Consider the following 56,900-nt stretch of genomic DNA (forward strand, 5'->3'; position numbering starts at 1 on the left):
CAGGCGGCCGAACTGGCGCTGATGGGCCGGACCTCGTCGGCAGCGGCAGGCGAGCGGGCGTTGCTGCAAAGCGCGATTGGTTCGGCCGACGCGCTGGGACCGGCGGTGCTGGAAACGCTGAACGATCCGGGTGCATGTTCGCGGATGATGCGGACCTTCGTCGAGAACAGCGCCAGCTTCGTCTATGCAGGGTTCACGCCGCTTAACGGGATGGTGGACTGCACGTCGCGCGACGACGGCATCGTCCACGACGTGCGGGACTCGCCGCACTACCGCGCGTTCCTCGACAATCCCGGCATCACGATCACCGCGACGGACTCGGGCGCGATCTCTGGCGTCCCGGTGGTGGTCGTGTCGCAGCCGCTGGTGAGCAACAACGAACTGATCGGCTATGTCGCGACCTCGGTGTCGCAAGCGCTGATGCGGTCCACCCACGATCCGGCGACCAGCTCATCGGCGATGATCGTGACGTTCACGAACCGCGGGCAGGTGATCTCGACCGATCTGCCGGGCGGCGCGGTGGACGACATGCTGCCGGTGACCGCCTCGCTCGACGCGCTGATGAAGCGGACCGACACGACCTTTCGCGAGGTGTCGAAATCCGGCGAGCGGCGGCTGTTCACGGTCGTTCCTGTTGTGCCCGACCTCGTCTATGCGCTGGGAAGCTGGAACCCGCGATACGCCGGGGTGGGCAACATCGCGCTGTCGCGGTTCACCGGCGTCCTGTTCCCGCTGGCGCTGTGGGCCGTGTCGCTGGCGGTCGCCTATTTCGCCGTGTTCCGGCTGGTGCTGCGCCACATCCGAGAGCTTCGCGGCCAGATGCGCCGCTTCGCCATAGGCGACCGCCGCGCGCCGCCCCCGGTGCTGGACGAGGCGCCGGCCGAGATCGCGGATGTGAGCCGCACCTTCCACGACATGGCGCGCATCCTGATCCGCGACGAGGCGGCGATGGAAGCGTCGGTCAACGAAAAGACGGTGCTGCTGAAAGAGGTTCATCACCGGGTCAAGAACAACCTGCAGCTGATCGCGTCGATCATCAACATGCAGAGCCGGGTGGTCAGCGACAGCGACGCGCAAAAGGTCCTGCGGTCGGTGCAGGACCGGGTCGCGTCGCTCGCCACGATTTACCGCAACCTTTATCAGGCCGAGCATCTGGATTCGGTCGAGGCGGACCGGCTGATCTCGGACATCATCAACCAGATGGTGCTGGCGTCGATCGGGCCGCGTTCGCGCCTGAAGGTCGAGACGCATCTGGACCGCGTGACGCTGCTGCCCGACCAGGCGGTGCCGCTGACGCTGCTGACGACCGAGGCGTTCACCAACGCGCTGAAATACGCCGAGCCGGCGGCGGACGGGCGTTACGGCGTCTGCGTCGCGCTGTCGCGTCATCGGTCGGGCACGGCCGAACTGGTGGTCGAGAACACGCTGGGCCCGCAGACCCGGACGCCCGCTGCGGGGTCGGGGTCGGGCCTTGGCGGGCAGCTGATCGAGGCATTCGCGCTGCAGCTTTACGGCGACGTCTCGACCGAGGTCGTGGACGGCCGCTACCGGATGCGGCTGGTGTTCCAGATGCAGGAAAACGTGGCCGCCCCGGCCGACGAAGGGACGCGGCAGGTCGTTCTGACATCCGCCGCACGGCGCGGCGCCCGTCACTGACGCCTTTCGCCTCAGCCCTGCGTGGGGCTGGGCTTGTTGACCAGCGCGCGCGCCCGGCGCGCGGCGACCACCCGGCGGCGGCGCGCCAGTTCGACGTTGATGAGCGCGCCCAGCATGATGGAAAACCCCGCCAGATAGAACCACATGAGCAGCGCCACGACCGCGCCGATCGACCCATAGATGCGGTTGTAGCTGTTGAAGCTTCCCAGATAGGCCGAGAACGCATAGGACGCCGCCGCCCAGGCGAAGGCCGCGAACAGCGCGCCCCAGGTGAAGATCGGCGTGCGTGGCGTCTGCACATTCGGGCCGTAGCGATAGATGATGCCGATCCCGATCACGACGATCAGGAACATCGCCCCCCAGGGCGCCGCACCGATGAGCCAGCTTCGCATGTAGCTGACGTCGAGGAAGTTCAGCGCCAGCGGCACGATCACGATGGTCGCAAGCCCCATCAGCACCACGCCGACGATGGCGAGCGTGAGTATATAGGCGAGGATGAAGCCGAAGATGGTCGGGTGCGACCGCACCCCGTAGGCCGCATTGAGCCCGCGGACGAGCGCGTCCACCCCCGCCCGCGCCGCGATGGTGGCGATCAGGAACGAGATCGCGGACGCCCAGCCAAGCTGCGTGCGCCCGCCAGATGTCAGCGCATCGACCTGCGCGTGCAGGATCTGCGCGGCGCCGGGCGGCAGGAACTCATCCAGCACCTTGTAGTATTGGGTGATGATGGTGGGGTCGAACCACAGTCCCCATAGCGCGATGATCGCGGCAATGCCTGGAAACACCGCGAACATCGCATAGAAGGCGACGCCGGCGGCGATCAGGCTCATGTGGATCTTGTCCATGCGCTCGAACAGGGCGCTGACGAAGAGCCATATTTCCTTGATCCGCTCGATCATGACGGCTCACATCCGTTCTTGCGGCAGCATCGCCTGTCCGGGGGCCTTACGCAACCGATGCTCAGCCGGACGCTGCGGTATAGCGCAGCCACAGGGCCTTGTCGCCCATTCGCGCGACGAACGCGGCGTGGGCCGCCACCTCGGCCGTGGTCAGGCGCGGCGGCAGGGGCACGGGTCGGGCGCGGCGGGGGGCCATGACCAGCACGACGCCGTCTTGGGCCTGCACCGCGGGTGCATCCAGCACCAGGTCGGGCTGCCGGCCGCCGATCAGTTCCAGATAGACCGCTGCCAGCAGCTCGCTGTCCAGAAGCGCACCGTGCAGGTCGCGGCCCGAGTTGTCCACCCCGAAGCGGCGGCACAGCGCGTCGAGCGAGGCGGGCGCGCCCGGAAACTTCTGCCGGGCCATCGCGGCGGTGTCGAGCGCGCGACCCGGTCGCAGCTCGGGTCGTTTCGCCAGGCGCAGCTCGGCATTCAGGAAGCGGATGTCGAAGTCGGCATTATGCGCGATCAACCGCGCGTCGGGGCCGATGAAGTCGAGGAAACGGTCGGCGACCTCGGCGAACCGGGGCTTGTCGCGCAGGAAATCGTCGCCGAGGCCATGGACCGCCAGCGCCTCGGCCGGCATCGCGCGGTCGGGGTTCAGGTAGACGTGGAAATGGTTCTTCGTCGGCAGGTGGTTGATAAGCTCGATCGCGCCGATTTCCACCACGCGGTCGCCGGTCGCGGGGTCGAAGCCCGTCGTTTCGGTGTCGAAGACGATTTCGCGGATCATGCGTGCGGCCGCTGGCTGAGGATTTCCGAGCAGATGGCATCTACCGCCGCAGCCGCCGCGTCAAGGCTGTGGGACGGGATGATCCAGTCGGCGCGGGCGCGACGCTGGTCGTCGGGTAGCTGGCGCGACAGGACCAGGTCGAGCGTCTGTTCCGTCATGCCGGGCCGGGCGAGGACGCGGGCGCGTCGGATATGTTCGTCGGTGCTGACGACCGCGACGCCGTCCATCTGCGCCTCAGCCCCGGTTTCGAAGAGCAGCGGGATGTCGAGAACGACGATGGGCGCGGCGGCGTGGCCCCGCACGAAGGCCATGCGGTCGGCGGCGACCAGCGGATGGACGATCGCTTCGAGCGTGGCGAGGCGCGCGGGGTCGGCCGTCAGCGCGGCCTTGAGGATGGTGCGGTCAACCGCCCCACGGACGACTGCTTCGGGGAAAACCTGGCCCACTGGCGCGACCGCAGCGCCGCCCGGCGCGTAGAGACGGTGGACGGCGGCGTCCGCATCCCACACGGGGTGCCCGCGCTCGGCGAACATCGCGGCGGCCGTCGACTTGCCCATGCCGATCCCGCCGGTGAGGCCCAGCGAAAAGGTCATGCAAGCGCGGCCCGGCGCAGGTCGTCGTCAACCTCGGGGCGGTGCCCGAACCAGCGCTCGAACCCCGGCGCGGCCTGGTGCAGCAGCATGCCGAGCCCGTCCACGGTCCGGCAGCCCCGCGCCCGCGCTTCGGCCAGGAACGTCGTTTCGAGCGGGTTGTAGACCAGATCGGTGACAAGCGCGTCCGTCCCCAGCGCGTCGAGCGGGATCCGCAGCGGCGGCCGACCGGTCATCCCCATCGAGGTCGCGTTCACGACCGTCGCCGCGCCGTCGAGCATGTTGCCCGCCTGCGCCCATTCGTAAACGACGATCCGCGCGCCGAACTCGGCCCGCAGCTGGTCGGCGCGCAGCCGGGTGCGGTTGGCGATGCGGATTTCGGGCACATGCGCCTCGAGCAGGGCGGCGACCACGGCCCGCGCCGCGCCGCCCGCGCCGATCACCGCCGACGGGCACTGTTCGGGCACCCAGTCGGGGGCGTGCTGGCGCAGGTTCGCCATGAAGCCGTAGCCGTCGGTGTTGTCGGCGTGGAGCCGCCCGTCGGGGCGGAAGATCAGCGTGTTCGCGGCCCCGATCAGCGCCGCGCGGTCGGTGACGATGTCGGCAAGTGCAAGCACGGCTTCCTTGTGCGGAATGGTGACGTTCACGCCCACGAACCCCGCCTTGGGCAGCGTGTGCAGCACCTGGCCCAGATGTTCGGGCAGGACGGCGAGCGGGACATAGGCGCCCGCGATGCCGTAGCGGCGCAGCCAATGGCTGTGCAGCGCAGGTGAGCGCGAATGCGCGACCGGCCAGCCGATCACCCCGGCCAGGGGGATCGCATCGGGGGGTTGGAACGTGTCTGGATCGTGCATGGGCAGGCGGGAGGGTTCTTTCGCCGATCATGACCCCGGGCTTCAGGACGGGGCAAGCGCGACCTGTCGACAGGTTTGTGGAAAACGCGGAGTGCGGCTTCGGGACAACGGGTCGTGGCTGGGCGATCGCGATTTTTCGCCGGGGATCGGGGCAGTGACGGGGACGGTTCTGCACAGGGGGATAAGTTCTGAGAACTGGGAAGAATAGGTGGGAAGGTTTGAGTTCTGCACAGGCAGCCTCTAAGTCTATCTCATTGAAGAGAGAAATTTTTCACGTGAAGCATCTCGCTTTACTCTCAATTTTTCACATCGTGACAATATTGTGGAAAAACCCCAAGACCGCGTCTGATTCAGTCGTCCACAGCCCTAACAACATCATCTTCCCTTTTCCTTGAATCTTTCTTTTAAGATGACTCGAGAAGGAGAGTTGCGTGTCCGATATCCTGAGTGCGGCCTACCCGTGGATCAAAGCCGTCCACGTGATGGCGGTCGTGTCCTGGCTTGCCGGGCTGTTCTACCTGCCGCGGCTGCTCGTCTATCACGCCGAGCGCGCGCAGGTTGGAGAGGAACCGGTCGCCTCGTTCAGGATCATGGAAGCCAAGCTTCTGCGGCTCATCATGAACCCCGCGATGATCGCGACGTGGGTTGCAGGGCTCGCGCTTGTCTTTACGCCGGGCGTCATCGACTGGTCGATGGTCTGGCCCTGGACCAAGGCCGCGTCCGTGCTGGCGATGACGTGGTTCCATCACTGGCTTGCCGCGCAGCGCAAAATCATGGCGACGCAGCCCGCCCCCCTCAGCGGACGGACATACCGGCTAATGAACGAGCTGCCGACGCTGCTGATGGTCGTGATCGTCCTGTCGGTGATCGTGAAGTTCTAGGCGCGTTTGACTTTCTATCCTTAGGAAGCTATGTGCGCTTGACCCGCCGTCCGGCGGTGTATCTTCATGAACAATTCTGTGGTCCGACCTTGCACCCGTTTCGCGGGTCGTCTGGCCCCTATCGGTGACCTTGATGAGCGACGAGCGGCTGAACCTGTCCGACCTGAAGGCGAAGACCCCCGCGGACCTGCTGGCCATGGCCGAGGAATGGGAAATCGAGAACGCCTCGACGATGCGGAAGGGCGAGATGATGTTCTCGCTGCTGAAAGAGCATGCCGAGGAAGGGATCGAGATCGGCGGCGACGGCGTGCTGGAGGTCGTGCAGGACGGGTTCGGGTTCCTGCGCTCGACCGAGGCGAACTATCTGCCCGGCCCCGATGACATCTATGTCAGCCCCGACATGATCCGCCAGCACAGCCTGCGGACGGGCGACACGGTCGAGGGCGTGATCCGGGGACCGGGCGAGAACGAGCGTTACTTTGCGCTGACGCGGGTCGAAAAGATCAACTTTGAAAGCCCGGAAAAGGCGCGCCACAAGGTTGCGTTCGATAACCTGACGCCGCTTTATCCCGACGAGCGGCTGAAGATGGAGTTCGAGGATCCGACCGCCAAGGACCGCTCGGCCCGGATCATCGACCTGGTCTCGCCGATCGGCAAGGGCCAGCGCAGCCTGATCGTGGCGCCGCCGCGGACCGGGAAAACCGTCTTGCTTCAGAACATTGCGCATTCAATCGCCCGCAATCACCCGGAATGCTATCTGATCGTCCTGCTGATCGACGAGCGGCCCGAGGAAGTCACCGACATGCAGCGTTCGGTCAAGGGTGAGGTCGTGTCGTCCACCTTTGACGAACCGGCGACGCGCCACGTGGCCGTGTCCGAGATGGTAATCGAAAAGGCCAAGCGCCTGGTCGAGCACAAGCGCGACGTGGTCATCCTGCTCGATTCGATCACCCGCCTTGGCCGGGCGTTCAACACCGTCGTTCCGTCGTCGGGCAAGGTCCTGACCGGCGGCGTCGATGCGAACGCGCTGCAACGCCCCAAGCGGTTCTTCGGCGCCGCGCGCAACATTGAGGAAGGCGGATCGCTGACCATCATCGCCACCGCGCTGATCGACACCGGATCGCGCATGGACGAGGTGATCTTCGAGGAATTCAAGGGCACCGGCAACAGCGAGATCATCCTGGACCGCAAGGTGGCCGACAAGCGCGTGTTCCCGGCGATCGACATCCTCAAGTCGGGCACCCGCAAGGAAGAGCTGCTGGTGGATCAGAAGGACATGCAAAAGACGTATCTGCTGCGCCGCATCCTGAACCCGATGGGCACGACCGACGCGATCGAGTTCCTGATCTCCAAGCTCAAGCAGACGAAGAACAACGCCGAGTTCTTCGATTCCATGAACGCCTGAGCCGTCGTCGCGCGAGGATGATGTGGACACGATCCACGCCGAATCGACTCCGCCCGGACGAGGCGGCATCACGGTCGTTCGCGTAAGCGGGGACCGGGCGAGGGTTGTTGCCGAGGATCTGGCGGGGGCCCTGCCCGCGGCGCGGTTCAGCTATCTTCGGGCGCTGCGTGACGGCGACCGACTGATCGACCGCGCGCTCGTCGTCCGGTTCAACGCCGGGGCGAGCTTCACCGGCGAGGACGTGGTTGAGTTTCACCTGCACGGCGCGCCGATCGTGTCGCGGTTGCTGCAAGCGGCGCTGCTTGCCCGCGGGTCGCGCCTCGCGCTGCCGGGTGAGTTCACGCAGCGCGGTTTTCTGAACGGCAAGCTCGACCTGTCCGAGGCGGAGGCGCTGTCGGATCTGCTGGCGGCCGAGACCGAGTCACAGCATCGACTCGCGATGCAGGTGGCGGACGGGGCGCTGCACGACTGGGCCGCAAGCCTGCGCGCGCTGCTGGTGCGGGCGGGCGCGCTTGTGGCGGCGTCGATCGACTTTGCCGACGAGGATGTGCCGGACGCGGTGCCGGCCGAGGTGTTCGAGAGCCTGCGGACGGTGCGGGCCCGGATCGACGAGCAGCTCGACGGATTTCCGGCGGCCGAGCGCATGCGGGTGGGGTTCGAGGTGGCGTTGATCGGGCCGCCGAATGCTGGAAAATCGTCTCTTTTGAATGCCATAGCGCGGCGGGACGTGGCGCTTGTGACCGAGATCGCGGGCACGACGCGCGACGTGATCGAACTGCGCGCGGACCTGCGCGGCCTGTCGGTGACGTTCCTGGACACGGCCGGCCTGCGGGAAACCGAAGATGTCGTCGAGCGGATGGGCGTCGCACGGGCGAGCGAACGGGCCGCCGCCGCCGACCTGCGCATCCACCTGTCCGACGAAGGAAGCGCCGTCGATGCGCTGCTGCGCGATGGTGATCTGGTCGTCAGGTCCAAGGCCGATTTGAGGACGGGCGATGTGTCCGCGCGGTCTGGTGAGGGCGTGGCCGCCCTGCTCGACCGGGTGTACGACACCTTGCGCGATCGTGCCGCGCCTGCCGGGATCGTATCGCGGCAACGCCAGGCAGACGCGCTTCGACAGGCGCGCGCGGTGCTCGAGTTGACGCTTGCGACGCCACCCGAGATCATCGCCGACGCCATCGCCATGACCACGCGCGCGCTGCGCGAGGTGGTTGGCGAAGTGGGCGTCGAGGACTATCTAGACGAAGTGTTTTCGTCGTTCTGCATCGGGAAGTAGTTTCACGTGAAGCAAAGCTATGACGTCATCGTCGTCGGTGGCGGTCACGCCGGGGTGGAAGCCGCCGCGGCTGCCGCGCGGATGGGTCGTGCCACCGCGCTGGTGACGATGCGGGCGGATGACATCGGCACGATGTCGTGCAATCCGGCGATCGGCGGCCTTGGCAAGGGGCATCTGGTGCGAGAGATCGACGCGCTCGGCGGCCTGATGGGACTGGCCGTCGACGCGGCGGGGATACAGTTTCGCCTGCTGAACCGGCGAAAGGGCCCGGCCGTTCAGGGCCCAAGGGCGCAGGCGGACCGCACGCTCTACCGTGCAGCGGCGCAGCGCCTTGTGGAGGCCCAGCCGGGCTTGGACGTCGTGCTGGGTGAGGTCTCGGCGCTGCTGCGCGACGGCGCTGCGGTCACCGGGGTCGCGCTGGCGGACGGCACGGTGCTGGCGGCGCGCGCTGTCGTCATCACTTCGGGCACCTTTCTGAACGGCGTGATCCACCTGGGCGATGTGAGCCGCCCGGCCGGTCGCTGGAGTGGGCCGGCGTCGCAGGGACTCGCGGCGGACCTGATGAGCCTTGGGCTGCTGATGGGGCGACTCAAGACGGGCACCCCGCCCCGGCTGTCGCGGGCCAGCATCGACTGGGACGCGCTCGACCATCAGCCTGGCGACGACGATCCGGTGCTGTTTTCCTATCTGAACAGCCGCGTGGAAGCGCCGCAGATCAGTTGCGCGATCACCCACACCAACGACCGGACGCACCGCATCATCCGGGACAATCTGTCCCGCTCGGCGATGTATGGCGGCCACATCGACGGCGTCGGCCCCCGCTACTGCCCGTCGATCGAGGACAAGGTCGTCCGCTTCGCGGATAAGGACGGGCACCAGGTGTTTCTTGAGCCAGAGGGCTGGGACAGCGACGTGGTCTATCCCAACGGGATCTCGACCTCGCTGCCCGAGGATGTGCAATTGGCCTATGTCCGCACGATGAAGGGGCTTGAGAACGCCGTCATCCTGCAGCCGGGCTATGCCGTCGAATACGACTTTGTCGATCCCCGCGCGCTGACTTCTGCTTTGCAGGTCAAGTCCGCGCCCGGTCTGTTCCTCGCCGGCCAGATCAACGGGACGACCGGTTACGAAGAGGCGGGCGCGCAGGGTCTTGTTGCCGGCGTCAACGCCGCGCGTCTGGCTGCGGGCGAGGCGCCGGTCGTGTTTTCACGCACAACCAGCTACATCGGAGTCATGATCGACGACCTGACGACGCGCGGCGTGACCGAGCCGTATCGGATGTTCACCTCCCGGGCCGAATTCCGGCTGTCGATGCGCGCCGACAATGCCGATCAGCGTCTGACACCGCTCGGCCGCGATCTCGGCCTGGTGGATGATGCGCGATGGCAGGTCTATCGGGACAAGATGGCGCGTTACGACGCCGCACGAAAGGTGGCAGAGGGGCGCACCCTGTCGCCGAACGAGCTTGCCGCGGTCGCGATCCCGGTGCGGCAGGACGGTCAGCGCCGCAGCCTCTTCAGCCTGCTGGCGCTGACCGATCTCGACCCGATGACCGTCGTCTCGCTGGACTCTAACCTAGCGGCAGTAGACGCGCAAACCTTGCAGCAACTCCGCAATGACGCGCTGTACGCCCAGTACACCGACCGCCAGCAGCGCGAGGCTGACGCCCTACGCCGCGAAGAGTCCGCGACGATCCCGGCCGACTTCGACTATGGTTCCGTGTCGGGCCTTTCCAACGAACTGCGGCAGAAGCTGGATCGCCATCGTCCGGTGTCGATCGCGCAGGCAAGCCGGATCGAGGGGATGACTCCGGCCGCACTCGCATTGCTGCTCGCCCTGACCCGCCGGGGCAAGCGAGCCACCGCATGATTGCTTCATGTGAAGCAAAGTTGCACGGTTTTGCCGATCTGCTGCGCCGTTGGAACCCGTCGATCAACCTCGTCGCGCCGTCCACCCTGGGCGACCTTTGGTCCCGCCATATCGACGACAGCATTCAGCTTGCTGACCTTGCGCCGTCAACAGGAACCTGGCTCGACATCGGCTCCGGCGGCGGGCTGCCGGGCATCGTCGTCGCGATCTGCCGGCCGGACCTGCAGGTCACGCTGCTCGATTCCGACGCGCGCAAGGCCACCTTCCTTCGCACCTGCATCCGCGAGCTCGACCTTGCAAACGCAACCGCCGTCACCGATCGGATCGAACGGCATCCACCCGCCGGTGCATCCCACGTCAGCGCGCGCGCCCTTGCTCCGATGCCGAAGCTGATGCCATATGTCGTGCGGCATCTGGCGCCCGGCGGAACGGCCTGGCTGATGAAGGGCGAACGCTGGAAGGATGAGGTCGACGCGGTGAAGACAGCCTGGCACTTCGACCTGACCGATCACGCAAGCCGCACCCAACCCGGCGCCGCCATCCTTGAACTGACGGCGATCCGCCATGCCTGACCCGCATATCGTCGCAATCGCGAACCAGAAGGGCGGGGTCGGCAAGACGACCACGGCGATCAACCTTGGCGCGGCGCTGGCCGATCTCGGCAAGACGGTCCTGCTCATCGACCTTGATCCGCAAGGCAACGCTTCGACCGGCCTTGGTATAGACCCCGCGCACCGCACCCCCAGCAGCTATGACCTGCTCAGCGGCGAGACGACGATTGCCGATGCGATCCGGCCCACCCAGATCGACCGCCTGACCATCGTTCCGGCCAACGCGGATCTCGCCTCGGCCGATATCGACCTGTCCGCGCGCAGCAGCCGCACGCAGCTTCTCAAGCAGGCGGTTCAGCAGGCGAAAGCCGACGTGGTGCTGATCGACTGCCCCCCCGCGCTCGGCTTGCTGACCCTGAACGCGATGGTGGCGGCCGAAAGCGTCCTCGTCCCGCTGCAGGCAGAGTTCTACGCGCTCGAGGGCTTGTCGCAGCTTCTCCTCACCGTCCGGCAGGTCCGCCAAGCCGCGAACCCCGGCCTGCGGATCGAGGGCGTTTTGCTCACTATGTCCGACAGCCGCAACAACCTTGCCGTTCAGGTCGAGGCGGATGCCCGCCAGACGCTCGGCGATCTGGTGTTCAAGACCGTTATTCCGCGCAATGTGCGCGTGTCCGAATCGCCTTCGTTCGGCCGGCCGGTCATCCACTACGACCCGTCGTCCAAGGGCAGCACCGCCTACCGCGACATGGCGAAAGAGTTCATCGCTCGCCACAAGTCATTGAAGAAAAAGGCACAAAATGGTTGATCGCAAGTCGGACAAGCGGGGCCTGGGTCGCGGATTGTCCGCCCTTATGGCCGGCGTGGCGCTGGCACCCGACAGCCCTGCGCCGCAAACCCAGCACATCGCGATCGAGCAGTTGATTCCCAACCCCGACCAGCCGCGCCGCGACTTCAAGCCCGAGCTTCTGCAGCAACTCGCGGACTCCATCCGCTCACGCGGCGTCCTGCAGCCGCTGATCGTGCGCCCTCATCCCGATGGCGGCGGGCTTTACCAGATCGTCGCCGGCGAACGCCGCTGGCGCGCGGCCCAGATCGCGCAGCTGCACGACCTTCCCGTAATCGTCAGCGACCTTACCGATCCCGAGGTGCTCGAGGTCGCGATCATCGAGAATATCCAGCGCGCCGACCTGAACGCCGTCGAAGAGGCCGCTTCGTACCGACAGCTGATGGACCGCTTCGGTCACACGCAGGAAAAACTGGCCGAGGCCCTGAACAAGAGCCGCAGCCACATCTCGAACGTCCTGCGCCTTCTGAACCTGCCCGAGCCGGTGCAGGCGATGCTGCGCGACAACACGCTGAGCGCCGGCCACGCCCGCGCGCTGATTACCGCCAACGATCCCGTCGGCCTCGCCCGCAAGGTCATCGAACGCGGCCTGTCGGTGCGCGAGACCGAGCAGCTTGTCCGCGATCAGTCGGCCGCCAGACCCGAGCGGTTGCCCGCCCGCGAAAGCACCAAGGACGCCGACACCCGCGCGATCGAAAGCGATCTCACGGCGCAGCTGAAGATGCGGGTGCGGATCGACCACGCGGGGCACGACGGCGGGCGGGTGACGATAACCTACCGCGACCTCGACCAGCTCGACCGCCTGTGCCAGATGCTTGGCGGCAGCGCCTGACCTGGGCTGCCCTAAGGCGCCAGTTCCCGCAGGATCGCGTTCAACACAGGCCGACCCTCGCGCGTGGCCCTGATCCGCTGCCCGTCCTCTTCGACCAGCCCCAGGTCCACCAGCGACCGCACCGCCGTATGATCGACCGGGGCACCGTTCAGGGCGGCGAAGCGCCCCCGGTCCATCCCCTCGACCAGGCGCATCGACATCAGCAGATATTCCACCGCCTGATCGTGCCGGGGCAGAACCTCGCGCGGCAGCTCGCCCGATCCACGCCGCTCGACCGCATCCAGCCACGCCCCCGGTGCCCGCAGCGCCTCGGTGCCGACACGGGAATCGGGCAACGTCAGGCGCCCATGCGCCCCGGGTCCCACCGCCGCCCAGTCCCCTTGCCGCCAACATGTCAGGTTGTGCCGGCTTTCCGCGCCGGGCCGCGCATGATTCGACACCTCGTACGCGGGGTACCCGAACTTCTCGCAAATATCCTGCGTCTCCAGATACATATCACCTGCCATGTCATCGTCAGGTATATCGCGCAGCCCGCCCGCAGCATGCCGCGCACCGAACGCCGTGCCCGGTTCGATGGTCAGTTGATAAAGCGACAGGTGGTCCACGGCCATCGCGAGCGCCTCGGTCAGCTCGCGCCGCCACGACGCCGCATCCTGCTGCTGCCGCGCATAGATCAGGTCGAAGCTCACCCGCCCGAACGCGTTCCGGGCGATGTCGAACGCCGCTCGCGCCTCGGCCGCGCTGTGCATCCGCCCCAGCCGCTTCAGGTCCGCGTCGTTGAGCGCCTGCACTCCCATCGACAGCCGGTTCACACCCGCGTCGGCATAACCGCGAAAGCGCCCCGCCTCGACGCTGGTGGGGTTCGCCTCCAGCGTGATCTCCACGTCGTTCGCCAGCGGCCAAGCCGCGCGCGCCGCCTCGATCACCCCCGCCACCGTGTCCGGCGCCATCAGCGAAGGCGTGCCGCCGCCAAAGAAGATGCTGCCCAGCACGCGTCCGGGTACCTCGGCCGACAGCCGCGCGATCTCGGCGCGAAAGGCGGACAACCAGCGCGGCTGGTCGATCACCGCCGCAACATGGCTGTTGAAATCGCAATAGGGGCACTTCGCCGCGCAGAACGGCCAGTGGACGTACAGCGCAAAGCCGCCCGCGCGCCAGTCCTCGGCAGGCATGGGCGCGGTGGGGTCAGCCAAGGACCGCCCGCAGCTTCGTGAACGCGTCCGCGCGGTGGCTGATGAGGTTCTTCTCGTCCGCCGTCATCTCGGCAAAGGTCCGGTCGAACCCGTCCGGCACGAACATCGGGTCATAGCCGTGCCCGAGCGCGCCCCGTACCGGCCAGGTCAGGCGACCCGGCGCGATCCCCTCGAACACCTCCTCGTGCCCGTCGGGCCACATCAGCAGGAACGTCGCGCGGAACTGCGCGGTGCGCGGCTCGGGCGCGCCCTTCGCCTCCAGCTCGGTCCACGCCCGCGTCATCGCCTGCATGAAGTCACGCCCCGACCCTGTTTCGGCCCAGTCGGCCGTATAGACCCCCGGCGCGCCGTCCAGCCCGTCGATGCAGATGCCGCTGTCATCGGCGAGCGCGGGGAGGCCGGTCGCCTTGACCGCCGCCGCGGCCTTGATCCGGGCGTTGCCGACAAAGGTCGCCTCAGTCTCCTCGGGCTCGGCCAGCCCCATCTCGGCCGCGCCCACGACCTCGATCCCGTAGGGGGCGAACAGCGCCCGCATCTCGTCCAGCTTGCCCGCGTTGTGGGTGGCGACCAGCAGCCGCCGCTCGTCCAGCTTTCTCATGCCAGCTTCCTCATGACGCCCTTCTCATGACAACGTCCTCACGCCAGCGCCGCCTTCTGCGCCTCGACCAGCCGGCCTGCGCCCAGCTGGGCAAGGTCCAGCAGCTTGTCCATCTCGGCCCGGCTGAACGCCGACCCCTCCGCCGACATCTGCACCTCGATCAGCCGGCCTGCGCCGGTCATGACGAAGTTGCCGTCGGTGCCCGCCTCGCTGTCCTCGGGATAGTCGAGGTCCAGCACCGGCTGGCCGGCATAGATCCCGCAGCTGACCGCCGCGACGTGGTCCACCAGCGGATCGGTCGTCACCATCTTGGCCGCGATCAGCTTGTTCACGGCCAGCCGCAGCGCGACCCAGCCGCCGGTAATCGACGCGCAGCGGGTGCCGCCGTCTGCCTGCAGCACGTCGCAGTCGATCACGATCTGCCGCTCGCCCAGGGCGCGCCGGTCCACGCCCGCGCGCAGCGCCCGCCCGATCAGGCGCTGGATCTCGACCGTGCGGCCACCCTGCTTGCCCGCCGCCGCCTCGCGCCGGTTGCGGCTGGTGGTCGCGCGCGGCAGCATTCCGTATTCCGCCGTGACCCAGCCCTGGCCCGACCCCTTCAGGAACGGCGGCGCCTTGTCCTCGATGGTGGCCGAACACAGCACGTGGGTGTCGCCGCAGCGGATCAGGCAAGAGCCCTCGGCGTGCCGCATGACGCCGGTTTCGATTGAAATCGGGCGCAGTTCGTCTAGATTCCGGCCAGAGGGGCGCATGGGATGTCCTTTCAGGGTGTTGCCCGTCAGATACAGGTGCGCCGACCCCATCCGCAACCCTTCCGGCCCCCCGCGCGCGCCAAGGCCCCCGATGATCCAGCCCGGCCTGTTGTCAGACCTGAACGACCGCTCGCGCGAGGTTTTTCGCCGCGTCGTAGAGGGCTATCTGGAAACCGGCGAGCCGATCGGGTCGCGGACGCTGACCCGGTCGATGGCGGTGTCGGCGGCGACTATCCGCAACGTCATGCAGGATCTGGAATATCTGGGCCTTCTCGACAGCCCGCACGTCTCGGCCGGGCGCCAGCCCACGCAGCTTGGCCTGCGCCTGTTCGTGGACGGGCTGATGGAAATCGACCCCGTCGCCCCGGCAGACCGCGCCCGCATCCAGGAAACGCTGGGCGACGACGATCCCGACACCCCGGTTCTTCTGGACCGCGTCAGCACCGCCCTGTCGCACCTGACGCATGGCGCGTCGCTGGTGCTGATGCCCAAGCAGGAAGCCCCCGTTCGCCATATCGAGTTCGTGAGCCTCGCCCCCGACCGGGCGCTGGTGATCCTCGTCTTCGCCGACGGGCGGGTGGAAAACCGCGTCTTCACCCCGCCCGCCGGACAGACGCCCAGCTCGATGCGCGAAGCCGCCAATTTCCTCAACGCCCAGGCCGAGGGGCGGACGCTCGCCGAACTGCGGGCGACGCTTGGCGATGCCGTGGATTCCAACCGTCAGCAGATCGACGCGCTGGCGGGGGAACTGGTGGCCGCCGGCCTCGCGCTGTGGGAATCGGACGACCGCGACCCGCGCCTGATCGTGAAGGGCCGGGCGAACCTGCTGCCCAACGAGGCGGCGGACCTGGAACGGATGCGGGTCCTGTTCGACGAGCTGGAACGCAAGCGCGACATCGCCCGGTTCCTGGAACTCGCCGAAGGCGGCGACGGCGTCCGCATCTTCATCGGGTCCGAAAACAAGCTTTTTTCACTTTCGGGTTCCTCTCTCGTCGTTTCACCCTATATGAACGCGGATCGAAGAATTGTGGGTGCGGTGGGCGTGATCGGTCCGACGCGGCTGAACTATGGCCGCATCGTGCCGATCGTGGATTACACCGCTCAGCTGATCGGCCGGATATTGTCGGGCCGAAAGGGGTAGACGATGAACGACAAGCCGAACGGCCATATTGACTTGGACGCGATCGAGGAAGGGTTCGCCGCCGATGCGGGCCCCGACCCGCTGGCGACGCATCCGGCCGACGACGATCGCATCCTCGCGATCGAGGCCGAGCGCGACGACTATCGCGACCGCTTCATGCGCGCGCTGGCCGACGCCGAAAACGCCCGCAAGCGGGCCGACAAGGACCGCCGCGAGGCCGAGAACTATGGCGGATCGCGCCTCGCCCGCGACCTGCTGCCGGTCCACGACGCGCTCAGCCGGGCGCTGGCGGCCGCGACCGACCGCACGGACGCGAACGCCGCCCTGATCGAGGGGGTGGAGCTGACGCTGCGCGAGCTGACCAACGTCTTCACCAAGCACGGCATCAAGGTCATCGACCCCGCCATCGGCGAACGGTTCGACCCGCAATCGCACGAGGCGATGTTCGAGGCGCCGGTGCCGGGCACCCGCGCGGGCGACATCATCCAGGTGATGGCGAACGGCTTCATGCTGCACGACCGCCTGCTGCGCGCCGCGCAGGTCGGCGTGTCGTCCACCCCGGCTTCGGCCACCGCGGCCCCCGTCCAGAACTGAACCCCGGTTGAACCCGCCGCGCGGCTGCGCCAGTCTGGCGCGGCCACCCGCGAAAGGATCCGCTCGATGAGAACGCGCGCCGCAGTCGCACTTCAGGCGGGCCAACCCCTTGAGGTCATGGACGTCGAGCTTGCCGGCCCCAGGGCTGGCGAGGTCATGGTCGAGATCAAGGCCACCGGCATCTGCCACACCGACGAGTTCACCCGCTCGGGCGACGACCCCGAAGGGCTGTTCCCCGCCATCCTCGGCCACGAGGGCGCGGGCGTCGTCGTCGAGGTGGGGCCGGGCGTCACCTCCGTCCGCCCCGGCGACCACGTCATCCCGCTTTACACCCCGGAATGCCGGCAATGCGCGTCCTGCCTGTCGGGCAAGACCAACCTTTGCACCGCGATCCGCGCGACGCAGGGGCAGGGGCTGATGCCGGACGGGACCTCGCGCTTTTCCATGCTCGATGGCACCCCCCTCCATCACTACATGGGCTGCTCGACCTTCTCGAACTTCACCGTCCTGCCGGAGATCGCGGTCGCGAAGGTCCGCGAGGACGCGCCCTTCGACAAGATCTGCTACATCGGCTGCGGCGTCACCACCGGCATCGGCGCGGTCATCAACACGGCCAAGGTCGAGATCGGGGCCAAGGCCGTGGTGTTCGGCCTGGGCGGGATCGGCCTCAACGTGATCCAGGGCCTGCGGCTCGCGGGCGCGGACATGATCATCGGCGTGGACCTGAACGACGACAAGCGCGCGATGGCCGAACGCTTCGGCATGACCCACTTCATCAACCCGCGGAACGTGGAAAACGTCGTGCAGGAGATCGTTGAGCTGACCCGCACCCCGTTCGACCGGATCGGCGGCGCTGATTACAGCTTCGACGCGACCGGCAACGTCAAGGTGATGCGCGACGCGCTGGAATGCACCCATCGCGGCTGGGGTCAGTCGATCATCATCGGCGTGGCGCCGGCAGGCGCGGAAATCAGCACCCGCCCGTTCCAGCTGGTCACCGGCCGGATCTGGAAGGGGTCGGCCTTCGGCGGCGCGCGCGGCCGCACCGACGTGCCCCGGATCGTGGACTGGTACATGGACGGCAAGATCGAGATCGACCCGATGATCACCCACACCCTGCCGCTGTCCGACATCAACCGCGGCTTCGACCTGATGCACGCGGGCGAGTCGATCCGGTCGGTGGTCATTTACTGATCCTAAAGGGATGCTTAGGTAACGATGCGACGGGGTCCGGCTTCGCGCCGCGCCCCCCGCTGCGCCAATGAAAGGATGCCCCGATGCTGCACCCGTTTCCGCCCCACCGGCTTGATGACGACGACCCCGACGAGGAAGAGGACGAGCCGCGGAAGGACGACGAGAAAGGCGAGGATCTGGGGCTTCCGCAAAGCCCCGCGATCGACAAGCTGTATTTCCGCTCGCGCACCGTCATCGTCGCGGGCACGATCAACGACAAGCTGGCGCAGCGCACCGTCTCGCACCTGCTCGCGCTGGCCGAGGATAGTGACAAGCCGATCAACGTCCTGATCTCGTCGCCCGGCGGCCACGTCGAATCCGGCGACATGATCCACGACGTGATCCGCTTCATCCGCCCGACCGTGCGGACCATCGGCTCGGGCTGGGTGGCGAGCGCGGGGGCGCTGATCTTCGTCGGCGCCAAGCAGGAAAACCGGTTCTGCCTGCCCAACACCCGCTTCCTGATCCACCAGCCCTCGGGCGGGATCGGCGGCACCAGCTCGGACATGATGATCCAGGCGGAACAGCTGCGCCTGATGCGCGACCGCCTGAACCAGATCTTCGCCGATGCGACCGGCCAGCCGGTCGAGCGGATCGCCGCGGATACCGAGCGCGACTTCTGGCTGAACACGCAGGAGGCGCTGGATTACGGGCTTCTCAGCCGCGTGATCCGCACGGTAGACGACCTCGCGTGACCCGGCCGGGGCGGGCTGTCGCGCCCGCCCCGGTCCTGCCGCTCCGCTTGGCGGCGTCGGGCCGCAACCGCAGGGCGAACTCGGCGATTGCCGTTGCGTCACGCTTTCCGCTAGACCGTCGCGCAGACGGCCGACGGGCCAACCGGCAGAGGCGCAGATGACCATGACCGACCAACCCGACACGCGGCACCCGGCCGGCGACGCGGAAACGCGCCGCGATTGCTTCCATGTCGTGGTCCTCGGCGGCGGTGCGACCGGGGCGCTGATGGCGGCGCATCTGCTGCGGCAGTCGGACAGGGTCGCCGTGACGCTGGTCGAGGGGACGTATCGCCCCGGCCGCGGCATCGCCTATTCGACCACCGATCCCGACCATCTGCTGAACACCCGCGCCGACATGATGACGGCGTACCCCGACGATCCGCTGCATTTCTTCCGCTGGCTCAAGGCGCGCCCCGAAGGGTCGGGGATGACCGAGCAGAGCTTCGTCAGCCGCTGCACCTATGGCGACTACCTGACCGACCAGTTGCGCGACAGCGCCGGCGCTTGCGGCGACCGGCTGCGCCACGTGCAGGGCATCTGCGAGCGGCTGGACGATAGCGGTCGCGGCGTCGTGGCGCGGATGGCGGACGGCGCGACGATCGCGGCCGATCTTGCGATCCTCGCCACCGGCCACGCCGTTCCGCGACCCGACCCGCGCGGCTTGACGACCGGCGCGTGGGAAGGCGTCGACGGGATCGACCCTGACGGCACGGTGGTGATCGTGGGCACGGGCCTGTCGATGGTGGACCAGGTCCTGTCGCTGTCCCGCGCCGGCCATCGCGGCCAGATCGTCACCGTCTCGCGCCGCGGCCTCTTGCCGCGCCCGCACGTGCCGGGCCGCAACCCGTTCCCGGTGGACGCCGCCGACGTGCCGTTCGGCGCGCCGATGAGCGTCGTCACCCGCTGGGCCCGCGACCTCGCCCGCCGCGCCCGGGCCGAGGGCAAGAACTGGCGCGATGCCATCGACAACATCCGCCCGCATGCGATCGCGCTGTGGAAGGCCGCGCCGCTGGCCGAACGCGCCCGCTTCCTGCGCCACGCGGTCGCGTGGTGGGACGTTCACCGCCACCGCATCCCGCCGCGCTCGGCCGCCCTGATCGACCGCGCGGTCGCCAGCGGCCAGCTGATCCACCGCCGGGGCGCGTTCCTGCGCGCCGAGGCGGGCGAGGCGGGGTCGGACCGTGCGATCATCCGCCCGCACGGGCAGGACGCAACCACCGCCATCGACGCCGCCCGCATCATCGACTGCCGTGGCATCCGTAACGACCCCGAACGCCACGCGACGCCCCTTGTCGCGGGGCTGCTGGCCGACGGAAAGGCGCGCGTGGACGTGCTGCGCGTGGGCCTGGAGGTGACCGGGGACTGCCACCTGATCGACCGCGACGGGCACCCGTCCGACCGCATCCTCGCCATCGGGCCGGTGTCCCGGGCGGCGTTCTGGGAAATCACCGCGATCCCCGACATCCGCGTTCAGGTCGCGGCCGTGGCGGCGCGGATCGCCGCGCGGGCGGACGCTCAGGCCGCGCCCAATCCCGAAACCGCGTCAAAGGTCAGCGCCAGCCAAGCCCCGGCGCGACAAGCGTGACGATCGATTCCAGCAGGTGCGCGTTGTAGTCGACGCCCAGCTGGTTCGGGATCGTCAGCAGCAGCGTGTCCGCCTCGCGGATCGCCTCGTCCTGGGCGAGCAGGTCGATCAGCACGTCCGGCTCGGCCACGTAGCTGCGCCCGAAGATCGAGCGGGTGTCGTCGATGATGCCGATCTGGTCGCGGTCGCTTTGCTCGCGTCCCAGGATCTGCCGGTCCATGTCGTTCACCAGCGCGAAGATGCTGCGGCTGACCGACGCGCGCGGCTCGCCCTTGTGGCCGGCGGCGTACCACGCCTCGCGGAACAGCCGGATCTGGCGCGCCTGCTGGATGTGCAGCGGCTCGCCGGATTCGTCGGTCTTCAGCGTCGAGCTTTGCAGGTGCATCCCCAGCTGCCCGGCCCAGATCGCCGTCGCGTCCGACGCGGCCCCCCACCAGATGCGATCCCGCAGCCCATCGGAAAACGGCTCGAGCCGCAGCAGCGCGTCGGGCGGGTTCGGGAACATCGGTTGCGGCGCGGGTTCCGCGAACCCCTCGCCTTCCAGCAGCGCAAGGAAGATCTCGGTCCGCCGCCGGGCCATGTCGGCGTCGGTTTCACCCGGTGCGGGGACATGGCCGAAATGGCGCCACCCCTCGACCACCTGCCCGGGCGATCCCCGGCTCAGCCCCAGTTGCAGCCGCCCCCGAGAGATCAGGTCGGCCGCGCCCGCATCCTCGGCCATGTAGAACGGGTTTTCGTAGCGCATGTCGATCACGCCGGTCCCGATCTCGATCCGGCTGGTGCGGGTGCCCACCGCCGCGAGCAGCGGAAACGGCGAGGCGTGCTGGCGGGCGAAGTGGTGGACCCGAAAATAGGCGCCGTCGAGCCCGAGTTCCTCGGCCGCGATCGACAGGTCGATGGACTGCAGCAGGTTGTCGGATGCCGACCGCGTCTTCGACATCGCCGACGACGACCAGTGACCGAAGGACAGAAAGCCGATCTTCTTCATGGTTGGTTCCTCGTGGGCCCCTCGGCCGGAAATGCCTTACTCGCAAAAGAACGCTGGAACCGCGGGCCGGCGCAACCGCGGGGCCTCTGCGACTTCATGGGAACTGCGAAAATGGCAAAGCAGTTTCTTTCGCAAGCCGGTGATGCGAAGCTTGGTTAACGCGCGAGGTCGCCCGCGGGTTTGCAGGAAAGTCGACGTGATGCCACAGATTGCCTTTCGTCTGGTCACCTTGTTCGTGCTGGGGGCGCTGCCGGCCGCCGCGCAGGATGCGCCGTTGGCGCCGCAGCCGGCGGCGCCCGGCGTCGTCGCCCCGCCCGCCGCATCGCAACCCGCCGCCGCGCGGGAGCCGGTGCAGACCCCCACCCCCGCCACCACGCAGGACGCGCTGGCGACCCCGACGCCTACCGATCCGAACGCCGCCGGTCCGGCGGCCGTGGCGGGCCAGCCGGCAGGCCAGGCACCGGCCGCGCAGCCCGATCCGCAGGTCCTTGCCGCGCAGCAGGCGCAGGCGGCCGCGGCATTCGCGGCCACCGTTCAAGGCAAGTCGCAAGCCGGCGAAACCTTGTCCCCGGCAGAGGTCGCCGCGATCGCCGATCAGCCTGCCCTGAAACCGGCCTACGTCCAGCGTCAGGAAGCCGCGGGCGATCCTGCCTCGGCCCAGTCGGTGGACGACACGGCGGCGGGCGGGACAGGCGGCAGCTCTGCGGATGCGACCGCCACGCCCGCGACGCAGCCCCAGCGCGCGACGGCAGACGGCACCGCGCCCGGCAATTCCGGCTCGACCGGCTGGACGGGCGGCACGGGCGGGTCGATGATCGGCACGAACCCCGCAGGCGCCGCGCCCACGTCCAAGACGTGGCAGCCGCCGACCGCGCGGGGCCTCAGCCTGAACGGCTGAACGGGGCCCCGCTGGCGGAGGAGAATGGGAGTCGAACCCACCCGGGACAGGCTCGCTGCCCCAACCGGATTTGAAGTCCGGCCGCCCCACCGGGGACGATTCTCCTCCAAGACCGGCGCGCACCGCGCATCCGCGAAGGTCAGTCCGCGAAGATGTCAGCGCGGTGGGGGTTCAGGCGCCGCAGGTCGCCCCGCCGCATTGTTACGCCCTGACGGTCGAAGAAGTCGAGGATCTCGATCGCGACCTTGCGCCCGTTCTGGACCCGGTCCCGGAACGCCGCCGCCGTGACCCAGCGGTCGGGTGCCGCCGCCTCGACCTCGGCGATGATGCCGACCATCTCGGCGGTGGTGGCGCGCAGGAAGAAGTGGTCGGGCCGGATCTGGTCCACCCGTCCCTGCCGCGCGGCCATCCTGAGCACACGGCGCACGTCGCCCTCGGGCACGGCGAGCGAGGCTGCGAAGTCGCGGACGCGGGGTGGGCGGAAGCGGTCGTCGCCGCCGAGTTGCGGCAGGATGCGGTCGAGCAGCGCAAGTTCTTCGGCGGTCATGCGGACGACGTGGCCGGGCAGGCGCACGAACCCGCCCTCGGCCGTCACTGCGCCCGCCTGCACCCGGCCCGCGAGCCATGCCGCAAAGCCTGCCTTGGGCAGGCGCGGCGTCAAAGCCAGCCGCAGCCGCTCGCGCACCATCCCCTGCATCTCGGGGTGGTCGGCGTGGAACGTGGCGAGCGTGTCCAGCGCGCCCGCATCCAGCGTCCGCATCGTGGCGTGGGACAGAGCCAACCGGGCTTCACCGGCGTCCAGCGTCGCCACGGCGGCGGCAAGGCCGTCGGAATCGGCCAGCGCGCGGTCGCGGGCAAAGCCGGTCAGGTCCACGAAATGCGGGGCGATGTCCAGCATCGCGGCCAGCGCCTGCGCGTCGTCGGCGATGCCCTGCGCCTCGATCAGCTGCAGGCGCGCGGGCGTGCGACGGTGCCGGGCGGGGGCGCGCAGGTCGCGGAAGCTGCCGCCGCCGATGGTGCGGCGGGCCGACACGTCGCGCAGGATGAAGCGGTCGCCCACGGCCGCCGCGATGGGACGGTCCAGCACCAGCTGCACCGGCCCCGACCCGCCCGGCTGCAAGGCGGCGGCCAGCGGCACGATCCGCACCCCCACCTCGGCCGCGCCGGCGTGCAGCCGCGCCGGAAACCAGGTCGAGATCGCCTTGGGCTCGCCCGCGAGCACCCGCAGGTCCGCGTCGATCCGGTCCGTGGGGGCGTGCAGCGCGGGCGCGCCCACGACCTGTCCCCGCTCGATCTGCTCGGGCGCGATGCCGTCGCCCGCAAGGTTGAGCGCGCAGCGTTGCCCGGCCACCCCTTCGCCCGCCGGTCGGTTCTGCGCGTGGATGCCCCGCACCCGCGCCGCAAGGCCCGAGGGCGACAGGACGACCACGTCGCCCACGCCGACGCGGCCCGACTGCACGGTGCCGGTCACGATCGTGCCGGTGCCCTTCAGCGAAAAGCTGCGGTCGACCGCCATCCGGAACCGCCGGTCGGTGCCGCGCGCGGCTGTCGCGGCCTCGGCGGCGGCCAGCGCGGCGCGCAAATTGTCCAGTCCCTCGCCGGTGACGGTCGAAACGGCGATGATGTCGGACCTGTTCAGCGCGGTCGGGGCGATCAGGTCGCGGATCTGCCTTTCGACCTCGGCCCGCCGCATGTCGTCGGCGAGGTCGGCCTTGGTCATCGCGACGATTCCGCGCGTGACGCCCAGCAGATCGAGGATGGCCAGATGCTCGCGCGTCTGCGGCATGACGCCGTCGTTCGCGGCGACCACCAGCAGCGCAAGGTCGATCCCGCCCGCGCCCGCCAGCATCGTGTGGACGAACCGTTCATGCCCCGGCACGTCCACGAAGCCGGTGATCGCGCCCCCATCGGCGCCGACCCCCAGATCGGCATAGGCGAAGCCCAGTTCGATGGTGATCCCGCGCGCCTTTTCGGCGGCAAGGCGGTCGGTGTCCACGCCCGTCAGCGCGCCGACGAGCGCGGTCTTGCCGTGGTCGATATGGCCCGCCGTGCCGACGATCATAGATGCGACAGGCTGGCCAGAAGCGCGCCGTCGTCCGGCAGGCAGCGGAGATCGAGGATCAGCGCGCCGTCGCGGATGCGGCCGATCACCGGCATCGGCAACGCACGCAGCCGCGCGGCAAGATCATCCGGCACCGACCCCCGGTCGCCCGACAGCGCCAGCCCGGCCGAGGGCAGCGCCTCGACCGGCATCGCGCCCGATCCGATCTGGCTGGCGCAGTCCACCACCTCGACCCGGATGCCGGGCAGCATCGCGGCCACCGGCGCCAGCAGCCGCGCGGCCTGCGCGGCGATGTCGTCGCGGGTGCGCGTCAGCAGGCGCAGGGTCGGCAGGCGTTCGGCCAGCCGGTCCGGGTCGCGGTACAGCCGCAGCGTCGCCGCGACCGCCGCAAGACGGATCTTGTCGAGCCGCAGCGCGCGTTTCAGCGGGTTGCGGTTGATCCGCGCGATCAGGTCGGCGCGCCCGACGATGAACCCCGCCTGCGGCCCGCCCAGAAGCTTGTCGCCCGAGAAGGTCACCAGATCGGCCCCCTCGGCCACCGCCTGCCGCACCGTGGGTTCCGGCGGCAGGCCCCAGCGGGTCAGGTCCACCAGCGTCCCGGACCCCAGGTCGTTGACCAGCGGCACCTCCGCCGCGCCCGCGATCCCGGCCAGTTCGGCGGGGGCGACGGCGGCGGTGAACCCCTCGATCCGGTAGTTCGAGGGATGCACCTTCATCATCAGCGCGGTGTCGTCCGTCACCGCGTCCCGGTAGTCGCGCGGGTGGGTGCGGTTGGTCGTCCCGACCTCGACCAGCCGGACGCCCGCGCGGGCCATGATGTCGGGGATGCGGAAGGCGCCGCCGATTTCCACCAGCTCGCCCCGCGACACGATCGCCTCGCGCCCCTCGGCCAGCGCGTTCAGGACCAGCAGCACGGCGGCGGCGTTGTTGTTGACGACGGTCGCGGCTTCGGCCCCGGTCAGGTCGCATAGAAGGTCGCGGACGTGGTCGTCGCGCTCGCCCCGGTTGCCGGTGGCAAGGTCGTATTCCAGCGCGGCGGGGTGGCGCATGGCGTCGGTCGCGGCCTCGATCGCGGCCTCGGCCAGCAGCGCGCGGCCAAGGTTGGTGTGCAGGACGGTGCCGGTCAGGTTCAGGACCGGGCGCAGCGCCCCGGCCCCGGCATCAAGCCGCAGGGCGGCGTCCGCGACCAGCGCGTCGGCGTCGGGCACCGCCGCCCCGGCCAGCGCCGCATCCCGCGCGCCCCCCAGCGCGGCGCGCAGGGCCGCGGTCGCCGCCGTGCGGCCGTGCAGATCTACCAGCCCGCGCGCCGCCCCGGCAAGCAGCCGGTCCACGGACGGCAGGTCGCGAAGGGACGCCATCAGTAGCCGATCAGGAACGGGTTCACGCCGCCGCGCCGCCACGCCCCCCCGCGCATCAGCGCGTCGAGGCCAAGCGTGCCCACGTCGTCCGCCACCGGATCGAGCGCCGGGTTCCGGGTCTGCAGCATCTGCTTAACCCAGGATCCGCACGCGTCACAGGTCTCGGCCCGCACGGTCGCCTCGCCGGTCCCGTCATCCACGGACTGCAGGCCGATCCCCTTGGTAGACCCGCAGCACAGGCACTTGACCCGCACCTCGTTCCACAGCGTCTGGCAGCAGGAGCAGGCGGGGTAGCGCGTGCCCTCGGCACCCTGCACGCCGGTCACGACGGACGATGCCGGGCGGCCGCCGCAGGCCGGGCAGACGCCGGTGCGGATCGGGACCAGCTGGCCGGCGTCAAGGGCGGCGGCGATCCGGGCCAGGTGGACCTGCACGGCGGCGGCGGCGAACAGATGCGGGGCCGGGCTGTCTGCTGGGATCGCGTCGTCCAGCACGTTGCCAAGAAGCCAGCGGCGGTCCTCGGCCGATGCCGCGGCAACCGCGTCCAGCGCCAGCCGGGCGGCGGCCGGCATCTCGATCGCGGTCGCCTCGCGGCAGAGCGCGGTCAGGGTGGCGTCGAGCGCGGGGTCCGCGATCGCGTCGTGCCGGTCGATCGGCGGCATCCGCGACGCGCGGGCCAGCGCCACGCGGTCGGCGGGCACCGGCACCGGCGCGGGCAGGTCGGCCGCCAGCCGCGCCTGCACCCGCGCAAGACCCGCCAGAAACCGCAGGTAGGGGCCGAGGTTCGACCCCTCTGCCAGCACGTCGAGCCGCGCCGCGCGGGCGTCGAACAGCCGGGCGGGCCGGGGCAATATGGCAAGCGGCGGCGTGGGAACGCCGCCGATCATGCCGGGATCGGGTTCTACGACCTCTGTCATCTCGCCCCTTGCGCCCCGGGCTGGTCGAGGCCGCAGGCGGTCACTCTGCCGGATCGGTCCGCTGGCGTCCAGCAAGCTCTCGCAGCCACTTGCGGTGGTGGCGGAACGCCCACCCGCCCGAGACCGTGCCGGTCGTCATCGCCGACAGCGTGCCCCGGGTCCAGATCGCGGCAAAGACATGCAGGATCAGGGTCAGGATCGTCAGGACGGCGGCGATGGAATGGACCATCAGCGCGATCCGCCGGGTGTCCACGGACACGATTTCAGGGAAGAACTGGTACCAGATCATGAAGCCGGTCGCGATCAGCACCACGATCAGCCAGAACATGGCCCAGAACACGAACTTCTGGCCAAGGTTGTACTTGCCCAGCTCGGGCAGCCTGTCCTCGTCGCCCTTGACCACGGCGCCGATATTGCGGGCCCAGACCGCGTCCTCGCGCCGGAACAGGTTGTGGCGCACCAGCTGCACGAACAGGATCATGAAGCTGACGAACAGCGCGATGCCGATGAACGGATGGACCCAGCGCGTCGCCTGGCCGCCGCCGAACAGCGACGACAGCCAGTAGAGCGAGGGGTCGAACAGCGCGAATCCCGACAGCGCCAGCAGGATCAGCGTGGTGGCGGTGAACCAGTGGTTCAGCCGGGTGAACCCGGCATAGCGCCGCACCGACACCGGGTCGCGGCTGAGGATGCGGTCGCCCGGTTCCGAATAGCGTCGTCCGGTCATCAGGCGTCCTTTCCTTCACCGCTGCCCTCGCCGCCGGGGATCGCGGCGGCGCGGTCCACCAGGTCCTCGGCGTGGCGTTCATCCTCGGGCTCGACCGCGACGCGGCTGAACAGCCCCATCGCCACGCTGCCGAGCGCCGCGAGCCCGATCGCGGCAAGGCCCACGGTCTTGGTCGGGCCCTTCCAGTTCTCGACCACGCCCGCGATCTGTGGGTCCTCGGGCAGGTCGTTGTAGATGCCCGGCTTGTCGGCGTGATGAAGGACATACATCACGTGCGTCCCGCCGACGCCCTGCGGGTCGTAAAGGCCCGCGTTGTCGTACCCGCGCGACTTCAGGTCCTCGACCCGCTCGGCGGCCAGCGCCGTCATGTCGTCCTTGGTCCCGAAGGTGATCGCGTGGGTCGGGCAGGCCTTGGCGCAGGCCGGTCCCTGGCCCACGGCCACGCGGTCCGAACACAGCGTGCACTTGTAGGACCGGTGATCGACCTGGCTGATGCGGGGGATGTCGAACGGACAGCCGCTGACGCAGTAGCCGCAGCCGATGCAGTTCTCGTGGATAAAGTCCACGATGCCATTGGAATACTGCACGATCGCGCCGGGCGCCGGGCAGGCGGTCAGGCAGCCCGGATCGGCGCAGTGCATGCAGCCGTCCTTGCGGATCAGCCATTCGAAGTCGCCCGTTTCCGGGTTGTCGTATTCGGCGAACCGCATCAGCGTGAACATGTCGGGCGTCAGGTCGTGGGGGTTTTCATAGACGCCCACGTTTTCCTCGACACCCGGATGGGTGTCGTTCCATTCGACGCAGGCCGATTGGCAGGCCTTGCAGCCGATGCACTTGCTCACGTCGATGAGTTTGGCCACCGGCGTCAGCGCGGTCGGGTTTTCCGCCACCGGCCCGCCGGCCGAGGACCGGACCACCGCCGCCTGGCCCAGGTTTCCCTGGGCCGGCTGCACGGGCGGGTTCGCGGTGGCGGTGCGGGGGCTGTCCACGTTGGGTGCGATGGTCACGACACGGCCTCCCCTGCGGCGGGCTCGATATTGACGAGGAACGCCTTGAACTCCGGCGTTTCCACGTTGGCGTCACCGATGAAGGGGGTCAGGCTGTTCGGCCCCCACCCCTTCCGCGCCGCGCCGACAAAGCCCCAGTGAAGCGGGATGCCGACGACGTGGACGGGCTTTCCGTCGCAGATCAGCGGCTTGATCCGTTTGGTCACCAGCGCCTTGGCCCAGACCTCGCCGCGCTTGGACCAGACCCGCACCCGGCCGCCCTTGGCGATGCCCTTTTCGGCCGCAAGCTGCTCGCTGATCTCCACGAAGAACTCGGGCTGCAGCGCGGCGTTCACCGCGTTGTGCTTGGTCCAGTAGTGGAAATGCTCGGTCAGGCGGTAGCTGGTGGCGACGAACGGGAACTCGGCGCTGTCGCCCAGCCGCGCCACGTCGGATTCGAAGACGCGCGCCACCGGGTTCCCCCGCATGGCCGGGTTGAACACGTTGGCCATCGGGCTTTCGAACGGCTCCATGTGGGTCGGGAACGGCCCGTCCCGCATCAGCCCGCGCGAGAACAGGCGCGACACGCCTTCCTGGTTCATGATGAACGGCCCGACCTCGCCCGGCTTCGCGGTGGGCGCGATGTCGGGCACGTCGTAGCCCGTCCATTTCGCGCCGTCCCACCAGACCAGGCGGCGGCTGTCGTCCCAGGGATTGCCGTCCAGGTCCGACGATGCGCGGTTGTAGAGGATGCGCCGGTTCAACGGCCAGCTCCACGTCCAGTTGGCGAAGGCGCCGGTGCTGTCGGGGTCCGAGTTGTCCCGCCGCGCCATGTTGTTGCCGTTCTCGTTCCACGAGCCGGAATAGATCCAGCAGCCGCAGGCGGTCGATCCGTCGTCGCGCAGCTGGCTGAAGTTCAGCACCTGCTGCCCCGCCTTCACCAGCGTCTTCGACGGATCAGCAGGGTCCGAAAGGTCGCTCAGCGCGCGGCCGTTCATTTCCTTCGCCAGTTCCTCGGGCGTGGGCTCGTTGGCGTCGGCATAGTCCCAGGTCAGGTTCACGATCGGGTCGGGGAACACGCCCCCTTCCTTCAGGTAAAGGTCGCGCACCCGCAAGAAGACCTGCGCCATGATCCAGGTATCCAGCTTCGCCTCGCCCGGCGGCTCGGCCCCCGGCCAGTGCCATTGCAGCCACCGGCCCGAGTTCACCAGCGCGCCTTCGTCCTCGGCAAAGCAGGACGAGGGCAGCTGCAGCACCTCGGTCTGGATCGCGGCGGGGTCCACGTCGTTGTGCTCGCCGTGGTTTTCCCAGAACCGCGACGTCTCGGTCTCGAGCGGGTCGATCGTGACGAGCAGCTTCAGCTTGGACAGCGCGCGCGTGACCTTGCCCCGATCGGGGAAGGCCAGCAGCCCGTTGAAGCCCTGGCAGAAGTAGATGTTGCACCGCCCCTGGTCCATCATCTCGAAGATGCGCAGCACGTCATAGGCGGGCACGTCGAGCTTGGGCAGGTAATGATAGGCCCAGTCGTTCTCGACCGTCGCGGCGTCGCCCCACATCGACTTCATGAAGCTGACCATGAACTTGGGATAGTTCTGCCAATAGCTGGTCTGCCCGGGCCGCAGCGGCTTGAACGCCCGGCTTTTCATGTAGGTGGCCCAGTCGGGTTCCTGTTCGGTCGGGATGTTCAGATAGCCCGGGATCAGGTTCGACATCAGCCCGATGTCGGTCAGCCCCTGGATGTTGGAATGCCCGCGCAGCGCATTCATCCCGCCGCCCCGGACGCCGATGTTGCCCAGGATCAGCTGCAGCATCGCCATGCCGCGGATGTTCTGGGCGCCCTTGGAATGCTGCGTCCAGCCAAGCGCGTACATCGAGGTCATGGTCTTGGTCGGCGACGAACATTCCCCGATCATCTCGGCGACCTTGAGGAAGCGGTCGGCGGGGGTGCCGCAGACGCGTTCCACCAGTTCGGGGGTGTAGGCATCGACATGCGCGCGCAGCAGCTGCCAGACGCAGCGCGGGTTTTCCAGCGTGGGGTCCGTCACCGCGAAGCCGTCGTCGCCGATCACGTAGTCCCAGCTTTTCTTGTCGTAGTCGCGCTTTTCCTCGTCGTAGCCGCTGAAGAGCCCGTCACTCCAGCCGAAGTCGTCGCGCACGATATAGGCCGCGTTGGTGTAGTTGCGGACATAGTCCCACTGCACCTTGTCGTTTTCGATCATGTGCCGGATCAGCGCCATCAGGAACACGATGTCGGTGCCCGGCCGGATCGGCGCGTAATAGTCGGACACGCTGGCCGTGCGCGTGAACCGGGGGTCCACGACGATCAGCTTGGCGCCGCGATGGTGCTTGGCCTCGGTCACCCACTTGAAGCCGCAGGGATGCGCTTCGGCGGCGTTGCCGCCCATGACGACCACGAGGTCGGTGTTCTTGATGTCGGTCCAGGAGTTGGTCATCGCTCCACGGCCAAATGTCGGGCCCAAACTGGACACCGTGGGGCCGTGTCAGACGCGCGCCTGGTTGTCGAACGCGACTACTCCCATCGACCGGACGACCTTGTAGGTCAGCCAGGCCGTTTCGTTGGTGGTGGCCGACGCGGCCAGAAAGCCCGTCGTCGTCCAGCGGTTCACGGGCACGCCCGCCTCGTTCAGCGACATGAAGTTCGCGTCGCGGTCGTCCTTGAGCGCGCGGGCGATCTTGTCCAGCGCCTCGTTCCAGCCGATCGGCTCGAACGCGTCGGCGCCGGGCTTGCGGATGCGCGGCTGGGTCAGGCGGGTGGGGGCGTTGACGAAATCCTTCAGCGCCGCGCCCTTGGGGCACAGCGTGCCGCGGTTGGTCGGATGGTCGGCGTCGCCCTCGATATGGACGATGCGCTTCTTGCCGGTTTCGTCGTCGATGCGGGAATACATGATGATCCCGCAGGCGACCGAGCAGTAGGGACAGGTGTTGCGCGCTTCCGTGGTGGCCGTCAGCTTGAAGCCGCGCACATGCGCGAGCTCCGCCGCCTCTGCCTCGCCGAAGCCAAGGGCCCCCAGCGACGTCGCCGCGACACCCGCACCCGCCAGCTTCAGGAAGCCGCGCCGTGAGAGGTCGATGTTCATCCGATCCTCCGTCCTTTGCCTGTCGAATAGATAGGTGCGCCGATGATGGACCCGACCCCCCGCCTGGTCAACAGATGTGGCGCGGTCGCGGCTACAGATCGGCGCGCAGGTCCCAGAGGTCCGGGAACAGCACCGTGTCGAGCATCGCCCGCAGGTACGACACCCCCGCCGTGCCCCCGGTCCCGCGCTTGAAGCGGATGATCCGTTCCACCGTCGTGACGTGGTTGAAACGCCAGCGGCGGAAGTAATCCTCGAAATCGACCAGCTTCTCGCCCAGTTCGTAAAGCGCCCACCAGCGTTCCGGGTCGGCATAGATCGCGGCCCACGCCGCCCGTGCGCGCGGGTCGGGCGCGGTCGCGGCGCGGGGATCGGCGGGCGGCGCCACGTCGAACCCCGCCGCCGCCAGCCGCGCCAGCACGACGGCGTATATCGAGGGCCGGTCCAGTTCCGCCCGCAGCGACTGCGCGAGGTCCGGGCGATGTTCGTGCGGGCGGATCAGCGCGGGATTGCGGTTGCCGGCCACGAACTCGATCATCCGGTACTGGTGGCTCTGGAACCCCGAGCTTTCGCCCAGGAACGGGCGGAACTGCCGGTATTCGCTGGGCGTCATCGTCCGCAAGACGTCCCACGAGTTGTTCAGCTGTTCCATGATCCGCGCCACGCGGGTCAGCATCTTGAAGGCCGGGCGCAGGCGGTCGGCGGCGATCGCTTCGCGCGCGGCGGACAGCTCGTGCAGCGCGAGCTTCATCCACAGCTCGCTGGTCTGGTGCTGGATGATGAACAGCATCTCGTCATGCGCGGACGACCGCGGGTGCTGCGCCGACAGGACGGGATCGAGCGACAGGTAGTCGCCGTAGCTCATCCGCCCCTGGAACGACATCTGCGCGTCGTGGTGGCCGGGCGGGGTGGAACCGGCGGGGTCGGACGTGACGGGATCGGACGCGGCGGGGTCGGACATGGCGGGGCTCCGCTTCGCTTGCGGTTCTGCCGCAACCATACAGCGCGGACGGCCCCGGCTGGCAAGGCCGCCGCCGCATGCTAGACCCGGGGCGACGCGATGCAGGATGACCGCCATGACCGCCCCCACCGCCCCCGCCACCGATCCCACGATCCGCCTGTCCCAGCTTGCCCACGGCGGCGGCTGCGGCTGCAAGCTTGCCCCCGCCGTGCTGCGCGACCTGCTTGCGGGCCAGCCGGTGGGGCAGATGTTCCCGCAGCTGCTGGTCGGGAACGAGACCGCCGACGACGCCGCCGTCTGGCAGATCGACGATCGCACGGCGGTGATCGCCACGACCGACTTCTTCATGCCGATGGTGGACGACCCCCACGCCTTCGGGCGCATCGCCGGGGCGAACGCGATTTCCGACATCTACGCGATGGGCGGGCGGCCGATCATGGCGCTGGCGATCCTTGGCATGCCGGTGGACCGGCTGCCGGCCGAAACGATCCGCCTGATCCTGCAGGGTGGGCAGTCGATCTGCGCCGAGGCGGGGATCCCGGTCGCCGGCGGCCATTCGATCGATTCGGTCGAACCGATCTACGGCCTGGCCGTGATCGGGCTGGTCGATCCGGCGAAGCTGCGCCGCAATGCGGACGCGCGGGTGGGCGACGCGCTGATCCTGACCAAGGGGCTGGGGGTCGGGCATTACTCGTCGGCGATCAAGAAGGACGCGCTGGACCAGGCCGGGATCGACGAGATGATCGCGTCCACGACGCTTCTGAACCGGATCGGGGCCGACCTGGCCGAGGACCCGGCCGTCCACGCGATCACCGACGTGACGGGTTTCGGCATTCTCGGGCACGGGCTGGAGGTCGCGCGCGGATCGGGCGCGCGGCTGGTGTTAGAGGCGGCGGCGCTGCCGCGCCTGTCGCGCGCCGACGAACTGGCGCAGGCGGGTTTCGTCACCGGCGCCTCGCACCGCAACTGGGCCGCCTACGGGCACGAGGTGACGCTGCCCGAAGGCTGCCCGGACTGGCTGCGGGCGCTGCTGTGCGATCCGCAGACCTCGGGCGGGCTCTTGGTGGCGGTCGCGCCGGAGGCGGCGGCCGCATGGGTGAGCCGCATCCGCGACGCGGGCTATCCGCTGGCGGCGGTGATCGGCCGGGTCGAGGAAGGCAGCGGCGTCACGGTGGTTTGACCCTACGGTCCTTCGATGCACCCCCGGTCCGCCCAGAGCGGACCGGGACGCGCCCGCCCGCCCTCAGGCGGGTGCGTTCGCACCCACCCGGGCGGACGCGTCCCTCCGGCGTGCTGGCTTCAAGGGCCGCTCGGAAACAGGCTCGTGGCCCGTTTCCTTCAGCAGGACCGCCCCTTCCGATCACTCGCAAGTCGCTGAGCCTGACTAAGCTCCGGTCCTTCGATGCACCCCCGGTCCGCCCAGAGCGGACCGGGACGCGCCTGCCCGCCCCTTGGCGGGCGCGTTCGCGCCCACCCGGGCAGTCCCGTCCCTCCGGCGTGCTGACGCCACCGGACCGCTCGGAAACGGGTTCGTGACCCGGTTCCTCAAGCACCGACCGCCGATGCGAAAGGATCAGTCCTTCGCGCGCTCGACGTAGCTGTTGTCCTCGGTGTTGATGACGATCCGCGTGCCCACGCCGATATGCGGCGGCACCATCACCCGCAGGCCGTTGTCCACCGTCGCCGGCTTGTAAGACGACGACGCGGTCTGGCCCTTCACTACCGGCTCGGTCTCGGTGATCTCGACCGTGATCCGCTGCGGCAGGGTCATCGCGATCGGCACGCCGTTGTAGACCTGCAGGAACAGGCGCATGCCTTCTTGCAGGTACGCCTTCTGGTCGCCCACCATGTCGGCCGGGGCCACCAGCTGCTCGTAGCTTTCCGGCTCCATGAAGTGGAACCCCTCGCCGTCCTCGTAAAGGAAGTCGTAGGCGCGTTCGTCCACATGCGCGCGTTCCACCTGCTCGGTCGTGCGCCAGCGTTCCGACACCTTCACGCCGTCCGCGATCCGGCGCATGTCCACCTGCGTGACGGGCGTGCCCTTGCCGGGATGGAAGTTCTGGGCGATCAGGACGACATACAGCTTGCCGTCCAGCTCCACGACGTTGCCTTTGCGAAGGCTGGAAGCGATGACTTTCACGGGCGTCTTTCTTGCGATCTGGGGATGTGTGGAATATCGCGCGGTCATTAGCGCAACCCATCGGATTTCGCCAGCCATGACCGGAACGCCGTCCCAGACCGCGTGGTGGAACCCCCGCCGTCACGCCGACCGCCGCCCGCTTCTGCTGGCGCGGAACCGCGCGCAGGCCGCGATCCGTTCCTGGCTGGACGCCCACGGCTTTACCGAGGTGGACCCCGCCGCGCTGGCCATCAGCCCGGGAAACGAGGCGCATCTGCACGCCTTTGCTACCGACGCGATCGGGAACGACGGCGTGGCGCGGCGGATGTATCTGCACACCTCGCCCGAGTTCGCGATGAAGAAGCTGCTGGCGGCCGGTGAAACGCGGATCGCCGCGTTCTCGCACGTCTGGCGCAACCGCGAGCGGGGGGCGCGCCACAGCCCCGAGTTCACGATGCTGGAATGGTACCGGACGGGCGAGCCCTACGACGTCCTGATCGACGACTGCGCCGCCTTCCTGCGCGTGGCGGCGGAAGCGGCCGGGGCGACCCTGCTGCGGCACGGCGACGCCACCTGCGATCCCTTCGCCGCGCCCGAGCGTCTGTCGGTCGCCGACGCATTCGCCCGCCACGCCGGGTTCGACCTGCTGGCGACCGTGGCCGCGGACGGATCGACCGACCGCGACGGGCTCGCCGCGCGGCTTGCCGCCTCCGGCATCCGCCACGCCCATGACGACACTTGGTCCGACCTTCTCAGCCGCGTGCTGGTCGAACGGGTGGAGCCGCATCTCGGTCACGGCCGCCCGACCGTGCTGGACCGTTATCCCGCGCCCGAGGCGGCGCTGGCCCGCCGCGCCCCCGACGATCCCCGCGTGGCCGAGCGGTTCGAGTTTTACGCCTGCGGCGTCGAGCTGGCGAACGGCTTCGGCGAGCTGACGAACCCGGACGAACAGCGCACCCGCTTCATTGTCGAGATGGAAGAAAAGCACCGCGTCCACGGCGAACGCTACCCGCTGGACGAGGACTTCCTTGCCGCCCTCGCCCACATGCCGCCCGCATCGGGCATCGCGCTGGGGTTCGACCGGCTGGTGATGCTGGCGACCGGCGCGCCGCGGATCGACGACGTGATGTGGACGCCGGTCCCGTGAAACAGGAGCCTGCCATGATCGACTACCCCGCCCTCGCCGCCAGCATCGTCTCGCTTACCCACGGGGAAACCGATAAGGTGGCTCTGATGGCGACGCTGGCGTGCGAGATCCACCACGCCGACGACCGCTTCGACTGGACCGGCTTCTACCGCGTGACCGGACCCGAACTGCTGAAGATCGGCCCGTACCAGGGCGGGCACGGCTGCCTCGTGATCCCGTTCGCGCGCGGGGTCTGCGGGGCGGCGGCGCGCACGGGGCAGACGCAGCTGGTGCCCGATGTGGACGCCTTTCCCGGCCACATCGCCTGCGCCAGCTCCACCCGGTCGGAACTGGTGATCCCGGTGTTCGGCGCGAACCGGCGGCTGATCGGGGTGCTGGACATCGACAGCGACCTGCCCGACGCTTTCACGGCCGCCGACTCGACGGCGCTGGAAGGAATCCTGCACGATGTCTTCGGAACGCTCTGACCTGACCGGCGGCTGCCTGTGCGGCGCGGTACGCTACACCGCCGGGGCCGAGGCGCTGGGCAACGCCGCCTGCCATTGCGGCATGTGCCGCAGCTGGTCGGGGCATGTCTGGGCGTCGGGCATGGTGCCGAAAGATGCCCTGAAGGTGACCGGCGCGCCGAAGTGGTTCCGCTCGTCCGGGGACGCCGAGCGCGGGTTCTGCGCCACATGCGGAACCTCGCTCTTCTGGCGCGCGGACGGGGCGGATCACGTCTCGGTCGGCATGGGCACGCTGGACGAGCCCATTGGTCAGCAGCTGGAACGCCATATCTACACCGACTTCAAGGGCGACTACTACGACATCGCCGACGGCCTTCCGCAGGAGAAAAGCGCATGAGGGATCTTTCCGGCGCCTGCCTGTGCGGCGCGATCGCGCTGCAGGTGCGGACCGACGCCGTCGAGGCGCGCGAATGTCACTGCACCCAGTGCCGCCGCCAGTCGGGCCACGTCTGGGCGTTCCTGACCGTGCCCTGGGACGCCGTGGAATGGAGCGTCGCGCCCGCGATCTACCAGCACAGCGACAAGGCGGACCGGGGCTTCTGCGCCGAATGCGGGTCGTATGTCTACTGGCGCGAACGCGACGCGGGCACGGTGGACCTGTCGGCGGGGCTGTTCGACCAGCCGACCGGGCTGCACCTGGGGCCGCCATCCTTCACCGGCAACAAGGGCGACTATTACCAGGTCAGCCCGTGGACACCGTCTGAATGACGGCCGCGCTGAAAGGCGGCTGCCTGTGCGGCGCGGTGCGCTTCACCGCCGAACCCGACGACGGCGGCATCGTCGCCTGTCACTGCGGCATGTGCCGGCGCTGGTCGGGGCACGTCTGGGCCGAGACGGGTGTCACCGCGCTTGAGATCGAGGACAGCCGCGCGCTGCGCTGGTACCGATCGTCCGCCATCGGCGAGCGGGGGTTCTGCGCCGAATGCGGGTCGTCCCTGTTCTGGCGCGGCGTCAAGGATGGACAGGCGGTCGAGGATGACATCGAGGTGTCGGCCGGCGCGCTCGACGCGCCCACCGGGATGCGGCTGTCGCACCACGTGCGGGTGGACCACAAGGGCGACTATTACGAGATCGCGGACGGCGTGCCGCAGCGGGGGAACTGACAGGTGATCTGGGACACGCTCGGCAACATCCCGGCGGCGCAGCTGCTGGCCTTCGTCACGGGCGGGCTGGTCCTGAACTTCGCGCCGGGGCAGGACGTGTTCTTCGCCAGCGCCTGCGGGGTGCAGGGCGGGCCGCGCGCGGGCGCGCTGGCGGGTTTCGGCGTGGGGCTGGGGGTGGTCTGCCACGTCTTTCTGGCGACCGTCGGCCTTGGCGCGGTGATCGCCGCGCACCCGCAGGCGCTGATGGGGATCAAGTGGATCGGGGCCGCATATCTTCTGTTCCTCGCGTGGAAAAGCTGGACCGCGCCGCCGCCCGAGCCCGCCGCCCGCGCGTCCGTGCGAACATGGAACATCGTCCGGCGCGGGATGCTGTCGAACCTTCTCAACCCCAAGCCGGTGCTGTTCCTGCTGGCGTTCCTGCCGCAGTTCACCAGCCCCGCCTATGGGCCGATCTGGCAGCAGTTCCTGGGCCTGGGCCTGATCTTCGCCTTTACCGGGACGCTGGTCACGATCGGCTACGGGGTGGTCGCGGGCAGCCTTGGCCACATGCTGGGCCGGCATCTCGGCATCCTCAACAAGGTCGCGGGGGTCATGTTCGCGGGCCTTGCGGTGCGGCTGGTCGCGAAGTGACCGATGCCTGAAGCCGCGCCTGCGCCCTTCGTCTATGTCCCGACCGACGAACAGCCCCGCCTGATCCACGCCGACGACCAGATCCTGATCGTGGACAAGCCTGCGGGCCTTTTGTCGGTGCCGGGGCGGGGGGACGACCGTGCCGACTGCCTGATCGCGCGGCTGGCAGTGGCGTTCCCAACCGTGCTGCTGGTCCACCGGCTGGACCTAGACACGTCGGGGGTGATGGTGTTCGCGCTGACGCCGCACGCGCAGCGCCATCTTGGCCAGCAGTTCGAGCGGCGGCAGACGAAAAAGGCGTATGTCGCACGGCTGTCGGGGCGGCTGAAGCCGAAGTCGGGCACCGTGGACCTGCCGCTGATCGTGGACTGGCCGAACCGCCCGCGCCAGAAGGTGGACCACAAGGATGGCCGCCCCGCCCGGACCGAATGGCGCGTGATCCGCGCGGACGACGCCGAAACCCGTGTCCGCCTGACGCCGGTGACGGGCCGCAGCCACCAGCTGCGGGTGCACATGGCCTCGCTCGGCCACCCGATCCTTGGCGACAGCCTGTATGCCGAAGGCGCGGCGGCCGACCATCCCCGGCTGATGCTGCACGCCGAAACGCTGCGCCTGCGCCATCCCGACAGCAATGTCACAATGACGTTTTCGGCCCCGGTTCCGTTCTGACCGCCGTTGCCCCGATGCCGGGCGGGGTGCTGTAGTCTCCCCCTGCACAAAGGGGACCAGCCGATGACGCACCATCTCACCCGCCGTCGGATGATCCTGGCCTCCGCCGCCGCGCTGGCGCCGCTTGGCGCGCGGGCACAGGCGCAACCGGCATGGGCCGGGACGGCCGCGCGGCTGGACCAGCTGCACGCGCTGGTGGTGACCCGGGGCGGCGCGCAGGCGTTCGGCCGCGCGTTCCGGGGACCGGCGCTGGACCGGCCGGTGAACGTGAAATCGGTAAGCAAGACCATCGTCGCGCTGCTGACCGGCATCGCCATCGACCGCGGCGTGCTGGACGGGCCGGACCAGCCGGTGCTGCCGATCCTGGGTCGCGCGGCCTTCGGGGACGCGCGCGACACGCTGACCATCGGGAACCTGCTGACGATGCAAAGCGGACTCGCCAGCACGTCGGGGGCGAATTACGGCGCGTGGGTGAACAGCCGCGACTGGGTGGACTACGTGCTGGCGAACCCCTCGGGGCGGCCGGGCGGCAACTTTATCTATTCCACCGGCGGCTGGCACGTCCTTGGCGCGGCGCTGGCGCGGGCCAGCGGCGAAAGCCTGCTGACGCTGGCGCGCGACTGGCTGGCCGGTCCGCTCGACATCGCGATGCCGCCGTGGGTGCGCGATCCGCAGGGGCGCTATCTTGGCGGCAACGACATGGCGCTGAGCCCGCTGGCGCTGGCGCGGATCGGCGACATGGCGCTGGGCGGCGGCCAGATCGGCGGCGAGCGGGTGGTGAGCAAGGCGTGGCTCGACACCTCGTGGCAGCCGCGCGCGCGATCGCCCTTCTCGGGCGACCAGTATGGCTACGGCTGGTTCCTGACGCGGTTCGGCGGCCACGACGCGGCCTATGCGCGCGGCTATGGCGGGCAGATGCTCGCGGTCGTCCCGGCCCTGCGGATGAGCGTCGCCATCACCTCGGACCCGACCCGGCCGGCGCGGGGCGAGGGGCATTTCGGCGACCTGCGGCGGCTGGTGGACGAGATCGCGCGCAACCCGGCCTGACTGGCGCGCGGCCGGTAACGGTCACAGGTCGTCGTCGCGCTGCGGGCGCCGCTGCGACCAGCGCCCCGCCACCGGGGCCAGCGCGATCACCAGCACCATCCGCACCAGGTGATGGGCCACGACATAGGCGAGGTCGGCGCCCGCGATGATCGCCATCACCACCATCTCGGACTGCCCGCCGGGCAGGAACGCCAGGAACGCATCCAGCCCGGGCGCAAGGTCGAGGGCGCGGATCACCTCGATGAACAGGATCGAGATGCCCGACAGGATCAGCGCATATGCGACGCCCGCGCCCACGTCCACGCGCAGCTCGCGCAGCGTGATGCCGCTGTAGCGCGCGCCGACCGCCATCCCGATGAAGAACTGCGCCGCCCAGATGATCTCGGCCGGGGGGCGGGTGGTGATGATGCCTGACAGCGACAGGATCGCGGTCAGGATCATCGGCCCCAGGATCGTCGCCCCGAACAGCCGCAGCCGCGCGGCGATCCGCCAGCCCGCGATGCAGGCCCCGACCATCAGGGCGATCTGCAGCGGATCGGTGTCCCCGGCCCGTGCGCCGGGCGGGACCGACAGGTCGATCCCCCAGACCGCCGACATGACCAGGGGCGCGACCGTCACGATGACGAGGACGCGCGAGGCGTGGATCAGCGATAGCGCCCGCACGTCGCCCCCCGCTTCTTCGCCGAACACCAGCATGTCCTGCAGCCCGCCCGGCATCGCCCCGAACCACGCGGTGGCGTGGTCGAAGCCGAACACGCGACGGAACAGCGGGTATCCCGCCGCCCCGATCAGCAGCACGAACAGTGGCACGAAGGCTAGCGACAGCGCGAAATCCGGCAGGTGCCCGACCATGTCCGGCGTGATCGCGGATCCCGCCGCGACGCCCAGGAACGTCCGCATGAACGTGCCCAGCAGTCCCAGGTCACGCATCCGCGCGCCGGCGAAGGCGCCCGCGAGGCAGGCGGCCATCGGCCCCAGCAGGAACGGCAGCGGCAGCCCGGCCAGATGAAAGACCAGCGTGCCGGCGGCGGCGAGCGCGAGGGTGGTGAAGGGGCGGGGGTCGAGGCGTCTCACCCGTGCAGACATCCGCCGCGCTGCCCGCCGCGTCAACTGCGCCGCGTCAACCGGGCTGCGCGAGACGCGCGGCGCTCAGGCGATCCCCGACCGGCGCTGGCCGCGCATCCGGGCGATCGCGGGAACCAGCGCCGCCACCAGCATCAGCGTCACGAAAGCGGCCGTCATGTGCGCCTCGGGCCAGCCCAGGCGCGCGTGGACGGCGAAACCCAGCCGCTCGGACAGGATCTGCGACGCGGCCCCCATCCCGGCCAGCGCCAGCGCCACCCCCAGCGCGGCGCCGCCGAGGATCAGGATCGCGGCGAAGCCCCATGACACCGCCAGCGTGAACCGCAGCGGCGCCCCCATCGCCGCCAGCAGCGCGAACTGGTCGGCGAAAAGCGCCATCACCAGCGCCAGTCCCGCCAGCACCGCGACCGTGACCAGCGCCTGCGACGCAAGCGCCATCACCGACAGCGCCGCCCGCGCGTCGCCCAGGACCGCGTGCAGCTGCGCCAGCACCGCGCCCGGAAAGAACGCCATGATGTCGGGCCGCGACAGCGCCGCGCGCACGCCATAGGCGGCGGCGAGCTGGTCGGTGTCGACCGCGACCGCGGGCACGCCGGGGAACGAGGCGGTGTCCCACGGCGGGCCGATCGGCCGGTTCCCGTCCGCGTCGCCCTGCGGGTGGCCGTCGGGCAGGCCGTGCATGTCCCACAACGTCTCGACCGGCACGATCACGGCGTGGTCCCACGGCCCGCCGGTCGGCGCGAGGCGGCCGACGACGGTCAGGTTATGGCCTTCGTGGGCGTGGTCCTCGGCCGCCTCGCCCACGCCATGCGCGGGTTCGATCTCGTCCCCCGGCGCGAAAGGGGCAAGGGCGCCGACAACCGCCTCGGCCCGCGCGGCGAAGGGCCGGCCCTCGGCCGGGGGTCCGGCGAGGTGGGAGACGAACGCGGCCGTGGTGCCGACGACCGGGGCGCCGTCGGCGCTGTCGCCGAAGCCCAGCGGGGCGGCCAGCGTCACGCCGGGGGTGGCGGCGACTTCGGCGAACTGCGCGCCGGTCAGCAGCGGCAGGTCCGCCGGTTGCAGGAACACCGACGCGAGCATCGCCGTCGTCTCGCTGCCCGGCGCGGCCACGATGACGTCGAACGGATCGGCCGCGCGGGCCGATGCCTGCCGCAGGCCGCGTTCCTGCGCGGTCAGGATCAGGCCAAGCGCCAGCGCCACGGCGATCAGCGCGGCGAACAGGACGGCCGTTCCGGCCGCGCGGCGCAGCATGGCGGCGATGACCGGCCACGGGCGGTAGCCGCGCATGACCAGCGCGCCGCAGACGAGCCCCGGCAGGATCAGCGCCAGCGCGACAAGCGCGTCCTGCGTCGCGGTGGAAAGCTCAGGCATCGCTGTCGTCGACGATGCGGCCGTCGGCCAGCGTCAGCAGGCGGGTCGCCCGCGCCTGCATCGCGGGATCGTGGCTAACCACCACCAGCGTATGCGCGCCCGCAAGCAGGGCCAGATCATCCGCCAGCCGGTCGGCGTTCTCGCGGTCCAGGCTGGCGGTCGGCTCGTCGGCAAGGATCACGGCCGGTCCGGTGGACAACGCGCGGGCCATCGCGACCCGCTGCCGCTCGCCCCCCGACATGACCGCGACGGGGCGGCGGGCGGCGTCGGCCAGACCCAGACGGTCCAGCGACGCGCGGGCGGTGGCGCGCAGCCCCGCGCGGCGCGGCGCGGGCGCCCAGGCGGCGGGCAGGGCGGCGTTGTCGAGCGCGCCCAGTTCGGCGAACAGCCGGTAGTCCTGAAACAGCAGCCCCAGCCGTTCGCGCCGGAACCGCCTGCGCCCCGAGGGCGGCAGCGCCGCGATGTCGGTCGCGCCCCAGCGCACCCGGCCCGCCTGCGCGGCCATGTTGCCCGACAGGACGTTCAGCGCCGTGGACTTGCCCGCCCCCGACGCGCCGCGCAGGACGACCAGCGCCCCCGCCGCGACCTCGAGCGACGGGACGTCGAGGATCGTGCGTCCGCCCGCCACGACCCGCAGGCCCGACACGGACAGCGGCAGCGCGCCCCTGTCCGGCAGCGTCCGGGCGGCAAGCACCCCGTCCGCCAGCGCCGTGTCAGGCACGGGCATAGGTCGCGTCCACCAGCCGCACCTTGGACGCGAAGCCCAGGTCGGGATCGACGTGGTCGCCAAGCTCCAGCGTGCCTTCGGTGACGATCGGGATGTTGAAGCCGATGACCTTGACCACGCGGCGCGCATAGATGGCGAGGATATCGTCGGGCCAGGGCATCCCCGGCTCGCAGAACGGGCAGACCGCCATCGGCTTCTTGGTCAGCACGAAGAACACCGATTCCGCCTTGAGCGGCGGGGCCATGAAGCCCGAGACGGCGACGCGCTTGCCCTCGTTCGACAGCGCGAGGTCGGAAAACGACAGGTCCTTGTTGTAAAGGTCGCGCATCTTGATCGGCGCGCCCTCGGCAAAGGCGGGAAGCCGGGTCAGCGGCGCGGTGGCGGCGGCGAGGGTGAACGCCCGGATCAGCGTGCGGCGGTTCATGGCAAGACCTCTCCTTTCGTCGTGGGGGCAGTCCCCCAACGGGACAGGGCGGACCGGGGTGGTCCGCCCTGCCTTTCACATAATGTGGGGCGCGATTACTCGGCCGTCACGGCCTTGTTCATCACGTGGAAGATCACGTTCTGCTCGATCACGCCGTCGAAGAGGTGCGACCAGGGGCCGCGCGCGAACACCGCGACATCCTCGCCCGAGTGGGTTTCCGACGACATCGGCAGCAGCGCCTGCTGGACGAAGTCGATGTCGGTCGCTTCTTCCTGTGTCAGCGTGGCGCGGCCTTCGGGCGCGGCATAAACCGCCTGCGCTTCCTCGGCGTCGGACGCCGGAGCAGCAGCCGGGGCGGCGGCGGCAGCCGTCGCGGTCGCCGCGGCACCCTGCGCCGCCGCGTCCATCGCCGGCGCGGCTTCGGGCGCCGTCACGTCGGTCGAGGCCGAGGTCGCGGCCGAGTCGGTCGCCGCCGCTTCCGGCGTCGCCTGCTCGACCAGGACCGAACCCACGCCGTTCAGGAAGCCCACGACGCTGTAGGGCTTGCCGTCGGCGGCCGATTCCAGCTCGTCCAGGTGCTTCTGGCCCGCCTCGTCGACCTTGTAGCACAGGCCCTCGATCGGGGTGCCGCGGCCGCAATAGCCGTTGAACGCGATCGCGTGCTCGTGGTCGGCGGTCACGATGATCAGCGTGTCCTCGGGGTTGGTCAGCTCGGCCGCCTTGGCGATGGCGTCCTGAAACGCCTTGCCGTCCACCAGCGCGCGCTTGACGTTGCCGTCGTGGTTGGCGTGGTCGACCCGGCCGCCCTCGATGTTGAGGTAGAAGCCCTGCTCGTTCTGCGACAGCGACTTGATCGCCGCCTCGGTCATTTCCGCCAGCGAGGGCTCGCCGGTGCGGTCGGCCTCGTACTTCATGTGCGAGCCTTCGAACAGGCCCAGCACCGGCTTGTTGTCGCCCCAGGCCAGCGCCTTGAAGCTTTCCTCGTCCTGGGCGAAGGCGAAGCCCGCGGCCTCGGCTTCCTCGACGAGGTTGCGGCTGTCGGTGCGCAGGCCCTTCTTGCCTTCCGCGTCCTCGGTCCCCTCGGGCAGGAACTGCGAGCGGCCGCCACCCAGCGCCACGTCGATCACGCCGGCCTTCATCTGGTCGATGAGCTGATCGGCGATGTCCTTCTGGGCGCAGCCTTCCGGGATTTCCGCGCTGTTTTCCCAGTCGCGGTCGGCGGTGCGCGCATAGACGGCGGCGGGCGTCGCGTGGGTGATGCGGGCGGTCGAGATGACGCCGACCGACTTGCCCATGCCTGACACGATCTCGGCGAAGGTCGTCAGGCCGTTCTTCAGCCCGGCCTCGCAGTCGCCGACCGTGGTCGCGTCCGACACGTTGATGAGGTCGTTCTTGGTCTTGACGCCGGTGTTCATGGCGCTGGCGGTCGGCGCCGAGTCAGGGGTCTGGCCGTTGGTCGAGTAGGTCTTGACCAGCGCCGAGTGGGGGAACTTTTCGGACGGCTGCTGGTAGTCGTCGCCAAGGCCGCCTTCCTGCTGGCCCGAGAACAGGCGGATCGCGTAGTTCGTGCCGACCCCGTTGCCGTCGGCGGTGAACAGGATGACGTTCTTGGCCCGGCCGGTGTTCGGCTGGATCGCCATCAGTTCCTCGATCTTGGCCTCGCCGGCCTTGAACCATTCGTTCTCTGCCTGCGGCAGGTCCTGCGCGAGCGAGGCGGTGGCAAGCGCGCTGAGGGCGGTGGAAAGCAGAATCGTCTTCATGGCAGACTCCCGGTGTGGCTTCGATCCGCCATAGCGGCCGATCCTTTCGGTAGTGTGACAGTTGATTTCAGATGGCAGAGTGCCGTCGGAAAGTAGGGCGTCAGCCGACGGAAATCGGACCGATTGCACGCATTCGCTGCCCGAGCTTGAAGGAAGGTCTCGCGCTTGCCATGTAGAGGGGAAAATATCCTGCTGCATTGCAGCGACCCGGGCGGTTATTCCTAATTTTTCACAAGGAACTCCAAGCCATTAACCCGCCCGCCCCGAATTGCTATTTATGACGGGTAACTTCGCCGGTCAGGAATGTTTTCCCTCGGCCCAGGTGGCCCCCCGCCGCCCGATGCAAAGGAGATCCCATGTCCCGTCTTCCGCTTCGCACCATCGAGGACGCGCCTGCCGAGGCTCAGCCGCGTCTTGAAGCCGCGCAGAAGAACAATGGCTTCCTGCCGAACCTCGTGCGGCTGCTGGCCAATGCGCCGGTCGCGCTGGAAACCTATCAGACCGTGGGCGAGATCAACGGCCGCGCGTCGCTGACGCTGGCGGAACGCGAGGCGGTGCAGATCACCGCCGCCGCGACCCATGGCTGCGGCTTCTGCGTGGCCGGCCACACCGCCGTCGCCGAGAAAAAGGCGAAGCTGGATCAGGGCGTCATCTCGGCGCTGCGCGACAAGGCGCAGGTGCCCGATGCGCGGCTGGACGCGGTGGCGCGCTTTACCGAAGCCGTGATTGCCTCGCGCGGCGCGGTCAGCGATGCCGAGCTGGCGGGTTTCAAGGACGCGGGCTTCGACGATCAGGCTGCGCTGGAAGTCGTGCTGGGCGTCAGCCTGGCCACGCTCTGCAACTTCGCCAACAACATGGGGCAGCCCGAGCTGAACCCGCAGCTTGCGGCCTATGAATGGAAAGGGGCGGCGCAGGCCGCCGCGGCGGAATGACGGTGACGCTGCCCGCCGACCTCGCCGACTGGCTTGCCCGGTCGGCCGAGGGGATCGACCGGGGCGATGTCCCGGCCGCATCGGTCCTGCCGCGCCTCGCCGGGGCGGGGCTGACGCGGCTGGCGGTGCCGCAGGCGGTGGGCGGCAGCGGCGGGGACGCCGCGGATGCCGTGCAGGCGGTGGCGGCGGTGGCGCAGCACTCGCTGGCCGCGGCCTTCATGCTGTGGGGACACCGCTGCTATACCGAGTTTCTGGTCCAGACGCCGAATGCCGAACTGCGCGGGGCGCAGTTGCATGCCATCCTTGCGGGTGAACGGGCCGGCGCCTCGGCCCTGTCGAACGTGATGAAGTACCTTGCCGGGCTTGAGCCCCTGCAGGTGACGGCGCGGAACGACGGCGACGGGATCGTCATCAACGGCAAGCTGCCGTGGGTCACGAACCTGCGCAAGGACGGCTTCTGGGTCGCCGCCGCCGCCGATCCGGTCGAGGGCGGGCCCGCGATCATCGTGTCGCTGGCTCATGACGACCCGGGGCTGGTCCGGTCCGACGACCTGTCGCTGATGGGGATGCGGTCGTCCGACACGGCGGCCGTGACGCTGACCGACGTGCGGATCCCCCGCGCCCGCGTCATCTCGCAGAACGCGCAAGGCTGGCTGCCCGGCGTCCGGCCGCTGTTCATCGCGCTGCAATGCGCCATGACCATCGGCCTGGCCCGCCGCGCGCTGGCCGAGGCGGGCGAATGCGGCGGTGCCGGCCGCGACGTGCTGGGCCCCGCGATCGAGGACGCCGCGCGGCGTCTTGACCACGCGCAGGCCCAGGTCGTCGCCGGCATCCGCAGCGGCGGCTTCGTCGCCAACACCGCACCCCTGTTCGAGTTGCGGATCGAGCTTGCGGGCATCGCGCAGGAAGCCGTCTCGCTGGAACTGCAGGCGGGCGGCGGGCGCAACTTCCTGCAGGAACCCGGCCGCGACTTCGCCCGCCGCTGGCGCGAGGCGGCGTTCGTGCCGCTTATCACCCCCAGCCTCGTCCAGCTTCAGGGCGTTCTGGCGGCGGCGAAGAAGGCCGCATGAGCGCCGGTTCAACCCTGCAGGCCAGCCGCGTCGCGCTGCGCTATCCCGGCGCGGCGCAGCCGGTGCTGGCCGATTTCGACCTGGACCTTGCCCCGGGAGAGATCGTTTCCGTCCTCGGCCCCAGCGGCGTCGGCAAGTCCAGCCTGCTGCGGGTGCTGTCGGGGCTGCAGGCGCCCGACGCGGGCACCATCGCCGTCGATGGCGCGGCGCTCGACGGCGTTCACCCGCGCCTTGCCATCGCCTTCCAGAACCCGGCGCTGCTGCCCTGGCTCGACCTTGAAGGCAACGTGGCCTTCGGGCTCGACTTCAAGCGCCAGCCGCAGCTGTCGCGCGCCGAACGGCAGGCGCGCGTGGACCGCGCCATCGCCGAGGTCGGCCTGACCCACGCCCGCCATCTGCGCCCCGCCGCGCTGTCGGGCGGGATGGCGCAGCGGGCGGCGCTGGCGCGCTGCCTTGCCCGCCAGCCGCAGGTGCTGCTGCTCGACGAACCCTTCGGCGCGCTGGACGAGGTGACGCGCGCCGACATGCAGGCGCTGCTGGTCCAGATCGTCGCCGACTATCGCAGCGCCGCGGTGCTGGTCACCCATGACATCGACGAGGCGCTGCTGGTCTCGGACCGGATCCTGCTGCTGGGCGGCGCCCCTGCCCGGACCATCGGCGAATGGCGCATCGACCTGCCCCGCCCGCGCGAGGACTTCGTGGCCGAGCTGGGCCGGATCCGCATCGAGATCGTCGGCACGCTTCGCCGCGCCACCCGACCCCACTGAGGAACATCCATGCCGACCGAGGACTCGCTTTTCTCCCGCCGCGACATCATCCGCCTGTCGGCGCTGCTGACGGCGACGGGCGCGCTGCCGTTCCTGAACGCCCGCGCCGCGCGCGCGCAGGACCCCGACGAGCCGGTCAGGATCGGCTATCTGCCGATCACCGACGCCACGCCGCTTCTGGTCGCCCACGGCAAGGGCATGTTCGAGGCCGAGGGCCTGCGGGTCGAAAAGCCGGTCCTTTTCCGCGGCTGGTCGCAGATCGTCGAGGCGTTCCTTGCCGGACAGGTCAACGTCGTCCACCTGCTGTCCCCGATCACCGTGTGGGCGCGCTACAACGGCAACACCCCCGCCAAGGTGGTGGCCTGGAACCACACCAGCGGCTCGGGCCTGACGGTGGCCAACGACATCGGCGGCGTGGCCGACCTTGGCGGCAAGAGCGTGGCGATCCCCTACTGGTATTCGATCCACAACGTCGTGCTGCAGAAGCTTCTGCGCGAGAACGGGCTGAAGATCGCGGCCGGCAACGCCAAGCCGGCGGCCGACGAGGTCGCGCTGGTGCTGATGTCGCCCGCCGACATGGTGCCCGCGCTGGCCGCGGGCCAGATCGCGGGCTATATCGTGGCCGAGCCGTTCAACGCCGCCGCCGAGGTCAACCGCGTCGGCAAGGTGCTGCGCTTCACCGGCGACGTGTGGAAGGACCACGCCTGCTGCGTGGTGTTCATGCATGAGCAGGACCTGACCGGGCGTCCCGAGTGGTCGCAGAAGGTCGTCAACGCGATGGTCAAGGCGCAGCTCTGGACGCGCGACAACCGGGCCGAGACGGCCAGGCTTCTCTCTGCCGCCGACCCGCAGAAATACACGCCGCACAGCCCCGAGATCCTGTCGCGCGTGCTGACCCCTTCCGACACCGACCACGCGCAATACGTGGCCTCTGGCGCGATCCGCCACCCGGAATGGCTGAGCCAGCGCATCGACTTCCAGCCCTATCCCTACCCCAGCTACACCGAGGAGCTGGTGCGCCAACTCAAGGAAACCCAGGTGGCAGGCGAGCGCGACTTTCTCGACGCGCTCGATCCGGCCTTCGTGGCCGGCGATCTCGTGGACGACAGCTTCGTCAGGCGCGCGCTGGAACAGATGGGCGGCCTTCCCGCCTTTGGCCTGCCCGACGGCTGGACCCGGCAAGAGGTCATTCAGGCGTGAGCGTCGCGGACCAGGGCCGCGCCCCGGCAAGGATGCGCGTCGTGACGCCCGGGTTTGGCGGGCGGCTGGCCCATGCGGGGCTGGGGCTTGCGGGCCTGGCGCTGCTGCTCGCGCTCTGGTGGGCGGCGACGGACCTGCTGGCGGCCGAGGGCAGCTTTGCCCGCCGCTTTTCGCCGGGCGACGCGCTGCCGGCGCTGGCGGCGCTGGTGACCGGCCCCGATCTCTGGACGCATGTCGCGGTCAGCCTCAAGCGGGTGCTGGTGGGCCTTGGACTTGCGCTGCTGGCGGGCGTGCCGCTGGGCCTGCTGATCGGCGCCTCGCGGCTGGCCGAGGCGGCGGCAACCCCGGCCTTCCAGTTCCTGCGGATGATCTCGCCGCTGTCATGGATGCCGATCGCGGTGCTGGTGTTCGGCGTGGGCGATGCGCCGATCTATTTCCTGCTGGCCTTCGCCGCCGTCTGGCCGATCGTGCTGAACACCGCCGCGGGCGTGCGGCAGCTGAACCCGCACTGGCTGCTTCTGTCGAAGAGCCTTGCGGCGACCGGGTGGGAAACGCTGACTCGCGTCATCCTGCCGGGCATCCTGGGCCATGTCCTCACCGGCCTGCGGCTGGCCATCGGCATCTCGTGGATCGTGCTGGTCCCGTGCGAGATGCTGGGCGTGCAGGCGGGCCTGGGATACTTCATCCTCGATACCCGCGACCGGCTGGCCTATGAGCAGCTGATGGCGGTGATCCTCGTGATCGGCGTGATCGGCTATCTGCTGGACACCGGCGCCCGCGCGGTGATCCACCGCTTCGCCCCGGGAAGCTGAGGCGAGGTCACCGGAACGCTGGCCGTTCCCGATGAGCGGTGAAGGTCGACGTTCACATTAGGGCTCTGCGACCGACACGGCATCCCGACTGCCGTGCGCCGAGACGGCCGAAACCCCGCGCCTGAATCCCCGCGCATGAATCCCCACGCCTGAATCATTGTCGCGCTGCCGTGATCGTGGCAGCGTATCGGCAAGGTGCAGGTCCGCAGCCGGGGTCGTCCGATGCCAAGCCGTTTCGTCTTCGTCCGTGCCGCCGCCTTCCGCCGCCTTCTCGTTCATGCATCCGCCGCGGCGGCGCTGGCGCTTCTGCCCGAGCTCGGCCTTGCCCAGACCGCGCTGCCCGAACGGCGGGTGGTCATGCAGGCCGACACCGATCTGCCCGGCGGTGACCTGCAGCCGGTGTTCGAGACCTCGCAGGAAGCCTGCGTGCAGCTGTGCCTGGCCGATGCGGCCTGCGCGGCGCTGACCTACAACGCCCGCGCCCGCGCCTGCTTTCCGAAATCGGCGGCCGGATCACCCGCCCCCTTCGCGGGCGCGCTGTCGGGCGTCGTCAGCGCCGTCGATCCGGCGGCCGAGGGGCGCGCGGCCGCGCGGCTGGCCGATGCCGGGCGCTGGCTGTCCGACGACGACCGCCGCGCCGCGCGCGACCAGGCGCAGGCGCTGGGCACGCTGTATCCTGGCACGGGTGAGGCTGTGGACCTGCTGCGCCAGTCGGCCGCCGACGCGAGCCTTGCGGGCGACCAGACCGGGCGGGTGCGCTGGCTCGGCACCGCGACCGCCGCGACGGACGGGGCCGACGACTGGCTCGCCCTTGCCGCCGCGATGCGCGACGCGGCCTATGCCGCCGACAATGACCGCGAGACGCTGGCGTCCGCGCTGAACGCCGCGACCAACGCGTGGCTTCGCGATCCCGGCGACGGGACCGCCGCGCTGAAACTGTGGACCGAATTGTCCGAGCGGCTGGACCGTGGTCCCGACGGGCTTGCCGCGCTGCGCCAGGCCGCGCAGGCGGGTGGCGGCGGCGACGCCGAACTCGCCACGCTGATCGAAGGGTTCCAGGAACGCCACGGCTTTCGCGTCAGCGACAGCCGCGTCGAGTCCGACGCCGCCGACCCGCGCGCCTGCGTCGTCTTTTCCGACGCGCTGGCAGACACCGCCGACTACCGCCCCTTCGTCGCGCTGCCCGACCCGGCGATGGCGGTCGAGGCGCAGGGCAGCGAGCTGTGCGTCACCGGTCTGACCCGCGGGCAGGCACTCCGGCTGACCCTGCGGCCGGGCCTGCCGTCGCAGGACGGCGAGGTGCTGGCGCGCGCGGTGGACCTGTCGCTTTACGTCCGCGACCGCAATCCGCAGGCCCGCTTCGGCGGCCGCGCGTATCTGCTGCCCGCCGCGGGCGATCAGGGCCTGACCCTGCGGACCGTGAACGCGGACGGCGTCGATCTGACCCTTTACCGCATGTCCGACCGCAACCTCGTCCGGGCGCTGGCGGACCAGATCTTCGCCACCCCGCTGGACGACTGGAAGGCCGGGACCTTCACCTCGGACATGGGGCAGGAGGTGTGGCGGGGCCACGCCGACGTCGCGCCCGCGCCCGGCGGCGGCGCCCATCCGGTCAACGCCGAGGTGGCGACGCGGCTCGACCTGCGGAAGGCGGCGGGGCCGCTCAGTCCGGGCATCTATGCGCTGACGGCGGCGGTGCCGGGCCAGTCGCCCGATCGCAGCCCGCCCGCGACCCAGTGGTTCATGATCTCGGACCTCGGGCTTGCGAGCTATGCGGGCAGCGACGGGATGACGGTCGTGGTGCGCGGCCTGTCGGATGCGGGCCCCCGCGCCGGGGTGACGGTGCAGCTGCTGTCGCGCGGGAACGCGGTGCTGGGCACGGCGCGGACCGACGACCAGGGGATCGCCCGCTTCGACGCGGGGCTGGTGCGCGGCACCGGCTCGGCCGAGCCGGCGGTGGTGACGGCGCTGGTGCAGGGCGGCGGCGATGCGGGAACCGGCGCGCCGACCGACATGGCCTTCATGTCGCTGCTGGACCCCGAGTTCGACCTGTCGGACCGGGGGGTCGAGGGCGCGCCGCCCGCGCCCCCCATCGACGTGTTCGTGGCGACCGACCGCGGCGCCTATCGCGCGGGCGAGGTCGCGCACGCCACCGTCATGACCCGCGACGAGCGCGCGCAGGCGATCGACGGCCTGCCGCTGACCGCCGTGGTGACCCGCCCCGACGGGGTCGAACACGCGCGGCTGATGCCCGCGCCCGCCGGTGCCGGGGGCTATGTCCTTGACGTGCCGATCCCCGACACCGCCCCGCGCGGCGTCTGGCGCATCGACTTCCGGGTCGAGGAAAGCGGCCCCGCGCTCGCCTCTACAGACGTGCTGGTCGAGGATTTCCGGCCCGAGCGGATCGCCTTCGACCTTGCCCTGCCCGACGCGCCCCTGCCCGCGGGCCAGCCGGTCGAGGCCGACATCGCCGCCCGCTGGCTGTTCGGGGCGCCCGCCGCCGACCTGCCGGTCGAGGGCGAGCTGCGGCTGACCCCGGCGCGCGCGCTGCCCGGGTTCGACGGCTTCCAGTTCGGCCGCCACGACGACGACGCCTCGCCCGAGATCGTGGCGATGCCGTCCGGGACGACCGACGCCGAGGGCCGCTTTGCCGCCCGGATCGACCTGCCGCCCGCGCTGGCGCAGGCGACGCAGCCGTTCGATGCGCGCCTGACGCTGACCGTGCGCGAAGGCGCGGGCCGCCCCGTCGAACGGGCCGACCAGCGGCTGGTCGTGCCCGCCCGCGGCGCGCTGGGGATCCGCCCCACCTTCGACGCGGTGGTGGCCGAGGGGGCGGAGGCCGCGTTCCGGGTGGTCGCGCTGAACCCCGACCTGACCTTGCGCGCGGGCCCGGCCGAATGGGTGCTGAACCGGGTCGAGACCGACTATCAATGGTATGCCGTCGGCGGCGACTGGAGCTATGAGCCCGTCACCCGCCGCACGCGCGCGGCGAACGGCACGCTCGACCTGACCGCCGCCGGTCCGGCCGCCCTGTCGGTGCCGGTGGACTGGGGCGGCTACGAGCTGGTCGTGACCGGCGCCGACGGCGTCGCGTCCTCGGTCGCGTTCGAGGCGGGCTGGGGGGCGGCCGGCGCGGGGTCCGACACCCCCGACCGGCTGCAGGTCACGCTGGACAAGCCCGCCTACCGCTCGGGCGACACCGCGCGCGCCACGCTGGACGCGGCGGCCGACGGGGTGGCGGTCGTGTCGGTGCTGTCGAACCGGGTGATCGACCTGCGGGTCGTGCCGGTGACGGCGGGCCGCAACACCGTGGACCTGCCGGTGACCGAGGCATGGGGCGCCAGCGCCTATGTCGCCGTCAGCGCCATCCGCCCCCTCGCCCCCGGCACGGCCAAGGCGCCCGGCACGGACGGCGGGTCGGACGGCACGACCGTCTCCGCCCACGCACCGATCCGTGCGCTGGGGATCGCGCCCGCGCCGGTCGATCCGGCCGACCGCGCGATCCGCGCCACCTTGACCGCCCCGGCCGAGGTCGATCCGCGCGGCGAGGTGCAGGTCGCGCTCGCCGTCGAGGGCGCGGCCCCGGGGCAGACCGTGCAGGCGACGATCTGGGCGGTGGACCAAGGCATCCTGAACCTGACCGGCTACGCGCCGCCGTCCGCGACCGGGCACTACTTCGGCCAGCGCAGGCTTGGGGTCGCGCTGCGCGATGTCTATGGCCGGCTGATCCTGCCCGGCGGGGCCGCCGATGGCGCGATCCGGTCGGGGGGCGACGCGGGGTCCATGCAGACGCAGGCGCCGCCGCCCACGGAAAAGCTGATGGCGTGGTTCTCGGGCCCGGTGACGCTGGACGAAACCGGCCGCGCGACCGTGTCGGTGCCGCTTCCCGACTTCAACGGCGAGGTGCGGGTCATGGCGCTGGCCTGGACCGACCGCGCGGTCGGGCAGACCGACACCACGATCCTCGTGCGCGATCCGGTTGTGATGACGGTTACCGCGCCCGCCTTTCTGTCGCCGGGCGACCGCGCGCAGGCGCAGGTGTCGCTGACCCACGTCTTGGGCCCCGCGGGCGATGTCGGGCTGGCGGTCGAGGATATCGCGGCTGCCGATCCGGCCGCCGGTCCGACGCTTTCGGGGGATGCCGTGACGATCGCCACGACCCTTGCGGACAGTGTCGCGCTGGCCGAGCGGCAGGCCACCACCCTGCCGCTGACGCTCGCCGCGCCGGACGCCGAGGGGCTGGCGCGGCTGCGCGTGTCGGCGCGGCTGCCCGACGGGCGGACGGTGACCAAGGACCTGTCGATCCCGGTCCAGCGGCAGGACGCGGCGGTGAGCCGCCGGATGAAGGTCACGGTCGCGCCCGGCACCGAGCAGACGGTGGACCTGTCGCCCCTGGGCGCGTTCCGCCCTGGCACCGGCCGCATCACCCTGACCAGCGGCGCATTCGCGCGGCTCGACGTGCCCGGCGCGCTGGCGCGGCTTGCCGCCTACCCCTACGGCTGCAGCGAACAGCTGTCGTCGCGGATCCTGCCGCAGCTTTACGCCGCGGCCCTGATGCCCGAAGGCGTGCCCGCACCGGCCCCCGCAGGCGATCCCGCCGTCGCGACGCTGCCGGTGGACAAGGCCATCGCGCAGATCCTGACCCGGCAGACTTCGGACGGCAGTTTCGGCCTGTGGTCGGCCGAAGGCGGTGACCGCTGGCTCAACGCCTATGTCACCGACGTGCTGTCGCGAGCGCGGGCGGCCGGGCGGGCGGTGCCCGACGCTGCCTTTGCGGCGGCGCTGCGGTCGCTGCAGAACGGCCTGAACGCCGCCGCCGAGCCGCAGTTCGCCGAGCCGATGGAAAACGCGGCCACGGCCTATGCGGCCTATGTGCTGGCGCGCGAGCATGCCGCCGTCATCAGCGACCTGCGCTATTACGTCGATACCGGGGCCGAGGGGTTTGCGACCCCCCTTGCCGCGGCCCAGCTGGGCGCGGCGCTGGCGGCCTATGGCGATCAGGCGCGGGCGGACGTGATGTTCCGCCGCGCGGGCGCGCTGTCGCAGCAGGCGGCCGATCCGCAGGACCTGTTCCGGGCCGACTACGGCACGCTTCTGCGCGATCGCGCCGGGGTGGTGGCGCTGGCGGCCGAGGCGGGCAGCCGCGCGGTTGACCTTGACGCGCTCGCCGTGGGGATCGCCGCGCAGGTCGATGCCGCGGCGCAAGCGGGCGCGCCGCTGTCCACGCAGGAGGCGGGGTGGATCGTGCTGGCGGCGCAGGCGCTGTCGCAGGGGCCGGATGCCGGGGGCGGGCTGATGCTGTCGGGCGCGCCCCTGACCGGCGCGGTCCACGACGTGGGCGACGCGGGCGCTCTGCCGCCGGTCGTCCTGGGCAACACCGGGTCCGCGCCGGTCGAGGTGACGCTGGGCACGACCGCCGTGCCGGTCGATCCGCCGGCGGCGGGCGGCACCGCCTTTGCGATCTCGCGCCGCTACCACGACGAGGCGGGCGCGCTGGTCGATCCGGCGCTGGTGCCGCTGGGCACAAGGCTCGTCGCCGTGATCGAGGTGCAGCCGCTCGCGCAGGCGGACGGGCGGCTTCTGATCTCGGACCCGCTGCCGGCGGGGTTCGAGATCGACAACCCGAACCTTCTATCGCAGGGCGAGGTCGAGGGGCTGGACTGGCTGGGCGACACCTCGGACACCGATATGGCCGAGTTCCGGCAGGACCGCTTTGCGGCCGGCGTGACGCTGTATGGGACCGATCCGATCCGGCTGGCCTATCGCCTGCGCGCCGTCACGCCGGGATCGTTCGCCCACCCCGCCGCCACGGTCGAGGACATGTACCGCCCCGAACGACGCGCCTGGACCGACAGTGGCACGACGGTCGTCGCCCCCTGACCTGCCGGGCGGCGGCCCGTCCGGTCCGGTGTCCGGTCGCGTGTCAGATGGGCGGGCCAGTCGGCGCGCCGGCCGCCGCCTGATCGCGGCGGTCGCGGCCCTGGCCCTGCTGGCGGGCGCCGCCGACCGGGGCCGCGACGCCTGGTCGGCCTGGATCGACGCCACCCCGCTGCCGAACCTTTCGGTGCCGACCGGGGTCGAGGTGCTGGCGCGCGACGGCAGCCTTTTGCGCGCCTTCGCGGTCGAGGACGGGTTGTGGCGCCTTGCCCCGCCCCGATCCGGGGTCGATCCGCAGTTCATGGCCATGCTGATCGCGTGGGAGGATCGGCGTTTCGCCAGCCACCGCGGCGTCGATCCACGGGCGGTCCTGCGCGCCGCGGTGCAGGCGGTGTGGAACGGGCGGGCCGTGTCGGGGGCATCGACCTTGTCGATGCAGGCCGCGCGGCTGCTGGAACGGGGGCCGACAAAGGACTGGCGCGGCAAGATCCGGCAGGCGCGGCTGGCGCTGGCGCTGGAACGGCGGATCGGCAAGGATGGCGTGCTGGACCTGTACCTGCGCCTCGCGCCCTATGGCGGCAACACCGAAGGGGTGCGCGCGGCCAGCCTGATGTGGTTCGGCAAGGAACCGCGCCGCCTGACCGCCGCCGAGGCGGCGCTGCTGGTGGCGCTGCCGCAATCGCCCGAAAGCCGCCGCCCCGACATCCCCGCCCGCCGCGCGGCCGCCCGCGCCGCCCGCGACCGCGTGATTGCCCGCGCCGAGGCGCTGGGCCTGCTCACGCCCGAGGCGGCGCGGACCGCCGTGGCCACCCCCCTGCCGACCCGCCGCCACCCGTTTCCGGCGCTGGCGCCGCTGCTCGCCGACCGGCTCCGCCGCGAAAATCCCGGCGCGCTGTCGATCGAGACGACGATCGACCCGGTCTTGCAACGCCAGGCCGAGGCGCTGGCCGCCCGCGCCGTCGCCACGCAGGGGTCGCGGATGTCGGCGGCGCTGATCCTGGCCGACCACCGCACCGGCGAGATCCTCGCCCATGTCGGCGCGGCGGCGTTCAGCGATCCGCGCGCGGGCGGCTTCATCGACATGACGCAGGCGCTGCGCTCACCCGGATCGACGCTGAAGCCGCTGGTCTATGCGCTGGGGTTCGACGACGGGCTGATCCACCCCGAAACGCTGATCGAGGATCGCCCCGCCGCCTTTGGCCGCTGGCAGCCGGAAAACTTCGACCGCCGCTTTCGGGGCACGGTCACGATCCGGCAGGCGCTGGTGGAATCGCTGAACATTCCCGTGGTCCGCGTGGCCGAGGCGCTGGGTCCGCCCCGGATCGCCGCCGCCCTGCGGCGGGCGGGCGCGCCCGCCACGACCGCGGGCGGGCAGCCAGGGCTGGCGCTGGTCCTCGGCGGCGGC

52 protein-coding genes and 1 tRNA gene (1 of these 53 running past the window's edge) are annotated in these 56,900 nt (G+C 70.1%); 30 read left to right on the forward strand and 23 right to left on the reverse strand.

Annotation, left to right across the window (positions count from 1 at the left end):
* On the forward strand, window positions 1–1,656 hold a 1,656-nt coding region (locus FNF32_RS05765; RefSeq protein WP_143796525.1), incomplete at its 5' end, for a sensor histidine kinase.
* An 11-nt stretch (window positions 1,657–1,667) separates the two neighbouring features.
* Here FNF32_RS05765 and FNF32_RS05770 read toward each other — a convergent pair.
* The 4 genes from FNF32_RS05770 to FNF32_RS05785 all read right to left on the reverse strand — a co-directional run bounded on the left by FNF32_RS05770 (window position 1,668) and on the right by FNF32_RS05785 (window position 4,771).
* The gene (locus FNF32_RS05770) at window positions 1,668–2,555 is read right to left on the reverse strand and encodes a YihY/virulence factor BrkB family protein (RefSeq protein ID WP_131673622.1); all 888 of its coding nucleotides are present in this window, start codon (window positions 2,553–2,555) and stop codon (window positions 1,668–1,670) included.
* A gap of 61 nt (window positions 2,556–2,616) precedes the next feature.
* Window positions 2,617–3,324: a DNA polymerase III subunit epsilon gene (dnaQ, locus tag FNF32_RS05775; protein ID WP_131673664.1), complete on the reverse strand. Its 708-nt coding sequence runs from the start codon at window positions 3,322–3,324 to the stop codon at window positions 2,617–2,619.
* Window positions 3,324–3,920, reverse strand: coding sequence for a dephospho-CoA kinase (coaE, locus tag FNF32_RS05780; protein WP_131673621.1), 597 nt, complete (start codon window positions 3,918–3,920; stop codon window positions 3,324–3,326). The genes dnaQ and coaE overlap by 1 nt, the downstream gene beginning before the upstream one ends.
* The gene (locus tag FNF32_RS05785) at window positions 3,917–4,771 is read right to left on the reverse strand and encodes a shikimate dehydrogenase (RefSeq protein ID WP_131673620.1); all 855 of its coding nucleotides are present in this window, start codon (window positions 4,769–4,771) and stop codon (window positions 3,917–3,919) included. Before FNF32_RS05785 ends, coaE begins: the two co-directional genes overlap by 4 nt.
* A gap of 431 nt (window positions 4,772–5,202) precedes the next feature.
* Between FNF32_RS05785 and FNF32_RS05790 the strand changes: the two genes are divergently transcribed.
* From FNF32_RS05790 to FNF32_RS05820, 7 genes are all read left to right on the forward strand, one after another.
* Window positions 5,203–5,652: a CopD family protein gene (locus FNF32_RS05790; protein WP_131673619.1), complete on the forward strand. Its 450-nt coding sequence runs from the start codon at window positions 5,203–5,205 to the stop codon at window positions 5,650–5,652.
* A gap of 133 nt (window positions 5,653–5,785) precedes the next feature.
* On the forward strand, window positions 5,786–7,057 hold the full coding sequence (gene rho / locus FNF32_RS05795; protein ID WP_131673618.1) for a transcription termination factor Rho: 1,272 nt from the start codon (window positions 5,786–5,788) through the stop codon (window positions 7,055–7,057).
* A gap of 22 nt (window positions 7,058–7,079) precedes the next feature.
* Window positions 7,080–8,333 (forward strand): tRNA uridine-5-carboxymethylaminomethyl(34) synthesis GTPase MnmE, encoded by a 1,254-nt coding sequence (mnmE, locus tag FNF32_RS05800; RefSeq protein WP_131673617.1) that lies wholly within the window; start codon window positions 7,080–7,082, stop codon window positions 8,331–8,333.
* A gap of 6 nt (window positions 8,334–8,339) precedes the next feature.
* Window positions 8,340–10,202 carry a tRNA uridine-5-carboxymethylaminomethyl(34) synthesis enzyme MnmG gene (gene mnmG, locus FNF32_RS05805; protein ID WP_131673616.1) on the forward strand — a complete coding sequence of 621 codons (1,863 nt, stop codon included), beginning with the start codon at window positions 8,340–8,342 and terminating at the stop codon, window positions 10,200–10,202.
* Window positions 10,203–10,222: 20 nt separating this feature from the next.
* Window positions 10,223–10,774, forward strand: a complete 552-nt coding sequence (rsmG, locus tag FNF32_RS05810) for a 16S rRNA (guanine(527)-N(7))-methyltransferase RsmG (RefSeq protein WP_342778027.1) — start codon at window positions 10,223–10,225, stop codon at window positions 10,772–10,774.
* Complete coding sequence (locus tag FNF32_RS05815; protein WP_131673614.1) at window positions 10,767–11,558, forward strand: ParA family protein; 792 nt, start codon at window positions 10,767–10,769, stop codon at window positions 11,556–11,558. The genes rsmG and FNF32_RS05815 overlap by 8 nt, the downstream gene beginning before the upstream one ends.
* 46 nt (window positions 11,559–11,604) lie before the next feature.
* On the forward strand, window positions 11,605–12,429 hold the full coding sequence (locus FNF32_RS05820) for a ParB/RepB/Spo0J family partition protein (RefSeq protein WP_425467894.1): 825 nt from the start codon (window positions 11,605–11,607) through the stop codon (window positions 12,427–12,429).
* 11 nt (window positions 12,430–12,440) lie between these two features.
* Here the strand turns inward: FNF32_RS05820 and hemW are convergent, their stop codons facing one another.
* The 3 genes from hemW to rph are packed head-to-tail and all read right to left on the reverse strand — an operon-like array spanning window position 12,441 to window position 14,972.
* Window positions 12,441–13,601, reverse strand: a complete 1,161-nt coding sequence (gene hemW / locus FNF32_RS05825) for a radical SAM family heme chaperone HemW (protein ID WP_131673663.1) — start codon at window positions 13,599–13,601, stop codon at window positions 12,441–12,443.
* Between the two features lie 13 nt (window positions 13,602–13,614).
* On the reverse strand, window positions 13,615–14,220 hold the full coding sequence (rdgB, locus tag FNF32_RS05830; protein WP_131673612.1) for an RdgB/HAM1 family non-canonical purine NTP pyrophosphatase: 606 nt from the start codon (window positions 14,218–14,220) through the stop codon (window positions 13,615–13,617).
* 38 nt (window positions 14,221–14,258) lie between these two features.
* Window positions 14,259–14,972 carry a ribonuclease PH gene (gene rph, locus FNF32_RS05835; RefSeq protein WP_131673611.1) on the reverse strand — a complete coding sequence of 238 codons (714 nt, stop codon included), beginning with the start codon at window positions 14,970–14,972 and terminating at the stop codon, window positions 14,259–14,261.
* 91 nt (window positions 14,973–15,063) lie between these two features.
* Between rph and hrcA the strand changes: the two genes are divergently transcribed.
* The 5 genes from hrcA (at window position 15,064) to FNF32_RS05860 (ending at window position 20,259) form a co-directional block, all read left to right on the forward strand.
* On the forward strand, window positions 15,064–16,113 hold the full coding sequence (gene hrcA / locus FNF32_RS05840; protein WP_131673610.1) for a heat-inducible transcriptional repressor HrcA: 1,050 nt from the start codon (window positions 15,064–15,066) through the stop codon (window positions 16,111–16,113).
* A 3-nt stretch (window positions 16,114–16,116) separates the two neighbouring features.
* The gene (locus tag FNF32_RS05845) at window positions 16,117–16,707 is read left to right on the forward strand and encodes a nucleotide exchange factor GrpE (protein WP_131673609.1); all 591 of its coding nucleotides are present in this window, start codon (window positions 16,117–16,119) and stop codon (window positions 16,705–16,707) included.
* Between the two features lie 66 nt (window positions 16,708–16,773).
* Entirely contained in the window at window positions 16,774–17,901 is a 1,128-nt protein-coding gene (locus FNF32_RS05850; RefSeq protein ID WP_131673608.1) for an S-(hydroxymethyl)glutathione dehydrogenase/class III alcohol dehydrogenase, read from the forward strand.
* An 83-nt stretch (window positions 17,902–17,984) separates the two neighbouring features.
* Window positions 17,985–18,635, forward strand: coding sequence for an ATP-dependent Clp protease proteolytic subunit (locus tag FNF32_RS05855; protein ID WP_131673607.1), 651 nt, complete (start codon window positions 17,985–17,987; stop codon window positions 18,633–18,635).
* Between the two features lie 163 nt (window positions 18,636–18,798).
* Window positions 18,799–20,259: an FAD/NAD(P)-binding protein gene (locus FNF32_RS05860; RefSeq protein WP_131673662.1), complete on the forward strand. Its 1,461-nt coding sequence runs from the start codon at window positions 18,799–18,801 to the stop codon at window positions 20,257–20,259.
* Here the strand turns inward: FNF32_RS05860 and FNF32_RS05865 are convergent.
* Window positions 20,225–21,247, reverse strand: coding sequence for an LLM class flavin-dependent oxidoreductase (locus FNF32_RS05865; protein WP_131673606.1), 1,023 nt, complete (start codon window positions 21,245–21,247; stop codon window positions 20,225–20,227). The genes FNF32_RS05860 and FNF32_RS05865 overlap by 35 nt on opposite strands.
* Before the next feature lie 199 nt (window positions 21,248–21,446).
* Here FNF32_RS05865 and FNF32_RS15570 point away from each other — a divergent pair, with 199 nt between their 5' ends.
* Window positions 21,447–22,145, forward strand: coding sequence for a hypothetical protein (locus FNF32_RS15570; protein WP_246087708.1), 699 nt, complete (start codon window positions 21,447–21,449; stop codon window positions 22,143–22,145).
* A gap of 12 nt (window positions 22,146–22,157) precedes the next feature.
* On the opposite strand, the gene FNF32_RS05875 is transcribed toward FNF32_RS15570, so the two are convergent.
* From FNF32_RS05875 to FNF32_RS05910, 9 genes are all read right to left on the reverse strand, one after another.
* Window positions 22,158–22,253, reverse strand: a tRNA-Sec gene (locus FNF32_RS05875).
* A gap of 31 nt (window positions 22,254–22,284) precedes the next feature.
* Entirely contained in the window at window positions 22,285–24,207 is a 1,923-nt protein-coding gene (gene selB / locus FNF32_RS05880) for a selenocysteine-specific translation elongation factor (protein WP_131675133.1), read from the reverse strand.
* Window positions 24,204–25,565 carry an L-seryl-tRNA(Sec) selenium transferase gene (gene selA / locus FNF32_RS05885; RefSeq protein ID WP_131675132.1) on the reverse strand — a complete coding sequence of 454 codons (1,362 nt, stop codon included), beginning with the start codon at window positions 25,563–25,565 and terminating at the stop codon, window positions 24,204–24,206. The genes selB and selA overlap by 4 nt, the downstream gene beginning before the upstream one ends.
* Window positions 25,565–26,482 carry a formate dehydrogenase accessory protein FdhE gene (fdhE, locus tag FNF32_RS05890; protein ID WP_143796526.1) on the reverse strand — a complete coding sequence of 306 codons (918 nt, stop codon included), beginning with the start codon at window positions 26,480–26,482 and terminating at the stop codon, window positions 25,565–25,567. Before fdhE ends, selA begins: the two co-directional genes overlap by 1 nt.
* A 40-nt stretch (window positions 26,483–26,522) precedes the next feature.
* Complete coding sequence (locus FNF32_RS05895) at window positions 26,523–27,209, reverse strand: formate dehydrogenase subunit gamma (RefSeq protein WP_131675130.1); 687 nt, start codon at window positions 27,207–27,209, stop codon at window positions 26,523–26,525.
* A complete protein-coding gene (gene fdxH / locus FNF32_RS05900) occupies window positions 27,209–28,216 on the reverse strand; it encodes a formate dehydrogenase subunit beta (RefSeq protein WP_131675129.1) in 1,008 nt (335 codons plus the stop codon). Before fdxH ends, FNF32_RS05895 begins: the two co-directional genes overlap by 1 nt.
* A complete protein-coding gene (gene fdnG / locus FNF32_RS05905) occupies window positions 28,213–30,684 on the reverse strand; it encodes a formate dehydrogenase-N subunit alpha (protein WP_221930666.1) in 2,472 nt (823 codons plus the stop codon). The genes fdxH and fdnG overlap by 4 nt, the downstream gene beginning before the upstream one ends.
* Window positions 30,685–30,696: 12 nt before the next feature.
* Entirely contained in the window at window positions 30,697–31,293 is a 597-nt protein-coding gene (locus FNF32_RS15890) for a twin-arginine translocation signal domain-containing protein (protein WP_131675127.1), read from the reverse strand.
* A 91-nt stretch (window positions 31,294–31,384) separates the two neighbouring features.
* Window positions 31,385–32,251 (reverse strand): tryptophan 2,3-dioxygenase, encoded by an 867-nt coding sequence (locus FNF32_RS05910; RefSeq protein ID WP_131675126.1) that lies wholly within the window; start codon window positions 32,249–32,251, stop codon window positions 31,385–31,387.
* A gap of 115 nt (window positions 32,252–32,366) precedes the next feature.
* Here FNF32_RS05910 and selD point away from each other — a divergent pair, with 115 nt between their 5' ends.
* Window positions 32,367–33,431 (forward strand): selenide, water dikinase SelD, encoded by a 1,065-nt coding sequence (selD, locus tag FNF32_RS05915; protein WP_131675125.1) that lies wholly within the window; start codon window positions 32,367–32,369, stop codon window positions 33,429–33,431.
* Between the two features lie 393 nt (window positions 33,432–33,824).
* Here selD and efp read toward each other — a convergent pair whose 3' ends face one another.
* On the reverse strand, window positions 33,825–34,391 hold the full coding sequence (gene efp, locus FNF32_RS05920; RefSeq protein WP_131675124.1) for an elongation factor P: 567 nt from the start codon (window positions 34,389–34,391) through the stop codon (window positions 33,825–33,827).
* Between the two features lie 76 nt (window positions 34,392–34,467).
* Between efp and epmA the strand changes: the two genes are divergently transcribed.
* From epmA to FNF32_RS05960, 8 genes are all read left to right on the forward strand, one after another.
* Window positions 34,468–35,517, forward strand: coding sequence for an EF-P lysine aminoacylase EpmA (gene epmA, locus FNF32_RS05925; RefSeq protein ID WP_131675123.1), 1,050 nt, complete (start codon window positions 34,468–34,470; stop codon window positions 35,515–35,517).
* A 14-nt stretch (window positions 35,518–35,531) separates the two neighbouring features.
* Window positions 35,532–35,984, forward strand: coding sequence for a GAF domain-containing protein (locus FNF32_RS05930; RefSeq protein ID WP_131675122.1), 453 nt, complete (start codon window positions 35,532–35,534; stop codon window positions 35,982–35,984).
* Window positions 35,965–36,360, forward strand: a complete 396-nt coding sequence (locus FNF32_RS05935) for a GFA family protein (protein WP_131675121.1) — start codon at window positions 35,965–35,967, stop codon at window positions 36,358–36,360. The genes FNF32_RS05930 and FNF32_RS05935 overlap by 20 nt, the downstream gene beginning before the upstream one ends.
* Window positions 36,357–36,731, forward strand: coding sequence for a GFA family protein (locus FNF32_RS05940; RefSeq protein WP_131675120.1), 375 nt, complete (start codon window positions 36,357–36,359; stop codon window positions 36,729–36,731). Before FNF32_RS05935 ends, FNF32_RS05940 begins: the two co-directional genes overlap by 4 nt.
* Window positions 36,728–37,126 (forward strand): GFA family protein, encoded by a 399-nt coding sequence (locus tag FNF32_RS05945; protein ID WP_131675119.1) that lies wholly within the window; start codon window positions 36,728–36,730, stop codon window positions 37,124–37,126. The genes FNF32_RS05940 and FNF32_RS05945 overlap by 4 nt, the downstream gene beginning before the upstream one ends.
* 3 nt (window positions 37,127–37,129) lie before the next feature.
* Window positions 37,130–37,756 carry a LysE family translocator gene (locus FNF32_RS05950; protein ID WP_131675118.1) on the forward strand — a complete coding sequence of 209 codons (627 nt, stop codon included), beginning with the start codon at window positions 37,130–37,132 and terminating at the stop codon, window positions 37,754–37,756.
* A gap of 3 nt (window positions 37,757–37,759) precedes the next feature.
* Complete coding sequence (locus FNF32_RS05955) at window positions 37,760–38,425, forward strand: RluA family pseudouridine synthase (RefSeq protein ID WP_131675117.1); 666 nt, start codon at window positions 37,760–37,762, stop codon at window positions 38,423–38,425.
* 63 nt (window positions 38,426–38,488) lie between these two features.
* Entirely contained in the window at window positions 38,489–39,472 is a 984-nt protein-coding gene (locus tag FNF32_RS05960; protein WP_131675116.1) for a serine hydrolase domain-containing protein, read from the forward strand.
* 21 nt (window positions 39,473–39,493) lie between these two features.
* Here the strand turns inward: FNF32_RS05960 and FNF32_RS05965 are convergent, their stop codons facing one another.
* The 5 genes from FNF32_RS05965 to FNF32_RS05985 form a co-directional block, all read right to left on the reverse strand.
* Complete coding sequence (locus FNF32_RS05965) at window positions 39,494–40,546, reverse strand: AbrB family transcriptional regulator (protein WP_246087709.1); 1,053 nt, start codon at window positions 40,544–40,546, stop codon at window positions 39,494–39,496.
* A gap of 75 nt (window positions 40,547–40,621) precedes the next feature.
* On the reverse strand, window positions 40,622–41,926 hold the full coding sequence (locus FNF32_RS05970) for an ABC transporter permease (RefSeq protein WP_131675114.1): 1,305 nt from the start codon (window positions 41,924–41,926) through the stop codon (window positions 40,622–40,624).
* Window positions 41,919–42,653: an ABC transporter ATP-binding protein gene (locus tag FNF32_RS05975; protein WP_143796528.1), complete on the reverse strand. Its 735-nt coding sequence runs from the start codon at window positions 42,651–42,653 to the stop codon at window positions 41,919–41,921. Before FNF32_RS05975 ends, FNF32_RS05970 begins: the two co-directional genes overlap by 8 nt.
* Window positions 42,640–43,077: a hypothetical protein gene (locus tag FNF32_RS05980; protein WP_131675280.1), complete on the reverse strand. Its 438-nt coding sequence runs from the start codon at window positions 43,075–43,077 to the stop codon at window positions 42,640–42,642. The genes FNF32_RS05975 and FNF32_RS05980 overlap by 14 nt, the downstream gene beginning before the upstream one ends.
* Window positions 43,078–43,172: 95 nt before the next feature.
* Window positions 43,173–44,837 (reverse strand): alkaline phosphatase, encoded by a 1,665-nt coding sequence (locus tag FNF32_RS05985; RefSeq protein ID WP_131675279.1) that lies wholly within the window; start codon window positions 44,835–44,837, stop codon window positions 43,173–43,175.
* Window positions 44,838–45,193: 356 nt separating this feature from the next.
* Here FNF32_RS05985 and FNF32_RS05990 point away from each other — a divergent pair, with 356 nt between their 5' ends.
* The 7 genes from FNF32_RS05990 to pbpC all read left to right on the forward strand — a co-directional run.
* Complete coding sequence (locus tag FNF32_RS05990) at window positions 45,194–45,769, forward strand: carboxymuconolactone decarboxylase family protein (protein ID WP_131675278.1); 576 nt, start codon at window positions 45,194–45,196, stop codon at window positions 45,767–45,769.
* Window positions 45,766–46,839: an acyl-CoA dehydrogenase family protein gene (locus FNF32_RS05995; protein ID WP_131675277.1), complete on the forward strand. Its 1,074-nt coding sequence runs from the start codon at window positions 45,766–45,768 to the stop codon at window positions 46,837–46,839. The genes FNF32_RS05990 and FNF32_RS05995 overlap by 4 nt, the downstream gene beginning before the upstream one ends.
* The gene (locus FNF32_RS06000; protein ID WP_131675276.1) at window positions 46,836–47,606 is read left to right on the forward strand and encodes an ABC transporter ATP-binding protein; all 771 of its coding nucleotides are present in this window, start codon (window positions 46,836–46,838) and stop codon (window positions 47,604–47,606) included. Before FNF32_RS05995 ends, FNF32_RS06000 begins: the two co-directional genes overlap by 4 nt.
* Before the next feature lie 9 nt (window positions 47,607–47,615).
* A complete protein-coding gene (locus FNF32_RS06005) occupies window positions 47,616–48,806 on the forward strand; it encodes an ABC transporter substrate-binding protein (protein ID WP_131675275.1) in 1,191 nt (396 codons plus the stop codon).
* Window positions 48,803–49,618, forward strand: a complete 816-nt coding sequence (locus FNF32_RS06010) for an ABC transporter permease (protein WP_221930668.1) — start codon at window positions 48,803–48,805, stop codon at window positions 49,616–49,618. Before FNF32_RS06005 ends, FNF32_RS06010 begins: the two co-directional genes overlap by 4 nt.
* Before the next feature lie 222 nt (window positions 49,619–49,840).
* A complete protein-coding gene (locus FNF32_RS06015) occupies window positions 49,841–55,498 on the forward strand; it encodes an alpha-2-macroglobulin family protein (RefSeq protein WP_143796529.1) in 5,658 nt (1,885 codons plus the stop codon).
* Window positions 55,499–55,538: 40 nt separating this feature from the next.
* Window positions 55,539–56,900 carry the 5' portion of a penicillin-binding protein 1C gene (gene pbpC, locus FNF32_RS06020; protein WP_221930675.1) on the forward strand. The gene runs 744 nt beyond the window's last position, so only the first 1,362 of its 2,106 coding nucleotides appear in the window; it begins with the start codon at window positions 55,539–55,541; its stop codon lies off the right edge, out of view.

Source organism: Paracoccus marinus (assembly GCF_007018965.1).
Taxonomy (GTDB): Bacteria; Pseudomonadota; Alphaproteobacteria; order Rhodobacterales; family Rhodobacteraceae; genus Paracoccus; species Paracoccus marinus.

Coding starts and splice junctions, on each gene's coding strand:
- FNF32_RS05770 (WP_131673622.1), bottom strand. CDS start 2,555: ATGATCGAGCGGATCAAGGAAATATGGCTCTTCGTCAGCGCCCTGTTC.
- coaE (WP_131673621.1), bottom strand. CDS start 3,920: ATGACCTTTTCGCTGGGCCTCACCGGCGGGATCGGCATGGGCAAGTCG.
- FNF32_RS05785 (WP_131673620.1), bottom strand. CDS start 4,771: ATGCACGATCCAGACACGTTCCAACCCCCCGATGCGATCCCCCTGGCC.
- rho (WP_131673618.1), top strand. CDS start 5,786: ATGAGCGACGAGCGGCTGAACCTGTCCGACCTGAAGGCGAAGACCCCC.
- FNF32_RS05815 (WP_131673614.1), top strand. CDS start 10,767: ATGCCTGACCCGCATATCGTCGCAATCGCGAACCAGAAGGGCGGGGTC.
- FNF32_RS05820 (WP_425467894.1), top strand. CDS start 11,605: ATGGCCGGCGTGGCGCTGGCACCCGACAGCCCTGCGCCGCAAACCCAG.
- hemW (WP_131673663.1), bottom strand. CDS start 13,601: ATGCCTGCCGAGGACTGGCGCGCGGGCGGCTTTGCGCTGTACGTCCAC.
- rdgB (WP_131673612.1), bottom strand. CDS start 14,220: ATGAGAAAGCTGGACGAGCGGCGGCTGCTGGTCGCCACCCACAACGCG.
- rph (WP_131673611.1), bottom strand. CDS start 14,972: ATGCGCCCCTCTGGCCGGAATCTAGACGAACTGCGCCCGATTTCAATC.
- hrcA (WP_131673610.1), top strand. CDS start 15,064: ATGATCCAGCCCGGCCTGTTGTCAGACCTGAACGACCGCTCGCGCGAG.
- FNF32_RS05845 (WP_131673609.1), top strand. CDS start 16,117: ATGAACGACAAGCCGAACGGCCATATTGACTTGGACGCGATCGAGGAA.
- FNF32_RS05850 (WP_131673608.1), top strand. CDS start 16,774: ATGAGAACGCGCGCCGCAGTCGCACTTCAGGCGGGCCAACCCCTTGAG.
- FNF32_RS05855 (WP_131673607.1), top strand. CDS start 17,985: ATGCTGCACCCGTTTCCGCCCCACCGGCTTGATGACGACGACCCCGAC.
- FNF32_RS05860 (WP_131673662.1), top strand. CDS start 18,799: ATGACCGACCAACCCGACACGCGGCACCCGGCCGGCGACGCGGAAACG.
- FNF32_RS05865 (WP_131673606.1), bottom strand. CDS start 21,247: ATGAAGAAGATCGGCTTTCTGTCCTTCGGTCACTGGTCGTCGTCGGCG.
- FNF32_RS15570 (WP_246087708.1), top strand. CDS start 21,447: ATGCCACAGATTGCCTTTCGTCTGGTCACCTTGTTCGTGCTGGGGGCG.
- selB (WP_131675133.1), bottom strand. CDS start 24,207: ATGATCGTCGGCACGGCGGGCCATATCGACCACGGCAAGACCGCGCTC.
- selA (WP_131675132.1), bottom strand. CDS start 25,565: ATGGCGTCCCTTCGCGACCTGCCGTCCGTGGACCGGCTGCTTGCCGGG.
- fdhE (WP_143796526.1), bottom strand. CDS start 26,482: ATGACAGAGGTCGTAGAACCCGATCCCGGCATGATCGGCGGCGTTCCC.
- FNF32_RS05895 (WP_131675130.1), bottom strand. CDS start 27,209: ATGACCGGACGACGCTATTCGGAACCGGGCGACCGCATCCTCAGCCGC.
- FNF32_RS15890 (WP_131675127.1), bottom strand. CDS start 31,293: ATGAACATCGACCTCTCACGGCGCGGCTTCCTGAAGCTGGCGGGTGCG.
- FNF32_RS05910 (WP_131675126.1), bottom strand. CDS start 32,251: ATGTCCGACCCCGCCGCGTCCGATCCCGTCACGTCCGACCCCGCCGGT.
- selD (WP_131675125.1), top strand. CDS start 32,367: ATGACCGCCCCCACCGCCCCCGCCACCGATCCCACGATCCGCCTGTCC.
- epmA (WP_131675123.1), top strand. CDS start 34,468: ATGACCGGAACGCCGTCCCAGACCGCGTGGTGGAACCCCCGCCGTCAC.
- FNF32_RS05930 (WP_131675122.1), top strand. CDS start 35,532: ATGATCGACTACCCCGCCCTCGCCGCCAGCATCGTCTCGCTTACCCAC.
- FNF32_RS05935 (WP_131675121.1), top strand. CDS start 35,965: ATGTCTTCGGAACGCTCTGACCTGACCGGCGGCTGCCTGTGCGGCGCG.
- FNF32_RS05940 (WP_131675120.1), top strand. CDS start 36,357: ATGAGGGATCTTTCCGGCGCCTGCCTGTGCGGCGCGATCGCGCTGCAG.
- FNF32_RS05945 (WP_131675119.1), top strand. CDS start 36,728: ATGACGGCCGCGCTGAAAGGCGGCTGCCTGTGCGGCGCGGTGCGCTTC.
- FNF32_RS05955 (WP_131675117.1), top strand. CDS start 37,760: ATGCCTGAAGCCGCGCCTGCGCCCTTCGTCTATGTCCCGACCGACGAA.
- FNF32_RS05960 (WP_131675116.1), top strand. CDS start 38,489: ATGACGCACCATCTCACCCGCCGTCGGATGATCCTGGCCTCCGCCGCC.
- FNF32_RS05970 (WP_131675114.1), bottom strand. CDS start 41,926: ATGCCTGAGCTTTCCACCGCGACGCAGGACGCGCTTGTCGCGCTGGCG.
- FNF32_RS05975 (WP_143796528.1), bottom strand. CDS start 42,653: ATGCCCGTGCCTGACACGGCGCTGGCGGACGGGGTGCTTGCCGCCCGG.
- FNF32_RS05980 (WP_131675280.1), bottom strand. CDS start 43,077: ATGAACCGCCGCACGCTGATCCGGGCGTTCACCCTCGCCGCCGCCACC.
- FNF32_RS05985 (WP_131675279.1), bottom strand. CDS start 44,837: ATGAAGACGATTCTGCTTTCCACCGCCCTCAGCGCGCTTGCCACCGCC.
- FNF32_RS05990 (WP_131675278.1), top strand. CDS start 45,194: ATGTCCCGTCTTCCGCTTCGCACCATCGAGGACGCGCCTGCCGAGGCT.
- FNF32_RS05995 (WP_131675277.1), top strand. CDS start 45,766: ATGACGGTGACGCTGCCCGCCGACCTCGCCGACTGGCTTGCCCGGTCG.
- FNF32_RS06000 (WP_131675276.1), top strand. CDS start 46,836: ATGAGCGCCGGTTCAACCCTGCAGGCCAGCCGCGTCGCGCTGCGCTAT.
- FNF32_RS06005 (WP_131675275.1), top strand. CDS start 47,616: ATGCCGACCGAGGACTCGCTTTTCTCCCGCCGCGACATCATCCGCCTG.
- FNF32_RS06015 (WP_143796529.1), top strand. CDS start 49,841: ATGCCAAGCCGTTTCGTCTTCGTCCGTGCCGCCGCCTTCCGCCGCCTT.